Source organism: Vallicoccus soli (assembly GCF_003594885.1).
Lineage (GTDB): Bacteria > Actinomycetota > Actinomycetes > Motilibacterales > Motilibacteraceae > Vallicoccus > Vallicoccus soli.
This window is the reverse complement of the sequence record NZ_QZEZ01000010.1, coordinates 49,071-105,660: the sequence shown is the minus strand read 5'-3', so window position 1 is coordinate 105,660 and position 56,590 is coordinate 49,071. Positions and strand designations below refer to the sequence as shown.

53 protein-coding genes (1 of these 53 running past the window's edge) are annotated in these 56,590 nt (G+C 77.3%); 35 read left to right on the top strand and 18 right to left on the bottom strand.

All coding sequences use genetic code 11. The features are described 5' to 3' along the window. The 3 genes from D5H78_RS17425 to prcA form a co-directional block, all read left to right on the top strand. A protein-coding gene (locus D5H78_RS17425; protein WP_119951797.1) for a ubiquitin-like protein Pup crosses the window boundary here: on the top strand, positions 1-67 show its end. The gene continues 155 nt to the left of window position 1, outside the view; the window shows 67 of its 222 coding nt (coding positions 156-222); its start codon lies off the left edge, out of view; the stop codon is at positions 65-67. Positions 68-165: 98 nt separating this feature from the next. Next, a complete protein-coding gene (gene prcB / locus D5H78_RS17420) occupies positions 166-1,014 on the top strand; it encodes a proteasome subunit beta (RefSeq protein ID WP_119951796.1) in 849 nt (282 codons plus the stop codon). A gap of 60 nt (positions 1,015-1,074) precedes the next feature. Beyond that, positions 1,075-1,959, top strand: a complete 885-nt coding sequence (prcA, locus tag D5H78_RS17415; RefSeq protein ID WP_119951771.1) for a proteasome subunit alpha — start codon at positions 1,075-1,077, stop codon at positions 1,957-1,959. Between the two features lie 103 nt (positions 1,960-2,062). On the opposite strand, the gene D5H78_RS17405 is transcribed toward prcA, so the two are convergent. Then, positions 2,063-2,509, bottom strand: coding sequence for a hypothetical protein (locus D5H78_RS17405; protein WP_119951795.1), 447 nt, complete (start codon positions 2,507-2,509; stop codon positions 2,063-2,065). A 140-nt stretch (positions 2,510-2,649) separates the two neighbouring features. Here D5H78_RS17405 and pafA point away from each other — a divergent pair, with 140 nt between their 5' ends. The 3 genes from pafA (at position 2,650) to D5H78_RS17390 (ending at position 5,588) form a co-directional block, all read left to right on the top strand. Continuing rightward, the gene (gene pafA / locus D5H78_RS17400) at positions 2,650-4,011 is read left to right on the top strand and encodes a Pup--protein ligase (RefSeq protein ID WP_119951770.1); all 1,362 of its coding nucleotides are present in this window, start codon (positions 2,650-2,652) and stop codon (positions 4,009-4,011) included. A gap of 133 nt (positions 4,012-4,144) precedes the next feature. Beyond that, positions 4,145-5,161 (top strand): FKBP-type peptidyl-prolyl cis-trans isomerase, encoded by a 1,017-nt coding sequence (locus tag D5H78_RS17395; RefSeq protein WP_165865786.1) that lies wholly within the window; start codon positions 4,145-4,147, stop codon positions 5,159-5,161. A gap of 52 nt (positions 5,162-5,213) precedes the next feature. After that, positions 5,214-5,588, top strand: coding sequence for an FKBP-type peptidyl-prolyl cis-trans isomerase (locus tag D5H78_RS17390; RefSeq protein ID WP_119951768.1), 375 nt, complete (start codon positions 5,214-5,216; stop codon positions 5,586-5,588). Positions 5,589-5,661: 73 nt separating this feature from the next. Here D5H78_RS17390 and D5H78_RS17385 read toward each other — a convergent pair whose 3' ends face one another. The 3 genes from D5H78_RS17385 to D5H78_RS17375 form a co-directional block, all read right to left on the bottom strand. Then, the gene (locus D5H78_RS17385; RefSeq protein WP_119951767.1) at positions 5,662-6,987 is read right to left on the bottom strand and encodes a hypothetical protein; all 1,326 of its coding nucleotides are present in this window, start codon (positions 6,985-6,987) and stop codon (positions 5,662-5,664) included. A gap of 303 nt (positions 6,988-7,290) precedes the next feature. Further along, complete coding sequence (locus tag D5H78_RS17380; RefSeq protein WP_218566751.1) at positions 7,291-9,039, bottom strand: ABC transporter ATP-binding protein; 1,749 nt, start codon at positions 9,037-9,039, stop codon at positions 7,291-7,293. Further along, positions 9,036-10,106, bottom strand: a complete 1,071-nt coding sequence (locus D5H78_RS17375) for a DUF3866 family protein (RefSeq protein WP_218566750.1) — start codon at positions 10,104-10,106, stop codon at positions 9,036-9,038. Before D5H78_RS17375 ends, D5H78_RS17380 begins: the two co-directional genes overlap by 4 nt. Positions 10,107-10,164: 58 nt before the next feature. On the opposite strand from D5H78_RS17375, the gene D5H78_RS19465 reads away from it, so the two are divergent. From D5H78_RS19465 to D5H78_RS17345, 7 genes are all read left to right on the top strand, one after another. Next, positions 10,165-11,142, top strand: coding sequence for a helix-turn-helix transcriptional regulator (locus D5H78_RS19465; protein ID WP_165865785.1), 978 nt, complete (start codon positions 10,165-10,167; stop codon positions 11,140-11,142). Next, positions 11,139-12,146, top strand: a complete 1,008-nt coding sequence (locus D5H78_RS19460; RefSeq protein WP_165865784.1) for a helix-turn-helix transcriptional regulator — start codon at positions 11,139-11,141, stop codon at positions 12,144-12,146. Before D5H78_RS19465 ends, D5H78_RS19460 begins: the two co-directional genes overlap by 4 nt. Positions 12,147-12,298: 152 nt before the next feature. Further along, a complete protein-coding gene (locus D5H78_RS17365; RefSeq protein ID WP_119951766.1) occupies positions 12,299-12,631 on the top strand; it encodes a hypothetical protein in 333 nt (110 codons plus the stop codon). Between the two features lie 96 nt (positions 12,632-12,727). Continuing rightward, positions 12,728-13,009: a Sec-independent protein translocase subunit TatA gene (tatA, locus tag D5H78_RS17360; protein ID WP_119951765.1), complete on the top strand. Its 282-nt coding sequence runs from the start codon at positions 12,728-12,730 to the stop codon at positions 13,007-13,009. Positions 13,010-13,097: 88 nt separating this feature from the next. Continuing rightward, the gene (gene tatC, locus D5H78_RS17355) at positions 13,098-14,003 is read left to right on the top strand and encodes a twin-arginine translocase subunit TatC (RefSeq protein ID WP_119951764.1); all 906 of its coding nucleotides are present in this window, start codon (positions 13,098-13,100) and stop codon (positions 14,001-14,003) included. A gap of 31 nt (positions 14,004-14,034) precedes the next feature. Then, positions 14,035-14,976 (top strand): diacylglycerol/lipid kinase family protein, encoded by a 942-nt coding sequence (locus tag D5H78_RS17350; protein ID WP_119951763.1) that lies wholly within the window; start codon positions 14,035-14,037, stop codon positions 14,974-14,976. After that, positions 14,973-17,744 (top strand): DEAD/DEAH box helicase, encoded by a 2,772-nt coding sequence (locus D5H78_RS17345; protein ID WP_119951762.1) that lies wholly within the window; start codon positions 14,973-14,975, stop codon positions 17,742-17,744. Before D5H78_RS17350 ends, D5H78_RS17345 begins: the two co-directional genes overlap by 4 nt. Positions 17,745-17,780: 36 nt before the next feature. On the opposite strand, the gene D5H78_RS17340 is transcribed toward D5H78_RS17345, so the two are convergent. After that, complete coding sequence (locus D5H78_RS17340) at positions 17,781-18,695, bottom strand: 5'-3' exonuclease (protein WP_119951792.1); 915 nt, start codon at positions 18,693-18,695, stop codon at positions 17,781-17,783. A 91-nt stretch (positions 18,696-18,786) separates the two neighbouring features. Between D5H78_RS17340 and D5H78_RS17335 the strand changes: the two genes are divergently transcribed. From D5H78_RS17335 to D5H78_RS17325, 3 genes are all read left to right on the top strand, one after another. Next, positions 18,787-19,890 (top strand): M24 family metallopeptidase, encoded by a 1,104-nt coding sequence (locus D5H78_RS17335; protein ID WP_119951761.1) that lies wholly within the window; start codon positions 18,787-18,789, stop codon positions 19,888-19,890. 25 nt (positions 19,891-19,915) lie between these two features. Beyond that, positions 19,916-20,356, top strand: coding sequence for an Lrp/AsnC family transcriptional regulator (locus D5H78_RS17330; RefSeq protein WP_119951760.1), 441 nt, complete (start codon positions 19,916-19,918; stop codon positions 20,354-20,356). A 152-nt stretch (positions 20,357-20,508) separates the two neighbouring features. Beyond that, on the top strand, positions 20,509-20,742 hold the full coding sequence (locus D5H78_RS17325; RefSeq protein ID WP_119951759.1) for a hypothetical protein: 234 nt from the start codon (positions 20,509-20,511) through the stop codon (positions 20,740-20,742). 82 nt (positions 20,743-20,824) lie between these two features. Here the strand turns inward: D5H78_RS17325 and D5H78_RS17320 are convergent, their stop codons facing one another. After that, positions 20,825-22,222: a KamA family radical SAM protein gene (locus D5H78_RS17320; protein WP_119951758.1), complete on the bottom strand. Its 1,398-nt coding sequence runs from the start codon at positions 22,220-22,222 to the stop codon at positions 20,825-20,827. 129 nt (positions 22,223-22,351) lie between these two features. Here D5H78_RS17320 and kdd point away from each other — a divergent pair, with 129 nt between their 5' ends. From kdd to D5H78_RS17280, 8 genes are all read left to right on the top strand, one after another. Further along, the gene (gene kdd, locus D5H78_RS17315) at positions 22,352-23,434 is read left to right on the top strand and encodes an L-erythro-3,5-diaminohexanoate dehydrogenase (protein WP_119951791.1); all 1,083 of its coding nucleotides are present in this window, start codon (positions 22,352-22,354) and stop codon (positions 23,432-23,434) included. Further along, positions 23,431-25,077, top strand: coding sequence for an amidohydrolase (locus tag D5H78_RS17310; RefSeq protein ID WP_119951757.1), 1,647 nt, complete (start codon positions 23,431-23,433; stop codon positions 25,075-25,077). The genes kdd and D5H78_RS17310 overlap by 4 nt, the downstream gene beginning before the upstream one ends. 122 nt (positions 25,078-25,199) lie before the next feature. Beyond that, on the top strand, positions 25,200-26,759 hold the full coding sequence (gene kamD / locus D5H78_RS17305) for a lysine 5,6-aminomutase subunit alpha (protein ID WP_119951790.1): 1,560 nt from the start codon (positions 25,200-25,202) through the stop codon (positions 26,757-26,759). After that, positions 26,756-27,556, top strand: coding sequence for a lysine 5,6-aminomutase subunit beta (gene kamE, locus D5H78_RS17300; RefSeq protein ID WP_119951756.1), 801 nt, complete (start codon positions 26,756-26,758; stop codon positions 27,554-27,556). Before kamD ends, kamE begins: the two co-directional genes overlap by 4 nt. Further along, a complete protein-coding gene (gene kal, locus D5H78_RS17295) occupies positions 27,553-27,972 on the top strand; it encodes a 3-aminobutyryl-CoA ammonia lyase (RefSeq protein ID WP_218566746.1) in 420 nt (139 codons plus the stop codon). The genes kamE and kal overlap by 4 nt, the downstream gene beginning before the upstream one ends. 518 nt (positions 27,973-28,490) lie before the next feature. Continuing rightward, positions 28,491-30,095, top strand: coding sequence for an apolipoprotein N-acyltransferase (lnt, locus tag D5H78_RS17290; protein ID WP_218566745.1), 1,605 nt, complete (start codon positions 28,491-28,493; stop codon positions 30,093-30,095). Next, positions 30,092-30,934 carry a polyprenol monophosphomannose synthase gene (locus D5H78_RS17285; RefSeq protein WP_119951755.1) on the top strand — a complete coding sequence of 281 codons (843 nt, stop codon included), beginning with the start codon at positions 30,092-30,094 and terminating at the stop codon, positions 30,932-30,934. Before lnt ends, D5H78_RS17285 begins: the two co-directional genes overlap by 4 nt. Positions 30,935-30,937: 3 nt before the next feature. Then, a complete protein-coding gene (locus tag D5H78_RS17280; RefSeq protein WP_119951754.1) occupies positions 30,938-31,495 on the top strand; it encodes an FxsA family protein in 558 nt (185 codons plus the stop codon). A gap of 132 nt (positions 31,496-31,627) precedes the next feature. Here the strand turns inward: D5H78_RS17280 and D5H78_RS17275 are convergent, their stop codons facing one another. Continuing rightward, entirely contained in the window at positions 31,628-31,984 is a 357-nt protein-coding gene (locus tag D5H78_RS17275; protein WP_119951753.1) for an RNA polymerase-binding protein RbpA, read from the bottom strand. A gap of 372 nt (positions 31,985-32,356) precedes the next feature. Beyond that, entirely contained in the window at positions 32,357-33,355 is a 999-nt protein-coding gene (locus D5H78_RS17270; protein ID WP_119951752.1) for a DMT family transporter, read from the bottom strand. Between the two features lie 34 nt (positions 33,356-33,389). Here D5H78_RS17270 and D5H78_RS17265 point away from each other — a divergent pair, with 34 nt between their 5' ends. Next, positions 33,390-33,962: a TetR/AcrR family transcriptional regulator gene (locus D5H78_RS17265; RefSeq protein ID WP_245941695.1), complete on the top strand. Its 573-nt coding sequence runs from the start codon at positions 33,390-33,392 to the stop codon at positions 33,960-33,962. Between the two features lie 113 nt (positions 33,963-34,075). Here D5H78_RS17265 and D5H78_RS19455 read toward each other — a convergent pair whose 3' ends face one another. The 6 genes from D5H78_RS19455 to D5H78_RS17240 form a co-directional block, all read right to left on the bottom strand. After that, on the bottom strand, positions 34,076-34,231 hold the full coding sequence (locus D5H78_RS19455; protein WP_165865783.1) for a hypothetical protein: 156 nt from the start codon (positions 34,229-34,231) through the stop codon (positions 34,076-34,078). Between the two features lie 87 nt (positions 34,232-34,318). Continuing rightward, positions 34,319-34,831, bottom strand: a complete 513-nt coding sequence (locus tag D5H78_RS17260; protein ID WP_119951750.1) for a DUF1206 domain-containing protein — start codon at positions 34,829-34,831, stop codon at positions 34,319-34,321. A gap of 40 nt (positions 34,832-34,871) precedes the next feature. Continuing rightward, positions 34,872-35,279, bottom strand: coding sequence for a nuclear transport factor 2 family protein (locus D5H78_RS17255; RefSeq protein WP_119951749.1), 408 nt, complete (start codon positions 35,277-35,279; stop codon positions 34,872-34,874). Then, the gene (locus tag D5H78_RS17250; protein WP_119951748.1) at positions 35,276-36,568 is read right to left on the bottom strand and encodes an MFS transporter; all 1,293 of its coding nucleotides are present in this window, start codon (positions 36,566-36,568) and stop codon (positions 35,276-35,278) included. The genes D5H78_RS17255 and D5H78_RS17250 overlap by 4 nt, the downstream gene beginning before the upstream one ends. Continuing rightward, positions 36,565-37,836, bottom strand: a complete 1,272-nt coding sequence (locus D5H78_RS17245) for an aminotransferase class I/II-fold pyridoxal phosphate-dependent enzyme (RefSeq protein ID WP_218566744.1) — start codon at positions 37,834-37,836, stop codon at positions 36,565-36,567. Before D5H78_RS17245 ends, D5H78_RS17250 begins: the two co-directional genes overlap by 4 nt. Further along, a complete protein-coding gene (locus D5H78_RS17240) occupies positions 37,833-41,090 on the bottom strand; it encodes a putative bifunctional diguanylate cyclase/phosphodiesterase (RefSeq protein ID WP_133412088.1) in 3,258 nt (1,085 codons plus the stop codon). The genes D5H78_RS17245 and D5H78_RS17240 overlap by 4 nt, the downstream gene beginning before the upstream one ends. A 114-nt stretch (positions 41,091-41,204) precedes the next feature. Here D5H78_RS17240 and D5H78_RS17235 point away from each other — a divergent pair, with 114 nt between their 5' ends. Continuing rightward, the gene (locus D5H78_RS17235; RefSeq protein ID WP_177891332.1) at positions 41,205-42,524 is read left to right on the top strand and encodes an MFS transporter; all 1,320 of its coding nucleotides are present in this window, start codon (positions 41,205-41,207) and stop codon (positions 42,522-42,524) included. Between the two features lie 33 nt (positions 42,525-42,557). On the opposite strand, the gene gndA is transcribed toward D5H78_RS17235, so the two are convergent. Beyond that, positions 42,558-44,051, bottom strand: a complete 1,494-nt coding sequence (gndA, locus tag D5H78_RS17230; RefSeq protein ID WP_119951745.1) for an NADP-dependent phosphogluconate dehydrogenase — start codon at positions 44,049-44,051, stop codon at positions 42,558-42,560. 154 nt (positions 44,052-44,205) lie between these two features. Here gndA and map point away from each other — a divergent pair, with 154 nt between their 5' ends. From map to D5H78_RS17215, 3 genes are read left to right on the top strand one after another with little or no spacing between them, the layout of a single operon-like run. After that, entirely contained in the window at positions 44,206-44,973 is a 768-nt protein-coding gene (gene map, locus D5H78_RS17225) for a type I methionyl aminopeptidase (RefSeq protein ID WP_119951786.1), read from the top strand. 28 nt (positions 44,974-45,001) lie between these two features. Further along, positions 45,002-45,778 carry a peroxide stress protein YaaA gene (gene yaaA / locus D5H78_RS17220; protein ID WP_119951744.1) on the top strand — a complete coding sequence of 259 codons (777 nt, stop codon included), beginning with the start codon at positions 45,002-45,004 and terminating at the stop codon, positions 45,776-45,778. A gap of 34 nt (positions 45,779-45,812) precedes the next feature. After that, complete coding sequence (locus tag D5H78_RS17215) at positions 45,813-46,427, top strand: NAD(P)H-dependent oxidoreductase (protein ID WP_119951743.1); 615 nt, start codon at positions 45,813-45,815, stop codon at positions 46,425-46,427. A 7-nt stretch (positions 46,428-46,434) separates the two neighbouring features. Here D5H78_RS17215 and D5H78_RS17210 read toward each other — a convergent pair whose 3' ends face one another. Then, positions 46,435-47,085 carry an NYN domain-containing protein gene (locus D5H78_RS17210; protein ID WP_119951742.1) on the bottom strand — a complete coding sequence of 217 codons (651 nt, stop codon included), beginning with the start codon at positions 47,083-47,085 and terminating at the stop codon, positions 46,435-46,437. A gap of 52 nt (positions 47,086-47,137) precedes the next feature. Here D5H78_RS17210 and D5H78_RS17205 point away from each other — a divergent pair, with 52 nt between their 5' ends. Next, complete coding sequence (locus tag D5H78_RS17205; RefSeq protein WP_218566740.1) at positions 47,138-47,575, top strand: hypothetical protein; 438 nt, start codon at positions 47,138-47,140, stop codon at positions 47,573-47,575. 3 nt (positions 47,576-47,578) lie between these two features. On the opposite strand, the gene D5H78_RS17200 is transcribed toward D5H78_RS17205, so the two are convergent. Both D5H78_RS17200 and D5H78_RS17195 read right to left on the bottom strand, forming a co-directional pair. Next, entirely contained in the window at positions 47,579-49,069 is a 1,491-nt protein-coding gene (locus tag D5H78_RS17200) for a glutamate-cysteine ligase family protein (protein ID WP_119951741.1), read from the bottom strand. Positions 49,070-49,079: 10 nt separating this feature from the next. Next, positions 49,080-50,024 (bottom strand): phosphotransferase, encoded by a 945-nt coding sequence (locus D5H78_RS17195; protein ID WP_165865782.1) that lies wholly within the window; start codon positions 50,022-50,024, stop codon positions 49,080-49,082. 64 nt (positions 50,025-50,088) lie between these two features. Between D5H78_RS17195 and D5H78_RS17190 the strand changes: the two genes are divergently transcribed. The 5 genes from D5H78_RS17190 (at position 50,089) to D5H78_RS17170 (ending at position 56,467) form a co-directional block, all read left to right on the top strand. Further along, positions 50,089-51,234, top strand: coding sequence for an exonuclease SbcCD subunit D (locus D5H78_RS17190; protein ID WP_119951739.1), 1,146 nt, complete (start codon positions 50,089-50,091; stop codon positions 51,232-51,234). Then, a complete protein-coding gene (locus tag D5H78_RS17185; protein WP_119951738.1) occupies positions 51,234-54,515 on the top strand; it encodes an AAA family ATPase in 3,282 nt (1,093 codons plus the stop codon). Before D5H78_RS17190 ends, D5H78_RS17185 begins: the two co-directional genes overlap by 1 nt. Before the next feature lie 129 nt (positions 54,516-54,644). After that, positions 54,645-55,247: a sigma-70 family RNA polymerase sigma factor gene (locus tag D5H78_RS17180; RefSeq protein ID WP_245941694.1), complete on the top strand. Its 603-nt coding sequence runs from the start codon at positions 54,645-54,647 to the stop codon at positions 55,245-55,247. Beyond that, complete coding sequence (locus D5H78_RS17175) at positions 55,244-55,963, top strand: anti-sigma factor (protein WP_218566739.1); 720 nt, start codon at positions 55,244-55,246, stop codon at positions 55,961-55,963. The genes D5H78_RS17180 and D5H78_RS17175 overlap by 4 nt, the downstream gene beginning before the upstream one ends. A 9-nt stretch (positions 55,964-55,972) precedes the next feature. After that, on the top strand, positions 55,973-56,467 hold the full coding sequence (locus tag D5H78_RS17170) for a type II toxin-antitoxin system PemK/MazF family toxin (protein ID WP_119951736.1): 495 nt from the start codon (positions 55,973-55,975) through the stop codon (positions 56,465-56,467). Positions 56,468-56,590: the final 123 nt, after the last annotated feature.

Genomic DNA, 56,590 nt, shown 5'->3' with positions numbered 1-56,590 from the left:
CGACGAGACCCTCGAGGTCAACTCCGAGGAGTACGTGCGCAGCTTCGTCCAGAAGGGCGGGCAGTAGGGCGCGCCACCGCGCGCCACCGCCCCGGAGCACCACCGGCACGACCGCCGTACCGCCGCACGCCCGCCGACCGACCCCGAACGGGAGAGCCGTTGCCCATCGACCCCCACGGTCCCGGCGCCGCCGGGCGCCTGCCCGCGGCGTACCTCACGCCCGGCACGTCGTCCTTCGCCGAGCTGCTCGCCGCGACCGCGCCCGAGCTGCTGCCGGGGCGCCGGGCCGTGCCGGCCGGTGACCTGTCGGCCCTCGCCCCGCACGGCACGACGATCGTCGCGGTCGTCTTCCCGGGCGGGGTGCTCATGGCCGGCGACCGGCGGGCGACGATGGGCAACCTCATCGCCCAGCGCGACATCGAGAAGGTCTTCCACGCCGACGACCACTCGGCGGTCGGCATCGCCGGCACGGCGGGGCTCGCCGTCGAGATCGTCCGGCTGTTCCAGGTCGAGCTCGAGCACTACGAGAAGATGGAGGGCACGACGCTCTCCCTCGAGGGCAAGGCCAACCGGCTCTCGGCGATGATCCGGGGCAACCTCGGCATGGCGATGCAGGGGCTCGCGGTGCTGCCGCTGTTCGCCGGCTACGACCTCGAGACCGGCCAGGGCCGGGTCTACAGCTACGACGTGACCGGCGGGCGCTCGGAGGAGCACCGCTACCACTCGGTCGGGTCCGGCTCCCTGTTCGCCCGGGGCGCGCTGAAGAAGCTCCACCGCGACGACCTGTCGCCGGAGGACGCGGTGCGCGTGGCGGTGCAGGCGCTCTACGACGCCGCCGACGAGGACTCCGCGACCGGCGGGCCGGACGTGACCCGGCGCATCTTCCCGGTGGTCTCGCTCGTCACGGCCGAGGGCTACCGGCGCCTCACCGACGACGAGGTGGGCGCGCACGTGGAGGCCGTCCTCGCCCAGCGCATGGAGCACCCGGGCGGGCCGCCGGCGCCGCTGCGCTGACGCCCGGCCCCACCACCCGCAGCAGCACCCCCCAGCACCCCGTACGAGGAGCGCACCCCGGTGTCGATGCCGTTCTACGTCTCGCCCGAGCAGGTCATGAAGGACAAGGCGGACTACGCCCGCAAGGGCATCGCCCGCGGGCGCAGCGTCGTCGTCCTGGCCTCGGCCGACGGGATCCTCTTCGTCGCGGAGAACCCGAGCCGGGCGCTGCACAAGATCAGCGAGATCTACGACCGGATCGCCTTCGCGGCGGTCGGCAAGTACAACGAGTTCGAGAACCTGCGCCAGGCCGGGGTGCGCCTGGCGGACATGCGCGGCTACTCCTACGACCGGCGCGACGTCACCGGCCGCGGCCTGGCCAACGCGTACGCGCAGACGCTCGGCACCATCTTCACCGAGACCAACAAGCCGTACGAGGTGGAGCTCGTCGTCGCCGAGCTCGGCGCCACCCAGGACGAGGACCAGGTCTACCGCCTGACGTACGACGGGTCCGTGGCCGACGAGCACGGCTTCGTCGCCATGGGCGGGCAGGCCGAGCAGGTGGCGGCGCGCCTCGGCGAGCGCTTCCGCGAGGGGCTGGACCTCGCGGGCGCCCTGCGGCTCGCCGTCGAGGCGCTGGGGGCGGCGGGCGACGGCGGGGCCGCGCGCACGCTCACCGCCGCGCAGCTCGAGGTGGCGCTGCTCGACCGGTCCCGCCCGCGGCGCACCTTCCGCCGGCTCACGGGCGCGGTGCTGGAGCGGCTGCTCGGCGCGGACGCCCCGGCGGCGCAGGGCACCGCGCCCGACGACCCCGCCGCGCGGCCCGTGCCCGGCCCCACGGCGCTGGCGGGCGGGCCGTTCGAGCCCGCCGGGCCGGACGAGCCCGGCCGCGAGGGCGGCGAGGGCGGCGAGGGCGGGGACGGCGCCGCGCCGACCGGCCCGACCCCGCCGCCGCCCAGCCGCTGAGCGGCGGGCGGTCCGGGCGGTCCGGGCCGTCCGGGCGGTCCGGGCGGTCCGGGCCGTCCGGGCCGTCCGGGCGGTCCGGGCGGTCCGGGCGGTCGGCTGCCGCTCAGGGCTGCGGCGGGCGCGCCTCGTGGTGCCGGGCACCGCGGGTGCGCCGGTCCTCCTTCATCTCCGCCTCGTAGAGGTGCCGCCGGCCCTGCACGAGCTCCTCGCGGGCCGCGCGCTCGACGTCCTTGAACGCCGCGTAGTACGTCGCGTCGTAGTCCTCGACGACCTGGAAGGTCCAGCGCCCCTCGATGACGTTGCGCCCGACCACCTCCTGCTCCACGCGGTCGGCGAGCGCGTCGTGCCCGGCCTCGCGCAGCAGGTCGACCGCCTGCCCGCAGGTGAGGTCGGCGGTGCCGCTGAGGCGGTGGAACGCGTAGAGGTGCCCGCGGGCGACCTCGACGGCCTCGAGGGCCTCGGACAGCTTGCCGAGGGCCTCGACGGTGCGGTCGTCGACGCCCGGCGGGCGGCGGTGGGCCGCGTCGGGCCCCTGCGGCTCGGAGGGCAGCGCGGGCGCGGTGCCGGGGGTGGTGGCGGGGCTGGCGTCGGGGGCGGTGCGCGCGTCGGTCACGCGCCGGTCGTACCCCGGCGACGGCGCGTCCGCACGTCCCGGGCGCGGCGCCCCGGCGCAGGTCGTACGGTGTCGCCATGGACCGCCGCATCTTCGGCCTGGAGAACGAGTACGGCGTCACGTGCACGTTCCGCGGGCAGCGGCGGCTGTCCCCGGACGAGGTGGCGCGCTACCTCTTCCGCCGCGTCGTGTCGTGGGGGCGCAGCAGCAACGTCTTCCTGCGCAACGGGGCGCGGCTCTACCTCGACGTCGGCAGCCACCCGGAGTACGCCACGCCCGAGTGCGACGACGTCCGCGAGCTCGTCGTCCACGACAAGGCGGGGGAGCGGATCCTCGAGGGCCTGCTCGTCGACGCCGAGCGGCGCCTGCGCGAGGAGGGCATCGCCGGGGACGTCTACCTGTTCAAGAACAACACCGACTCGGCCGGCAACTCGTACGGCTGCCACGAGAACTACCTCGTGGGGCGCGGCGGCGAGTTCAGCCGGCTCGCCGACGTGCTCATCCCGTTCCTCGTCACCCGCCAGCTCGTGGCGGGCGCCGGCAAGGTGCTGCAGACCCCGCGCGGGGCGGTGTTCTGCCTGAGCCAGCGGGCCGAGCACATCTGGGAGGGCGTCTCCAGCGCCACGACCCGCTCCCGGCCGATCATCAACACCCGCGACGAGCCGCACGCGGACGCCGAGCGCTACCGGCGCCTGCACGTCATCGTCGGCGACTCGAACATGAGCGAGACGACGACGATGCTCAAGGTCGGCGCCACCGACCTCGTGCTGCGCATGGTCGAGGCCGGCGTCGTCATGCGCGACCTGACGCTGGAGAACCCGATCCGGGCGATCCGGGAGGTCAGCCACGACCTCACCGGCACGCGGAAGGTGCGCCTGGCCAACGGGCGGGAGGCCAGCGCGCTGGAGATCCAGGAGGAGTACCTCACCAAGGCGCGCGACTACGCCTCGCGCCGCGGCATCGACGAGGGCACGGTCAAGCAGGTGCTCGACCTGTGGGAGCGCACGCTGCACGCGGTGCGCACCGGCGACCTCGACCTCGTCGGGCGCGAGGTGGACTGGGTCATGAAGCACCAGCTCGTGGAGCGCTACCGCGCCAAGCACGCCCTGCCCCTGGCTTCGGCGCGGGTCGCCCACCTCGACCTCGCGTACCACGACATCCGCCGCGACCGCGGCCTGTACTACCTGCTGCAGCGCAAGGGCCTGGCCGAGCGCGTGGCGCACGACCTGTCCGTGTTCGAGGCGAAGTCGGTGCCGCCGCAGACCACCCGGGCGCGCCTGCGCGGGGAGTTCATCAAGCGGGCGCAGGAGAAGCGCCGCGACTTCACCGTCGACTGGGTGCACCTCAAGCTCAACGACCAGGCGCAGCGCACGGTCCTGTGCAAGGACCCGTTCCGGGCGGTCGACGAGCGCGTGGAGAAGCTCATCGCCAGCATGTGAGGCGCCCCGCCCGGACCGGCGGGTGCCCGGGGGAACCGTCCCGGGGCGCCGCTCGTCGGGCGGGGGGACCGCCGCGGGTTAGGCTCGCCCGGTCCGTCCCCCTCTGCTCCCGATGGATCCCGAGGTCCCCTCCGTGCCGTCCACCCTCCGGCGCGCGCGCCCGCTGGCCGCGCTCCTGCTCGTGCCCGCCCTGTCCCTCACCGCCCTCGCCGGCTGCGGCTCCGACGAGGACGACCAGGCGGGCGGCTCCACCTCCGAGGCCACCGCCACCGCGGGCTCCACGCCCGGTGCGACGCCGGGGGCCACCCCGTCCGCCGCGACCTGCGAGACGCAGGAGGCCGGCGCCGGCGGCGTCGAGGTGACCGGCGAGCCCGGCGCCAAGCCGGAGCTGACGCTGCCCGAGGGCGAGCCCGCGCCGACCACCCTGACCCGCCAGGTCCTCACCGAGGGCGACGGCGAGCCCGTCGAGAGCGGCGACCTGCTCGTCGCCGGCTACCTCGGCAAGACGTGGAAGGAGGGCACGGTCTTCGACAACTCGTACGACCGCGGCCAGCCCGCCGCGTTCCCCATCGGCGTCGGCCAGGTCATCCCCGGCTGGGACGCCTGCCTCGTCGGGCTCAACGCGGGCACCCGCACCGTGCTGACCATCCCGCCGGCGCAGGGCTACGGCGACCAGGCCCAGGGCGAGATCCCCGCCGGGTCCACCCTCGTCTTCGTCGTCGACGTCGTCGGCTCGGCGGGGGCCGACGCGGCCGGCGAGGCCGACGCGAGCCAGGAGGAGCTGCCCGCGCAGGGCCCGCAGGTCGAGGGCGAGCTCGGCCAGCGCCCGACGGTCACCGTGCCCGAGGGCACCGCCGAGCCGACCGAGCCCGGCCAGCAGGTCGTGGCCACCGGCAGCGGCGACCCGGTCGAGGCCGGCCAGCTCGTGGTCATGCAGTACGAGGTCGTCGACTGGACCGGCCAGCCGGTGGAGTCCACGTGGGAGACCGGCACCCCGTACGGCGGCCCGGTCGGCGTGCAGGGCCAGGGCTCGCCGTTCGACGGGTTGGTGGGCGTCCCCGTGGGCAGCAGGGTCCTGCTGACGATCCCGGCGCAGGGCGAGCAGACCCCGCCGTACGCCGTCGTCGTCGACGTCGTCGCGGCCTACTGACGCCCGCGCCGCCGGCGCACCACCCCACCCCCGACCCGAGAGAGGACACCGCATGTCGCAGCCCGGCCTGGAGAAGCCAGAGGTCGAGTTCCCCGGCGGCGACGCCCCCGAGGACCTGCAGATCACCGACCTCGTCGTCGGCGACGGCCCCGAGGCGGCGGCCGGCGCCACCGTGCTCGTGCACTACGTCGGCGTCGAGTTCGACACCGGCGAGGAGTTCGACGCGTCCTGGAACCGGGGCGAGGCGATCGAGTTCCCGCTGCGCGGGCTCATCAAGGGCTGGCAGGAGGGCATCCCCGGCATGCGCGTCGGCGGGCGCCGCCAGCTCGTCTGCCCGCCGCACCTCGCGTACGGCCCCTCCGGCGGCGGCCACCGCCTGTCCGGCAAGACGCTGGTCTTCGTCATCGACCTGCTCGCCGTGCGCTGACGCCGCACCAGCCCGCCGAGGGGCCCCCCGCCACCGCCGCGCGCGGGGCGGGGCGCCCCTCGGCGCACGGGGCCTAGCCCCTCAGCCGCGCGCAGGGCACCCGCACGGACCAGGTGCCGCCGGGGCTCAGCGGCCACAGCTGCACGGTGCGCTGGCGCGGCCGCTCGCACTGCTCCCGCCCCGCGGCGACGAGGTCCAGCCAGTCCGGCTCCGCGAGGCGGCGCGTCGGTACCGACGGCAGCGCCAGCAGCATCCCGGCGGCGAGGACGCCGGCCAGCCCGGTGGCCACCACGCGGGGCCAGCGGCGCGGGGGGCCCTCGCGCGGGGCCAGCCCAGCGTCGAGCCCGAGCACCGCGCCGCTGAGCACCAGCAGGCCGGCCGGGACGGCGTAGCGGGTGTGGAAGGCCACCTGCTCGACGACCTCGCGCGGGTCCTCCTTGTCGGGGGTCCAGTTCCACAGTGTGGCGAGCCAGAACACCGCCACCCCGACCGCGACGAGGAGCAGGGCGGGCGCCCGCCGCTCGCGGGCGGCGGGCCCCGGCAGCGCCAGGAGCGCGAGGCAGCCCAGCACCGGCAGGCCGGCGAGGACCAGGCTCAGCGGGGCCCGCTCGGCCAGGCCCACGAGCCGGTCGGGGTCGAAGGTCCACAGCGGCAGGAGCACCTGCAGCCCGAACAGCTCGGCCACCTCGACGGTGGACGGGCGCGGCACGTCCAGCCGGGAGCGCGGCTGAGCGAGCGTCACACCGAGCTGGACGGCGGCACCGACGAGCAGCGCCGCCGCGGGCCACAGGGCGTGCCCGGGCGCGCGCCCGCGCTCGGCGCGCAGGACGACGAGCACCACGAGCGGCGCCAGCAGGACCACGAGGATCTCGGTCAGGGCGCAGAGCAGCGCCACCACCGCCCAGCCGACCGCCGCCACGGGGCCGGAGGGCCGGTGGAGCAGCACCCAGGCAGCCGCCCACAGCGCCAGCCAGTGCAGGTTCGCCGCGCTCGCCAGGACCTCCACGCCCAGGACCGGGAGCAGGACCGGCAGCAGCGCGAGCCCGAGGCGCAGCGGCCGACTCTCCACCAGCGTCGACGACGCGGCGAGCACCACGGCCGCCGCGAGCCCCGCGAGCACGCAGGCGCCGGCGTTCATGCCCAGCGCGAACTTCTCCACGGGCAACCGCTCCACCGCGAGCGCGACGAACCTCGGTGCGAGGTGCAGCGAGCCCTGGTACGGCTGCAGCACGGCGTCCGTCCCGTCGAGCAGCGCGCGGGTGAGGAAGATGCGCCCGTCCTCCGCCCACAAGGTGGGCCGCACGTCGCGGCGCAGGCGCAGCCAGAGCAGCACGGCCACGAGGGCCCCCAGGGCGAGTGGCGCGACGACGCGCAGCGCCCCCCGTACGGCGCGGTCCACGGCCGGGATCGTAGGAGCGCTCCCGGCCCGTCTGCAGGGTCTTCGGGATCATGACCGGGACGTCCCGCCACGCCCGTTCGGCGCCCTTGCGCCCGGTGCGCCCCGGTCCCCGTGCGTCCCCCTGAGGGGCACCCCCAGGCGCCGCGGGCGCATGAGGGGCACCCTCAGCAGACTCGACCCTGCTGAGGGGCACCCCGAGGCGCCGCGGGCGCATGAGGGGCACCCTCAGCAGACTCGACTCTGCTGAGGGGCACCCCGAGGGGCCGGACCCGCCTGGGGGTGCCCCTCATGCAGCGCGCAGGGTCAGGACCGCGCCACCAGCAGCTGCGACGCAGCGAGCTCCCGGTAGAGCGGCGAGGTGCGGACGAGCTCCTCGTGCCGCCCGACGGCGACCACGCGGCCGGCGTCGAGGACGACGATCTGGTCGGCGTCGACGACGGTGGACAGCCGGTGCGCGACGACGACGAGCGTGCGGTCCGCGGCGACGGCGTCGACGGCCCCGCGCAGCGCGACCTCGTTGCGGGCGTCGAGGTTGCTCGTCGGCTCGTCGAGGAGCAGCAGCGGCGGGCGCGCGAGCAGGACGCGGGCGAGGGCGAGGCGCTGGCGCTCGCCGCCGGAGAGCATCACGCCGCCGTCGCCGACGGGGGCGTCGAGCCCGGCCGGGGTGCGGTGGGCGAGGTCGGCGAGGTTGACCTCGGCGAGCACCCGCACCAGGTCGGCGTCGGTGGCGCCCGGCGCGGCGAGCAGCAGGTTGTCGCGCAGGCTGCCGGCGAGGGCGGGGGCCTCCTGCTCGACGTACCCGGTGCGGGCGCGCAGCGCCGCCCGCGGCACCTCGCGCACGTCGACGCCCTCGAGGCGCACCGCGCCGGCCGTGGGGTCGTAGAAGCGCTCCACGAGCGCGAGGAGCGTCGACTTGCCCGAGCCGGAGGGCCCCACGAGCGCGGTGCGGGTGCCGCGCGGCACGGCGAAGGACACGGCGTGCAGCACCGGGACGCCCTCCTCGTACGCGAACGACACGCCGTCGAGCTCGAGCACGGGCGCCCCGGGCACCGGCGGGGGAGCCGCGGCGGGGTCGCCGTCGGTCTCGCGGGGCAGCGCCCGCACCTCCTCGATCCGCCCGAGCGCGCCGAGGCCCGTCTGCAGCGTCGCGAAGGCGCGCAGGGCCTGCGCCAGCGGCAGGACGAGCAGGAAGAGGTAGAGGACGAACGCCACGAGCTCTCCCACCCCGAGCGCCCCGCTCGCGACCCGGGCGCCGCCGAGCGCCAGCACGAGCAGGAACGAGCCCTGGGTGGCCAGCGCCATCGCGGGGGCGACGAGCGCCTCGAGGCGCGCGACGCGCAGCGAGGCCCCGTACGCCGCCTCGGCGCTGCGCCCGACGGCGGCCACCTCCCGCTCCTCCGCGCCGCTGGCCCGGATCGTGCGGACCCCGCGCAGGGCGCGGGTCACGGCGGCGGTCATGTCTCCGACCCGCTCCTGCACCACGCGCGAGAGCGCCCGCAGCCGCCGCGCCGCCGTGGCGACGACCCCGGCGCCCGCGGCGACGGCGGCGACGGTGACCGCGAGCAGCAGCGGGTCGATGAGCAGCATCGCGACGAGGGCGCCCGCGACCACGACGACGCCGCTGAGCGCCTCCACCGCCCCCGAGGTGATGACGGCCCGCAGCTGCGTGGTGTCCGCGCCGAGGCGCGAGACGAGGTCGCCGCCGGCGCGCCGGTCGTACTCGACGACGGGCAGGCGCAGCAGGTGCTCGGCGAGGCCGCGGCGCGCGGTGAGCACCACGCCCTCCCCGGTGCGCTGCAGGAGGTACTGCTGCGCCGAGGACACGACCGCGGTGCCCAGCATGAGCACGACGAGCAGCGCGACGGCCCCGCCGACGGCCCGGCCGGCTCCGACGCCGTCGAGCACCCGCTGCACGAGCAGGGGCTGGGCCAGGGCCGCGGCCGAGCCGACGAGGGCGAGCAGGACCGCGAGCGCGAGGGCGGCCCGGTGCTCGCGCAGGTAGGGCAGCAGGGCCCGCAGCCCGGGGGAGGGGGGCGGCGCCGGGGCGCTCACCCCAGGAGCCCGGCGGCGTGCCGCCCCGCGGCGGCCGAGGCCAGGAAGCACGCGCGGTCCGCGTCGAGCGAGCGTCCCATGCTCGACAGGCGCACCGGCGCCGCGCGCAGCGCCGGCTCGAGCCCGCCCACGGGCACCTCGACGAGCCGGTGGCGCCCGGCCAGCACCTCCGCGTCGCGGCGCACCCGGGCCCCGAACGGGCCGTCGAGCACGGGCACCGGCACGTCGGCGGCGGCGAGCGCGACCCGCCCGTACGCGGTGAGGCTGTGGTGGGACACCCCGCGGTGCCGCTCGCGGGGGTCGGCGTCGGACACGCGCAGGGCGGCGACCGGCCGGCCGTCGAGCGCCGCGACCGCGTTGACGGCCTCGCCGGCCGCCACGCCCGAGAAGCCCCAGCGGGTGCCCGTGCCGAGGTTGCCCGGCCCCTGCGCCACCACGGCGACGTCAGCCCCGAGCACGTGCCGCGCCGCGAGCAGCCCGGTGTGCAGGGTCACCGCCTCGAGGTCGCCGCCGAACGCCTGCCCCACGGTGACCGAGCCCGCCAGCCAGCCCGCGTCGCGCAGGGCGGCCACGGTGCGGCTGAACCACAGGGGCAGGGCGCCGCCGTCGGTCATGACGTACGCCGCCCGCGCCCCCGGCCGGTCCGCGCGCAGGCCCGCGAGCACCGCCGGCAGGGCGGAGTGCAGGTCCGCGACGACCACCGGCATCGCCTCGAGGTCGTCGGCCGCCTCGAGCAGCCCGTGGTGCTCGGAGTCCTGCTCGTCGACGCCGAGGACGGTGGCCTGCAGCGGCGTGTAGCGGGCCTTGACCAGGTGCCCGGGGCCCGGCGGCGGGTCGGCGGGCAGCCGGTCGGGCAGCGCCACCACCTGCGCGACGCCGCCCGTGCCGAGGCCCATCTCCAGCGCGGTGGCGTTGAGCAGCACCCGGTCGCCGGGCTCCGGCGTGCCCACGAGGGGCGGGTGCGCGAGGGCGCGCACCTCCCGGCCCCCGACGTCGACCACGAGCTCGAGCGACCCGCGCCAGGCGCGGCCGGTCGACACCACCGTCCCGGAGCGCCACCTCACCACGCCGGGAACGCTACCGGCGGCAGGTAGGTTGAGGGCCGGCGGAAGGAGGTGGCGGGGCGTGTCCAAGGCGAAGACCGAGCGGCTGCTCAACCTCGTCATCTGCCTGCTCGCGGCGCCGCGCTACCTCTCCCGCGAGGAGATCCGCCGCGCCGTCCCCGGCTACGCCGAGGCGCAGGAGGCCTTCGAGCGCACCTTCGAGCGCGACAAGGACGAGCTGCGCGAGATGGGCGTGCCCGTCGAGACGGGCAGCAACAGCGCCTGGTTCGAGGACGAGGTCGGCTACCGGATCCGGCGCGACGCGTACGCGCTGCCGGAGGTCTCCTTCGCCCCGGACGAGATGGCGGTGCTCGGCCTGGCCGCCCGCGCCTGGCAGCAGGCCTCGCTGGCCGGGGCCGCGTCGAGCGCCCTGCTCAAGCTGCGCGCCGACGGGGTCGACCCGGACGAGATCGCGATCGCGGGCATCGAGCCGCGCGTCGACGCCGCCGAGGCCGCCTTCGGCCCGCTGTGGGAGGCCGTGCGCGACCGGCGGGCGGTGCGGTTCGACTACCGCCGCCCGGGCTCGGGGTCCTCGCCCCGCAGCGTCGAGCCGTGGGGCGTCGTCTCCTGGCACGGGCGGTGGTACCTCGTCGGCCACGACCGCGACCGCGGCGCCGCGCGCGTCTTCCGCCTCAGCCGCATCACCGGCCCGGTCAAGGGCGTCGGCCCCGCGGGCGCGGTCGTCGTGCCCGAGGGCGTCGACGTGCGCCGCGAGGTCGCCCGGGCCAACGAGGTGCCGGTGAGCGGCACGGCCACGGTCCGGGCCCGCACCGGCGCCGCGGGGTTCCTGCGGCGCCAGGCCACGGCGGCACGCCCCGACGGCGACGGCTGGGACGTCCTGGAGGTGCCGTACGCCGACGCGGGGCACCTCGCCGACGCCGTGTGCGGCCTCGGCGCGGCGGTCGTCGTCCTCGACCCGCCCGAGGCGCGCGAGGCCGTCGTACGGCGCCTGCGCGGCGTGCTCGAGCGGCCGACGGCGGCGGGGGAGGGGGCGGCGTGAGCCGGGCCGGCACCGGGGCCTCCGAGCGGCTGGCGCGCCTGCTCGCCCTCGTCCCGTACCTCACCGCGCGGCCCGGCGCCCGGGTCGAGGACGTCGCGCGGACGTTCGGCATCACCGAGGCGCGCCTGCTGGAGGACCTGCAGCTGCTCTTCGTCTGCGGGCTGCCCGGGCACCTGCCCGACGACCTCATCGAGGCGTCCTTCGAGGGCGGCTACATCCACGTCTCCAACGCCGACACCATCGCGCGCCCGCTGCGCCTCGGCGCCGACGAGGCGGCCGCGCTGCTCGTCGGGCTGCGCACCCTCGCCGACGCGCTCGGCGAGGCGGGGCCCGGCGGGCCCGGCGGCACGGGCGACGGGGGGCGCGCGCTGGTGGACCGCGACGCGCTCGACCGCACCGTCGCCAAGCTCGAGCGCGCCGCGGGCGACGCCGCCGCCCTCGCCGCGCACGTGGCGGTGGCCGTGGAGACCGACGACGACGTCGTGCCCGAGGTGCGCCGGGCGCTCGCCGGGGGGCGGCGCCTGCACCTGAGCTACTACGTGCCCGGCCGCGACGAGACGACCGAGCGGGACGTCGAGCCGATGCGCCTGCTCATCGTCGAGGGCAGGGCGTACCTCGAGGCCTGGTGCCGCCGCGCCGACGGGGTGCGCCTCTTCCGCCTCGACCGCGTGCAGGGGCTGCGCGTGCTCGACGAGCCGGCCCGCGTGCCCGAGCACGCCGAGCCGCGCGACGTGGGCGAGGGGCTGTTCCAGCCGTCCGAGGCCGACACCGTCGTGACCCTCGAGCTCGACCCGCCGGCGCGCTGGGTCGCGGAGTACTACCCGTGCGACTCCGTGGTGGAGCTGGGGGAGGGGCGCCTGCAGGTGCGCCTGCGCACCCCCGACCCGCGCTGGGTGGGCCGGCTCGCGCTGCGCCTCGGCGGGCAGGGGCGGGTCGTCGACCCGCCGGGGCTCGCCGAGGACGTGCGCCGCGAGGCCCGCGCCGCGCTCGACGCGTACGCCTGAGCGGGCCGCCGCGAGCGCACGGCCCGGGCCCTGCGGCCTGCTCCGCCCGGGTGGTCCCAGCACGTCCGGCAACTGGTCGTCAAGCCCGCGCGGGACCCTGCCGAGGACAGGTGGGACGCCAACCAGGGGCGTCCACCCCGGAGGGAACCGACATGACGACGATCAAGGCCTCCTGCCCCACGTGCGGCGACGTGGAGCTGACCCCCACGCAGCTGCGCCTCGTCGTGGCGAACGTGACCGAGCGCTCCTTCTACTCGTTCCACTGCGCCAAGTGCACCAGCGAGGTCCGCAAGCCGGCCGACGAGGAGATCGTCGCGCTGCTCGTCTCCGGCGGCGTGCGCGCCGAGCGCTGGACCATCCCCGCCGAGGCCCTCGAGGTCCGCGCCGGCGACCGCATCTCGTACGACGACGTGCTCGACTTCGCGCTCGCCCTGGACCGCGTGGACACCCTCACGGCGCTGCTCACCCCCAGCTCCGGCGCCTGAGGCGGCCCGTTCGCGGGACGTCCACCGCGCCGACACCGCCACGACGCACCCGGACGGCGTAGAGTGCGTCACGTCCCCTACGAGTGAGGTCGTCCCATGCCCAACCTCGGCGCCCCCGAGCTCCTGATCATCCTCGTCGTGCTGGTGTTCCTCTTCGGTGCCAAGCGCCTGCCCGACATGTCGCGCAGCGTCGCCCGCTCGATGAAGATCTTCAAGACCGAGGTCAAGGAGATGCGCGAGGAGGACAAGCCGGCGCACCCGACCCAGACGTCGCAGACCGACCAGGTCCGCTACGACGCCCGCCCGCTCGAGGGCCGCGTGGAGAGCGCCGCGGACCGCCAGCAGCAGAGCGCCCGCCAGACGCACGGCGACATCTGAGCCCGACCCCCGCTCGCGCCCTGCCCGGCACCCGGGCAGGGCACGCGCCGTCCGGGCCACGCCCGGCGGCCCCGGCTGACGGAGCACGATGACGGACACCACCGAGCGGTCGGGGCTGGGCACGGCCCCGGACCCCGACGACGAGGGGCGCATGCCCCTCATGGAGCACCTGCGGGAGCTCCGGCGGCGCCTCACGCGCGCCGTCCTGGCCTTCGCCGTGGTGACGGTCGCCTGCTTCTTCTTCTACTCCGAGCTCTTCGCGCTCATCGCCGGGCCGTTCAACACGATCAAGGACCAGTACGCCGAGCAGGGCGCCACCGTCACGCTGAACTTCCAGGGCATCGCGGACCCGTTCAGCTACGCGCTGAAGATCTGCTGCCTCGCGGGGCTGTTCCTGTCGAGCCCGGTGTGGTTCTACCAGCTGTGGGCCTTCATCAACCCGGGCCTGCACAAGAACGAGCGCCGCTGGGGCCTGGCCTTCGTCTTCAGCGCCGCGCCGCTGTTCATCGGCGGCGCCGTCGTGGCGTACGTCTTCCTGCCCAAGGGCTTCGACCTGCTCATCGGCTTCAACCCGACCCCGCAGGACGTCGCGAACATCATCGGCTTCGACCGCTACCTGGCGTTCGTGACCCGGATGTTCATCGTCTTCGGCGTCGCGTTCGTGCTGCCGGTCTTCGTCGTCGCGCTCAACCTCGTGCAGATCGTCTCCGCGCGGGCGCTGCTCGGCGCCTGGCGCCCCGTCGTCCTCGGCTCGTTCGTCTTCGCGGCGGTGGCGACGCCGTCCGGCGACCCGGTCACGCTCTGCGCGCTGGCGCTGCCGATGCTCGTCCTCTACTTCATCGCCACCGGCATCTGCTTCCTGCTCGACCGCCGGCGCAAGCACCAGCTCATCGACGGCGTCGACTACTCCGAGCTGGCCGACGACGAGGCCGCGCCCATGCCGGCGCCCTCGCGCGAGCCGCGCTCGCGCTACGACGACGACGACCTGCTCTGAGCCCGGCGCGCCGCCCCGGCGGGTCGCCCTCCTGACCGGGGGCGCCGCGGGGAGCGGGCGCGCCGCGCGGCTCCTGACCCCGGTGCTGGCGCGCCTGCGCGCCGCGGGCGTCGCCGTGGTCCCCGTCGGCGGGCCCGGCCCGCTCTCGGCCGAGCGCCAGCTGCGGGAGGCCCTGCGCCACGGCGTCGACGCGGTCGTCGCGCTCGGCGGGGACGGCACGGTGCACCTCGCGCTGCAGCAGGTGGCTGCCACCCCGGTCCGGCTCGGGGTCGTGCCCGCCGGCTCCGGCGACGACGTGGCCCGCTCGCTCGGCCTGCCCCGCGACGCGGACGCCGCGCTGGACGCCGTCCTCGCCGGGCACTGGTCGCCGGTCGACGCCGGGCTCCTCGACGCGCCCGGCGGCGAGCGCTGGTTCCTCTCCGTCCTCTGCGCCGGCTACGACGCGGTGGTCGCCGAGCGCGCCCGCGCGCTGCGCCGCCCGCGCGGCCCCGCGCGCTACCCCGCCGCCGCCGTCGCCGCCCTGCCCGCGCTGCGGGCGCGCCCGTACCGGCTGGTCCTCGACGGGCGCGAGGTGCAGGAGGAGGCCGTGCTGCTCGCGGTGGGCAGCGGCAGCACGTACGGCGGGGGGCTGCGGATCTGCCCGGGCGCCGACCCGCACGACGGCCTGCTCGACGTGGTGCTCGTGCGCCCGCTCGCCGTGCCGCGGCTCGCGGCGCTGCTGCCGCGGATCTACGCCGGGAGCCACCTCGGGCACCCGGCGGTCGTCGCGCACCGTGCGCGGGTCGTGCGCGTGGAGCCGGCCGGCGCGGGCAGGGGCCCGGCATGCGCAGCGAGGGGGACGAGGGCGGCACCGCCGGGGGCCTGGGCGGACGGGGAGCCGGTCGCTCCGCTGCCGGTGACGGTGCGGGCGGTGCCCGGCGCCGTGCGCGTCCTCGGGGCGCCGGGACCGCGCCACGTAGCATCGAGGGCATGACCACTCCCGCCGAGCGGTTCGCCCAGGCACGCGAACGGGCCCGCCGGCAGCAGCGGGAGAGCCGCAGCGAGCTCACCCGGTTCCGCCAGGACTACCCCTTCGGCCTCGACGACTTCCAGGTGCGCGCCTGCGAGGCGCTCGAGGGCGGGCACGGCGTGCTCGTCGCCGCCCCCACCGGCTCCGGCAAGACCGTCGTCGGCGAGTTCGCCGTGCACCTCGCGCTGGCCGCGGGCCAGAAGTGCTTCTACACCACGCCGATCAAGGCGCTGTCGAACCAGAAGTACGCCGACCTCGTCCGCCGCTACGGCAGCGACCGGGTCGGCCTGCTCACCGGCGACAACACGATCAACGGCGAGGCGCCGGTCGTCGTCATGACGACCGAGGTGCTGCGCAACATGCTCTACGCGGGCTCGCACACCCTGTCCGGGCTCGGGTTCGTCGTCATGGACGAGGTGCACTACCTCGCGGACCGCTTCCGCGGCGGCGTGTGGGAGGAGGTGATCATCCACCTGCCGGACGGGGTGCGGCTGGTCTCCCTCTCCGCGACCGTCAGCAACGCCGAGGAGTTCGGCGACTGGCTGCAGACCGTGCGCGGCGACACGACCGTCGTGCTCGAGGAGCACCGCCCGGTCCCGCTCTGGCAGCACGTCCTCGTCGGCCAACGCCTCTACGACCTCTTCGTCACCGAGGACCAGGAGGCGCCGCCCGACGGCGACGGGCCGCGCACGAAGCTGCACGTCAACCCCGAGCTGGTGCGCCTGGCCCGCGACGAGGACCGCTTCGGCGGGCGCGACAGCCGCCGGCGCCACGGCGGGCGGCGGCCGGCGACGTACCAGCGCCCGAGCCGGGTCGACGTGGTGAACCGGCTCGACGCCGAGGGCCTGCTGCCCGCGATCACCTTCATCTTCAGCCGCGCCGGCTGCCAGGACGCCGTGCGGCAGTGCCTGGCGGCGGGCCTGCGCCTCACCACCCAGGCCGAGCGGCTGGAGATCCGCTCCATCGTCGAGCAGCGCACCGCCGACATCCCCGACCAGGACCTCGCGGTCCTGGGCTACCACGACTGGCTCGACGGGCTCGAGCGCGGCATCGCCGCGCACCACGCGGGCCTGCTGCCGACCTTCAAGGAGGTCGTCGAGCACCTCTTCGCCCGCGGCCTCGTGCGCGCGGTCTTCGCCACCGAGACCCTGGCGCTGGGCATCAACATGCCCGCCCGCTCGGTCGTGCTGGAGCGGCTCGTCAAGTGGAACGGCGAGGCGCACGTCGACGTGACGCCGGGGGAGTACACCCAGCTCACCGGGCGCGCCGGCCGGCGCGGCATCGACGTCGAGGGGCACGCGGTCGTCCTGTGGCAGCAGGGCATGGACCCGCGCGCGGTCGCCGGCCTGGCCTCCACGCGCACGTACCCGCTGCGCTCGAGCTTCCGGCCCTCGTACAACATGGCCGTCAACCTCGTCGGCAGCGTCGGGCAGGCCACCGCCCGCGAGCTGCTCGAGGCGTCGTTCGCGCAGTTCCAGGCCGACCGCGCCGTCGTCGGCCTCGCCCGGCAGGTGCGCCGCAACGAGGAGGCGCTCGAGGGCTACCGCGAGGCCATGACGTGCCACCTCGGCGACTTCGAGGAGTACGCCGGCCTGCGCCGGGCGATCAAGGAGCGCGAGGCCGGGCTGTCCCGCGAGAACGCGGCCGACCGGCGGGCCCAGGCCGCGGCCAGCGTCGAGGCCCTGCGCCCCGGCGACGTCATCCGCGTGCCCACCGGGCGCCGCGCCGGGCTCGCCGTGGTCCTGGAGACCACCACCGGCGGCCTCGACGGGCCGCGCCCGACCGTGCTCACCGCGGACCGCCAGGTCAAGACGCTGTCGATGGTCGACTTCCCCTCGCCCGTCATGGCGCTGGACCGCGTACGGGTCCCCAAGGCCTTCAACGCGCGCAACCCGCAGCACCGGCGCGACCTGGCCTCGACCATGCGGGCCACCGGCCTCGACCACGACGAGACGCGCCCGCGCAAGCAGCGCTCGGCCGCCGCGGACGACCCGGAGCTGGCGCGGCTGCGGCGCCTGCTGCGCCAGCACCCCTGCCACGGCTGCGACGAGCGCGAGGACCACGCGCGCTGGGCCGAGCGGCACGCGAAGCTGCTGCGCGACACCGAGGGGCTGCGGCGCCGGGTCGCCGGGCGCACCGGCACCATCGCCCGCACCTTCGACCGGGTCTGCGCCCTGCTCGCCGAGCTCGGCTACCTCGCGCCCGAGGGCGACGCGCTCGTGGTCACCGACGAGGGCCGCCGGCTCGGCCGGCTCTACAGCGAGCTCGACCTGCTCACCGCCGAGTGCCTGCGCACCGGCGTCTGGGAGGACCTCGACCCCGCCGAGCTCGCCTCCTGCGTCGCCACCCTCGTGTACGAGTCGCGCTCCAGCGAGGACGGCACCGTCGCGCGGGTCCCGCGGGGCCGGGTCGAGCAGGCGCTCACCCGCATGCGCGACCTGTGGTTCGCCCTCGAGGCGCGGGAGAGGGCGCACCGGCTGGACTTCCTGCGCGAGCCCGACCTCGGCTTCTCGTGGGCCGCCTGGCGCTGGGCCTCCGGGCACCGGCTCGAGGAGGTCCTCTCCGACGCGGACCTGCAGGCCGGCGACTTCGTGCGCTGGTGCAAGCAGCTCATCGACCTGCTCGGCCAGGTCGCGACCGCCGCCCCGGAGGGCTCCCGGGTCCGCCGCACCGCCCAGGAGGCCGTCGACGCGGTGCGCCGCGGCGTCGTCGCGTACTCCTCCGTGTCCTGACCCCGCCCCCGGCCGCGACCCTGCGGCCGCCGGGGATCAGGCCGCGGCCCGCTGCAGCGCCGCGAGGACGCGCTCGACGCTGGACCCGACGCCCCACCGGTCGACGAGCTCGACGAGCCGCTCGGGGTCGGCGGGCTCGCGGGGCAGCCGCGCGTCGTGCGCCGGCACGGCGAGGGCCGTCGCGACCCGCACGACCGTCGGCGCGACCGCGAGGTAGTCCCGGGCCGCCGCGAGCTTGCGCCCCGCGGCGGCCGGCAGGGCCGGGTCGCCGGCGTCCACCGCGGCCAGCAGGGCGTCGAGGGTGCCGTACTGCCTCACCAGCTGGGCGGCGGTCTTGTCGCCGACGCCCTTGACCCCGGGCAGGCCGTCGGAGGGGTCGCCGCGCAGGACGGCGTAGTCGGCGTACGCCCGCCCCGGGATCCCGTACTTCTCCCGCACCGCCCGCTCGTCGACGACCTCGTGCCTGCCGACGCCGCGGGCGGTGTAGAGGACGCGCACCCGGCGGGCGTCGTCGACGAGCTGGAAGAGGTCGCGGTCGCCGGTGACGACGTCGACCGGCGTCGTCGCGGTGGTGGCGAGGGTGCCGATGACGTCGTCGGCCTCGTAGCCGGCCACCCCGACCCGCGCGATCCCCAACGCGTCGAGCAGGTCGAAGATGACGGGCACCTGCGGCACGAGGGTGTCGGGCACGGTCTCCCCGGCGAGCTCCGGGTCCGCGTCGGCGGCGACCCGGTGCGCCTTGTACGACGGCAGCGCGGCCACCCGGAACGCCGGGCGCCAGTCCTCGTCGGTGCAGGCCACGAGGTGCGTCGGGGTGCGGTCGGTGACCAGCCGGGCCACGAAGTCGAGCAGCCCGCGCACCGCGTTGACGGGCGTGCCGTCCGGCGCCGTGAGCGACTCGGGCACCCCGAAGTACGCGCGGAAGTAGAGCGAGGCGGTGTCCAGGAGCATGAGGCGCTCGTCGCGGGGCGGCACGGGCCGCAGCATGCCACCCCGCCGCTCGCGCAGGGGGCTGTCGGGAGGCCGCACTAGGGTGGCCGCCATGACGCAAGCCATCCCCGCCGAGCGGCTGCGCCGCGCCCAGGAGGCCACCGCCGCCGCCGGCACCGACGCCCTGCTCGTCTCGCCGGGGCCGGACCTGCGCTACCTCACGGGCTACGACGCGCTGCCGCTGGAGCGGCTCACCTGCCTCGTGCTGCCGGCCGAGGGCGACCCCCGCCTCGTCGTGCCCCGGCTCGAGGAGCCGGCCGCGCTGGCCTCGCCGGTCGCGGCGCTGGGGCTGCAGACGGTGGCGTGGGACGAGACCGACGACCCGTACGCGCTCGTCGCCTCCCTGCTGCCGGGCGCCCGCCGGGTCCGGGTGGACAACCACATGTGGGCCGAGAAGGTGCTGCGCCTCGCCGCGGCCATGCCCGAGGCCGAGCAGGGGCTCGCCGGGCACGTCCTCGGCCCGCTGCGCATGCGCAAGGACGCCGCCGAGGTCGCGGCGCTGCGCGAGGCGGGCGCCGCCATCGACCGGGTGCACCGCCGGGTGCCGGAGTGGCTGCGGGCGGGGCGCACCGAGCGCGAGGTGGGCGCCGACATCGCCGCGGCGATCGTCGAGGAGGGGCACGCGCGGGTCGACTTCGTCATCGTCGCCTCCGGCCCGAACGGCGCCAGCCCGCACCACGAGCTCTCCGACCGGGTGATCGAGCAGGGCGACGCCGTGGTGGTGGACATCGGCGGCACGACGCCCGCGGGCTACTGCTCGGACTCCACCCGCTGCTACTCCGTCGGCGAGCCGCCGGCGGGCTACCGGGAGTCGTACGACGTCCTGCTCGCCGCGCAGGTGGCGGCGTGCGAGGCGGTGCGCCCCGGCGTGAGCGCCGAGGCGGTCGACGCGGCGGCGCGCGACGTCATCGCGGACGCGGGCTACGGCGCGCGGTTCATCCACCGCACCGGGCACGGCATCGGCCTCGAGACGCACGAGGAGCCGTACGTGGTGGCCGGCAACGCCCTCCCGCTCGAGCCCGGGATGGCGTTCTCGGTGGAGCCGGGCATCTACTTGCCGGGACGGCACGGCGCGCGCATCGAGGACATCCTCGTGTGCGGCGAGGACGCGGGGGAGCGCCTCAACCTCACCGACCGCGCGCTCGTCGTCGTCTGAGCGGGCGGGTCCGGAGGAGCCGCGCGTGGAGGACATCGACCGGCAGATCGTGCGGCTGCTCGCGCGCGACGGCCGGATGAGCTGGACGGACCTCGGCCGGGCGACCGGCCTGTCGACCTCGGCGGCGCAGCAGCGCGTGCGCCGGCTCGAGCAGCGGGGGGTCCTCACGGGCTACGCCGCGGTCGTCGACGCCGAGGCGGTGGGCCTTCCGCTCACCGCGTTCATCTCGCTGACCCCCATCGACCCCAGCGCGCCCGACGACGCGCCGGAGCGGCTCGCCGGGCTGCCCGAGGTCGAGGCCTGCCACAGCGTCGCCGGGCAGGAGAGCTACATCCTCAAGGTCCGGGTCGCCTCGCCGGGCGCGCTGGAGTCGCTGCTGGCGACGATCCGGGCGCGCGCCGGGGTCTCGACCCGCACGACGATCGTGCTCAGCACGCCGTACGAGGCGCGCCCGCCGGAGGTCTAGGCAGGGCGCCGTGACCGCCCCGTGTCGTGCCGGCGACGCGCCGGTGTCGCCGCACGGCATACTGGGGATGAGACGTGCACCACAGTGGAACGCGCAGCACCCTCCGCCCACCCCCGGCCGGAGGTTCCGGACCCCCCTCCCCGGAGAGCGTGATGACTCGCGACGGCTACTGCTGGGACTGCGCCCGCGTCCGCGGGCGGGCCCCCGAGGCCAACGACTTCGCGAAGCTGTGCCACCGCGACGGCAACATCGCCGTCCCGTGCCTCGGCTGCGCGGAGGTCGTCTGGGTCGACCACCGCGGACGCCGCGTCGAGGGCACCGGCGTGCCCGTCGAGGCGGCCCGTCCCGTGCCGGCCCCCCGGCTCGCGGAGCGGCGCGCGGGGTGACGACCGCGGCCCCCGCCGCCCCCCTCCCCGCCCGCCCTCGGCGCCCCGTCCTGCGCGGGTGCCCGCCCGTGCCCCAGCCGGCTCAGCCCGCGGTGGGCGTGTGCTCGCGCCACCACCGCTGCCCCTGCTCGGGCAGGGTGTGGATGGGGTCGTAGAAGGCGTACCGCCGGGTCAGCGCCTCGACGTCGTCGGCCTCGATCCCGGTGCGGTAGTTCTTGGTCCAGTACGAGATGCCGCGCTCGCGGTCGTACTCCTCGACCTGGTGCACCCAGCGCTTGCCGACGAACGGCACGTCGCAGACGATCCGCGGCGTCGCGTACCCGGGCAGGTAGCCCATGACCGCGTGCTGCAGGTGCTGCGCGTGCGCGACGGAGACGCGCCAGTGCTCGCTGTTGGGGATCATGTCGCAGAGGTAGAAGTAGTACGGCAGGACGTTCGCCTCGCCCTGCAGCGCGAAGCACAGGTCGAGCAGGTCCTCCGGGGTGGCGTTGACGCCCTCCATGAGCACGCCCTGGTTGCGCACGTCGCGCACGCCGACCTCGAGCGCGGTGCGGGCCGCGCGGGCAACGAGGGGGGTCACCGAGTTGACGTGGTTGACGTGCGTGTGGATCGCGAGGTTGACCCCCCGGCGGTGCGCGGTGCGGGCCACCCGCTCGAGCCCCTCGACGACGCTGTCCTGCAGCCAGTGCTGCGGCAGGCCCATGAGCGCCTTCGTCGCCAGGCGCACGTCGCGCACCGACTCGACGTCGAGCAGGCGCATGAGGAACGACTCGAGCTGGCGCCACGGCATGTTCGCGACGTCGCCGCCGGAGACCACCACGTCGCGCACCCCGGGCGTGCGGCGCAGGTAGTCGATCATCGCGTCGGCCCGGTCCACCGGCTTGAGGCTCAGCCGGAGCTTGTCGACCTGCGGCGTCGAGGTGCCGACGAGGTCCATCCGGGTGCAGTGCCCGCAGTACTGCGGGCACGTCGGCAGCATCTCGGCCAGCACCTTGGTGGGGTAGCGGTGCGTGAGCCCCTCGACCACCCACATGTCGTGCTCGTGCAGCGAGTCGCGCGAGGCGTGCGGGTGCGAGGGCCAGTCGGTGCGCCGGTCGGACAGGACCGGGAGCATGTAGCGGCGCACCGGGTCGGCGAGGAACGCCTCGGTCCAGTCCGCGGCGCCCGCCGGGACCATCGTGTTGAGCATCTGCGGCGGCAGCAGCATCGACATGGTCGCGCGCTCGGCCTGGTCGCGCGCGAGGTCCTCGTAGAACCGCTCGTCGAGCAGGTCGCCCATGACCGCCCGCAGCTGCTTCGCGTTCTTCACGCAGTGCGCGCGCTGCCACTGCGCGGACTCCCACTGCTCGCGGGTGACCCCCCGCCAGCCCGGCAGCCGGGTCCAGTCGGGCTCGACGAGCTCGCGCCGGGCGTAGGCGTACGGCTGCCCGGCCGCAGCCCGCAGCGGGGGGGCCGTGGTCGCCTCGGGGGCCTGCGTCATCGCGATCCTCCTGCGCGCCGGGGTGTCGTCCTGCGGAAGTGCTCGACAGGAGGGCACTCTATGAGAGATGTTGCGGTCGAGGAAGGACCTCACGAGAAGAACTGCAGCAGCGAGGAGCCGGTCGTGGACGTGACGCGCACGGGGTCGTCCCCGGTCGGCCTGCACCGCGTGCTCGAGCCCGCGGGCGTGCTCCCGCAGGCGGCGCACCGGCTCGACGCCCGCCCGGAGCTGTGGCCGGACGAGGTGCGGGTGCGCGTGGAGCGCCTCAACCTCGACGCCGCGTCCTTCCGCCAGCTCGACGAGGCGCACGGCGGCGACGGCGACGCGGTGCGCGCCGCCGTGCTGGCGATCGCCGCCGAGCGCGGCAAGGTGCAGAACCCGGTGACCGGCTCGGGCGGCATGCTCGTGGGGACCGTCGAGGAGGTCGGCCCGGCCTCGCCGCTCGGCCTGCGCGTCGGCGACCGGGTCGCCACCCTCGTCTCGCTCAGCCTCACCCCCCTCGCCCTCACCGACGGGCTCGCGGGGTGGGACGGGCGCTCGGAGCAGGTCCCGGCCCGGGGGCACGCGGTGCTCTTCGCCCGGTCCGTCGCCGCGGTGCTGCCCGACGACCTGCCCACGGAGCTGGCCATGGCGGTCATGGACGTCTGCGGGGCCCCCGCCCTCACCGCGCGGGTCGTCCGCTCGTACGAGCGCCCGGTCGTGGCGGTCCTCGGCGGCGCCGGCAAGTCGGGGTCGCTGAGCCTCGCCGCCGCCCGCGCCGCCGGCGCCGGGCGCACCGTCGGCGTCGTCCCGCACGAGGGCGAGGCCGACCTGCTGCGCGCGTCGGGCCTCGCCGACGCCGTGGCCGTGGCCGACGCCCGCGACCCGGTGGCCCTCGAGGCGGCGGTGCGCGCCGCGGGCGGGCCGGCCGACGTCACCGTGGTCTGCGTCGACGTGCCGGGCTGCGAGCACGGCGCCGTGCTCGCCACCCGCGACGGGGGGACCGTCGTCTTCTTCTCCATGGCCACGTCGTTCTCCGCGGCGGCGCTGGGCGCCGAGGGGCTGGCCGCCGACGTGACGATGCTCGTCGGGAACGGCTACGTCCCGGGGCACGCCGCGACGGCCCTGGACCTGCTGCGCTCCGACCCGGCCGTGCGCCGCCTCGTCGAGCGCCGGGCAGGGCTCGTCCCGGAGGGCGCGGCGCCGGCGGTGGCCGCGAGGATGGGTCCGTGACCCACGAGCCGAGCGCCCCGCCGAGCGACCCGCCGACCGACCAGCGCACCGTCCTGCTGCGCGGCGGCGAGGTGCACTCGCCCGCCGACCCCTTCGCCACCGCCCTGCTCGTCGACCGCGGCAGCGTGGCCTGGGTCGGCTCGGAGGGGGCGGCCGACGTGCACGCCGACGGGGTGGACGAGGTCGTCGACCTGCAGGGCGCGCTCGTCGCCCCCGCGTTCGTCGACGCGCACGTGCACGCCACCGCCACCGGCCTGGCCCTGACCGGGCTCGACCTCTCCGGCGCGGCGACCCTCGCCGAGGCGCTCGACCTCGTCGAGCGGCACGCGCGCGCCCGGCGCGGCGGGGTGGTCCTCGGGCACGGCTGGGACGAGACCCGCTGGCCGGAGCGCCGCCCGCCGACGCGCGCCGAGCTCGACCGCGCGACGTACGGGGGCGTGGCGTACCTCAGCCGCGTCGACGTGCACTCGTGCGTCGTCACCAGCGCGCTCGTCGCGGCCGCCCCGGAGGTGCGCGCCGCGGACGGCTGGGACGAGCAGGGCCCGCTGACCCGCGACGCGCACCACGTGGCGCGCCGCGTCGCCCAGGGCAGCGTGGGGGAGTCCCAGCGCCGGGCGGCGCAGCGCGCTACCCGGGCCCGCGCCGCGGAGCTCGGCATCGGGGCCTTCCACGAGCTCGCGGGGCCCGACATCAGCTCGCCGGAGGACCTCGCGGGGCTGCTCGCGCTCGCCCGCGAGGAGCCCGGCCCCCAGGTGCTCGGCTACTGGGGCGAGCTCGGCGGGGTGGAGCGCGCCCGCGAGCTGAGTGCGCTCGGCGCGGCGGGCGACCTGTTCGCCGACGGCGCGCTCGGCTCGCGCACCGCGTCGCTGCGGGCCGACTACGCCGACGCCGAGCACGCCGGTCACGCGTACCTCAGCGCCGCGCAGGTGCGCGACCACGTCGTGGCCTGCACCCGGGCGGGGCTGCAGGCCGGCTTCCACGCCATCGGCGACGCTGCCCTCGACGTCGTGCTCGCCGGGCTGCGCGAGGCCGCCGCCGAGGTCGGCCTGCCGGCGCTGCGCACGGCGCGGCACCGGATCGAGCACGCCGAGATGCTCGACGCCGCCGCCGTCGCGGCGCTGGCCGAGCTCGGCGCGGTCGCCAGCGTCCAGCCGGTCTTCGACGCCCTGTGGGGCGGCGCGGAGGGCATGTACGCCGAGCGGCTCGGCGCCGAGCGGGCCCTCGGGCTCAACCCGTACGCCGACCTCGCCGCCGCCGGCGTCCCGCTCGCGCTCGGCTCGGACGCCCCCGTGACGCCGCTGGGGCCCTGGGAGGCGGTGCGCGCGGCGGCCTTCCACCACGTGCCCGCGCAGCGGCTCAGCGTGCGCAGCGCCTTCACGGCCCACACCCGCGGCGGCTGGCGGGCCGCGGGGCGCGACGACGCGGGCGTGCTCGTGCCCGGCGCGCCCGCGACGTACGCGGTCTGGGAGGCCGGCGAGCTCGTCGTCCAGGCCCCCGACGACCGGGTCGCGGCCTGGTCCACCGACCCGCGCTCCGGCACCCCGGGGCTGCCCGACCTGACCCCCGGCACCCCGGCGCCGCGGTGCCTGCGCACCGTCGTCGACGGCCGGGTCGTCCACGACGTGGAAGGAGCCCTGACGTGACCCCAGCCGCGGCACCGGCCGTCCCCGCGCGCCGTACGGGGCCCGCCCCGGCCCCCGCTGCGGCGGCCCCGGGCACGGGCCCGGCGGCGCCGACGTCCCCGTCGAGCCCGCCCGGCCCCGAGCTGCACCTGGACCCCGACCTGGTGCGCCGGGCCCGGGCCCTCGCGCAGCGGGCCACCGAGCCGGTCGTCGCGCTGGCGCGCACCCGCACGACGGTGAGCGTCGAGCGCGCGCTGCTGCGCCTCGCCGGCGTCGAGGGCGCCGACCCCGAGCGGATCCCGTGGGCCAACCGGCTCGTCGACGCCGTCCGCGAGCAGGTCGGCCTCGAGCACGGGGTCGCGCTGCCGGTGTGGGACGCGCTCGCCGAGCAGGGCCTCGGCGGCGGGCACGACGGGCTCGTCGCGCTGGCCCAGCGCGCGTACGCGGGCGGCGTGCGGTTCCGCCTGCCCGCCGGCCGCGACGCCACCCGGGCCCGGCGCGCCGCGGCGCGCGACGTGCGCGCCGGGGTGGGCCGGGTGGACCGGCGCCGGCGCGAGCGCGAGCGCCTGGTGGCGCGGATCGGCGACGCGCCCCGCCAGCCGTGGATCTACCTCATCGTCGCCACCGGCGACATCCACGAGGACATCCCGCAGGCGCAGGCCGCCGCGCGCGCCGGCGCCGACGTCATCGCGGTCATCCGCTCCACCGGCCAGTCGCTGCTCGACTACGTGCCCGAGGGGGCCACCCGCGAGGGCTACGCGGGCACGTACGCGACGCAGGAGAACTTCCGGCTCATGCGCGCGGCCCTCGACGAGGTGTCCCGCGAGCTCGGGCGCTACGTGCGGCTGACCAACTACGCCTCGGGCCTGTGCATGCCGGAGATCGCGGTGCTCGCCGGGCTCGAGCGCCTCGACATGATGCTCAACGACTCGATGTACGGCATCCTCTTCCGCGACATCAACCCGGTGCGCACCTTCGTCGACCAGCGCTTCAGCCGCCAAGTCCACGCCCGCGCCGGGATCGTCATCAACACCGGCGAGGACAACTACCTCACGACGGCCGACGCGGTCGAGGCCGCGCACACCGTCACGGTCAGCCAGCTCGTCAACGAGGCGTTCGCCAAGGAGGCGGGGCTGCGCGACTGGCAGCTCGGCCTCGGGCACGCCTTCGAGATCGACCCCTCGCTGCCCGACTCGTTCCGCCTGGAGCTGGCGCACGCGCTGCTGGCCCGCACGCTCTTCCCGGACGCGCCGCTGAAGTGGATGCCGCCCACCAAGCACATGACCGGCGACGTGTTCCGCGGCTACCTGCTCGACGGCTTCTTCAACCTCGCCGGGGCGCTCACCGGGCAGGGCATCCTGCTCGTCGGGATGATGACCGAGGCGGTCGTGACGCCGTTCCTGTCCGACCGCGACCTCGCCCTGCAGAACGTCCGGTACGTCCTCGACGCCGCCGGCGGCCTGCGCGAGGACTTCCGCCCGGCCCCCGACGGCCTCATCGCCACCCGCGCCCGGCAGGTGCTCGGCGAGGCGGTCGACCTGCTCGAGCGGGTCGTCGACGACGGCCTGCTGCAGGCGATCGCCGACGGCACCTTCGGCGTCACCCGGCGCCCGGCCGACGGCGGGCGCGGCCTCGACGGGGTCGTCGAGCGCGCGGACGGCTACTTCGACCCCGCGGGCGACCTGCTGGAGGCGGCGCCGTGAGCAGCGCGCGCACCGCGACGACCCCACCCTCCCCGGCGGCCAGGGCGGCCCACCCCGTCGTGCGCCCGTACGGCGACACGACCGGCGACGGCATGGTGCAGGTCTCCTTCACCCTCCCGGTCCCGCACGACAAGCGGGCCGAGGGCGCCGCGCTGCAGCTCGCGCAGAAGATGGGCCTCGACCCGGCCCTGCTCGTGCACGCGAAGGCGATGGGGCCGGACTTCACGTTCTTCGTCGTGTACGGCTCGGTGCGCCACGTCGTGGACCTCGGCGCCGTGCAGGTCGTCGAGCGGGAGTACCCGCTGCTCGGCACCAAGGAGGTCAACCTCGCGGTGAGGTCGAGGCTGCGGCGCAAGCTCGTCGTCGTCGGGGCGACGATCGGCACCGACGCCCACACCGTCGGGATCGACGCCATCCTCAACCTCAAGGGCATCGCGGGGGAGAAGGGGCTCGAGCACTACCGGGAGCTGCGCGTGGTGAACCTGGGCTCGCAGGTGGCGGTGCCCGACCTGGTGGCCCGCGCGCGGGCCGAGCGGGCCGACGCGGTTCTCGTCTCGCAGGTCGTGACCCAGCGCGACGCGCACCTGGCCAACACCCGCGAGATGGCGGCCGCGTTCAACGAGAGCTACCCGAGCGGGCGGCGCCCGCTGCTCGTCGTCGGCGGCCCGCGCTTCGACGAGGCCATGGCCGCCGACCTCGGGGTCGACCGCGTGTTCGGCCGCGGGTGCACGCCCGGCGAGGTGGCGAGCTACCTCGTCCACGCGCTCGTCCCCGCACCGCGCGGGGGCGCGCGGTGAGCGCGGGCGCCGGCCCGGAGCCGGGGCTGCGCGTCGTCCACCGCCGCTACGTCCCGCACGCGCACGCCCACTACGGCGGCGCGCTCGTCGACGGCGCGTACGTCCTCGGCCTGTTCGGCGACGTCGCCACCGAGCTGTGCGTGCGCACCGACGGCGACGAGGGCCTGTTCGCCGGCTACGACGAGGTCCGCTTCGTCGGGCCGGTGCGCGCGGGGGACGTCCTGGAGGTCGAGGCGGTGCTCGAGCGGGTGGGGCGGCGCAGCCGGGGGGTGGCGTTCACCGCGCGCGTGCTGTGCCGGGCCGCGCCGCAGCGCGGGCCCTCGGCCGCCGACGTCCTGGACCCCCCGCAGGTGTGCACGACGGCGCGCGGGACGGTCGTCGTACCCCCGCAGCAGCAGGACGACGACACTGCGTGAGGTGTGATCGACGCCGCGTCCACGGCGTGTCGCCTCGACACGCCGGGCGGATCCGTGAGGAACCGGTGGAGACCAGGTGTCGCGGCGGTGGCGCTGACCTGCATCGTTGCGCGAACACGCAGGTCAGGAGCCGGTTGACACCGTCGGGCAGGGCAGTAGCGTCGACCCCGTCCACCACGGACGTCCGAGCGGTCGCCCCGTGGTGCACGTCGATCCCGGGCCAGGGATGCGGACGGGGATCCGCCCGTCCTCCCGCACGCCAGGTCCGGCGCCGGCGGCGTGCGCAGCGGGGGCGGGGACCGCTCGGGCGGTGAGACGCGGGAGGGGCCCGGACGCCCAGTAGACAACGGTGTCGCAGCCTGCAGCCGGCAGGAGCGCACCGGTCCGAAGGGCGCTCCGGGCCCGCTCCCGGCCGGTCCGGCACCTCCCGGCGGGCACGGGAGCACGCCCCGCGGCGTTGTACCGTCGGACACCCGCCCGTGCAGGCGGGCCGGCGGGTGCGGGAGGGGCGGACGAGCGTGGCGCAGAGCGCACCGGCGCGGCCGTCGCCGTCCCCGCGGGCCACCGGTCCCGGCGCCCCCCGCCCTGCGCGCGGGCGCCTGCGGCTGCTCGCCGCGGCCGGCACCGGCGCCGCCCTGACGCTGGCCTTCCCGCCGTACGACCTGTGGTGGGTCGCGTCGCTGTGCGTCGCCGCCCTCGCGCTGCTGACCCGCGGGGCGACGCCGCGCCGTGGCGCGCTGCTCGGCCTGCTGGCCGGCCTCGGCTTCTTCGTCCCGCTGCTGCACTGGTCCGGGGTCTACGTCGGCCCCGTGCCCTGGCTCGTGCTGGCCGCGGTGCAGGCGCTCTACCTCGTGCCGCTCGGCGCGGCGTCGGCGCTCGTGCAGCGCCTGCCCGCGTGGCCGCTGTGGGTCGCGGCGCTGTGGGTGGGGCAGGAGGCGCTGCGCACCCGCTGGCCGTACGGCGGCTTCCCGTGGGGCCGGCTGGCCTTCTCCCAGGCCGACGCGCCCACCCTGGGGCTCGCCGCTGCCGGCGGCGCGCCGCTCGTCACCGCCGCCGTCGCCCTCGCCGGGGCGCTGCTCGCCGCCGCCGTCCTCGCCCTGCGCGGCGCCCGGCCCGCGCGGGGCGCCGCCGCGGGTGCCGGGGCGCTCGCGGCGGTCCTGGCCGGGCTGGCCGTGCCGGTGCTGCAGCCCGCGCCGGCCGACGGGCCGACCGTGCGGGTCGCGCTCGTGCAGGGCGGCGTCCCGCGCCTCGGCCTGGACTTCAACGCCCAGCGCCAGGCGGTGCTGCGCAACCACGTCGACGCGACCCGCCGGCTCGCCGCGGACGTGCGCGCCGGGCGGGTGCCGGCCCCCGACCTCGTCGTCTGGCCGGAGAACGCCTCCGACGTCGACCCCTTCCGCGACCCGTCGGCCGCCGCGCTCATCAGCGGGGCCGTCGACGACGTGGGCGTCCCCGTGCTCGTCGGCACCCTCGTCGGCGCGGGGCCGGACCACGTGGAGAACACCGGCGTCGTCTGGACGCCGGGCGAGGGGCCGGGGGAGCGCTACGTCAAGCAGCACCCCGTGCCGTTCGCCGAGTACATCCCGCTGCGCGAGGTCGCGCGGGTCTTCAGCGACGACGTCGACCGGGTGGGGCGCGACATGGTCGCCGGTGACCGCACCGGCGTCCTGCAGGTCGGCCCGGCGACGGTCGCCGACGTCATCTGCTTCGAGACCGGGTACGACGGCCTGGTCCGCGACGCCGTGGCCGGCGGCGGGCAGGTCGTGGTCGTCCAGACCAACAACGCGACGTTCGGGCGGACCCCCCAGACCGAGCAGCAGCTCGTCATGACCCGGCTGCGGGCCGTGGAGCACGCCCGGACGGGCCTGGTCGTCGCCACCAGCGGCGTCAGCGCCGTCATCGCCCCCGACGGCGCGGTCCTGGACCGCGCCGAGGTGTTCACCGCCGAGACCCTGCACGCGGAGGTACCGCTGTCCAGCACGCTGACCCTGGCCACGCGCGCGGGGGCCTGGCCCGAGCTCGCGCTCACCCTCGCCGGGCTGGCCGCCCTCGCCGCCGCCGCCGCGCCCGCCCTGCCCGTCCTGCCCGCCCTGGCCGCCCGCCGCGCCCGGGGGCGGCGGTGACCCCGGCTGCGCCGGCGGGGGAGCCGGCCGGCACCGACCGCGGCCGGCTGGGGCGCGTCCTCGTCGTGGTGCCGACGTACGACGAGGCGGAGAACATCACCCCCATCGTCCGGCGGGTCCGCGCGGCCGTCCCGGACGCCGACGTGCTCGTCGTCGACGACGCGAGCCCGGACGGCACGGGCGAGGTGGCCGAGCGGCTCGCCGCGGCCGACCCGCACGTGCACGTGCTGCACCGCACCGGCAAGGAGGGGCTCGGCGCCGCCTACCGCGCCGGCTTCGCCTGGGGCTCCGAGCGCGGCTACGGCGTGCTCGTCGAGATGGACGCCGACGGCTCGCACCAGCCCGAGGAGCTGCCGCGGCTGCTCGAGGCCCTGCGCGGCGCCGACGTCGTGCTCGGCTCGCGCTGGGTGCCGGGCGGGCGCATCGAGAACTGGCCCCGCTCGCGGGTGCTGCTCAGCCGCGGCGGCAACACGTACACCCGCCTCGCCCTGGGGATCGACCTGCGCGACGCCACCGGGGGCTACCGGGCCTACCGCAGCGAGGTCCTCGACGAGCTCGACCTGGCCAGCGTCGCGTCGCAGGGCTACTGCTTCCAGGTCGACCTGGCTTGGCGGGCGCTTGAGCGGGGGCGGCGGGTCGTCGAGGTGCCGATCACGTTCGTCGAGCGCGAGCGCGGGGCCAGCAAGATGAGCCGGGCGATCGTCGCCGAGGCGCTGTGGCGGGTCACCGCCTGGGGCCTGGCCGCCCGGGGCGCCCGGCTGCGCGGCCTCCTCGCGCCCCGCACCGCCCGTGACGCGCCGGCAGGCGGCGTCCGCGGCGCGACCCGAGGGAGGTCCTGAGCCGTGCCCGCCGTGCTGACCCTGCTCTTCCTCGTGGTGCCGCTGGTCGAGGTCTACCTCATCGTCCAGGTGGGCCAGGCGGTCGGCGCCTGGACGACCGTCGCCCTGCTCCTCGCGATCTCCGCGCTCGGCGCGTGGGTGGTCCGGCGCGAGGGCCGGCGCGCCTGGCGCGGCCTGCAGGCGGCGCTGCGCGGCGGGCGCGCCCCCGAGCGCGAGCTGGCCGACGGGGCGATGGTCCTCGTCGGCGGCACGCTGCTGCTCACCCCGGGGTTCCTCACCGACGCGGTCGGCGTGCTCCTCGTGCTGCCCCCGACCCGCGCCCTGCTGCGCGGCGCCCTGCTGCGCTGGCTCGCCCGCCGGGCGCTGCGCGCGGCGGGGCTGCCGCCGGAGGCGGCGCGGGCGTTCGGGATCGGCGGCCGGCGGCGTGGCGGGACCGGCGCCGGCGGGGCCCACGCCGGACCCTGGGGCGCCCGCCCCGGGAGCCGGGAGCGGGTCGTGCCGGGCGAGGTCGTCGAGGGCGAGGTCGTCGACCGGCCGTCCCGTGAGCCGGGCGAGCGCTGAGCGCTGGGGGCGCATCCGGCCCGGACGTGCGACGAGCCACGCCGCTGGGGGAGCGACGTGGCTCGTGCGGGGCGCCGTCGGGGAGGGGCGCCCGGGGGTCCGCCCGCGGGGGGCGGTGGTCGGCCGTCCGCGTCAGGCGGACTTGCGGGTGGTGCCGGTCGGGCCGTTGCGCAGCAGGTCCAGGCGCTCCTCGAGCAGGACCTCGAGCTCGGCGATGGAGCGGCGCTCGAGCAGCATGTCCCAGTGGGTGCGCTGCGGCTTGACCTTCTTGGGCTCGGGCTGCGCGGTGTCGGTGCGCAGGGCCTCCTCGCCGCACACCCGGCACTCCCAGGTGGCGGGGATCTCGGCCTCGACCGAGAACGGGACGCTCGTGCGGTGCCCCTGCGGGCAGTCGTACGCCGTGATCGCGCGCGGCGCCTGCTCGACGCCGGCGTCGGTCTCGTAGCTCTGGGCGCCGAGGCGCGAGCCGCGCAGTGCTCGCTCGCTCATGCAGGTCCTCCTGACGGTGGGTCGCTGCCTGTTCGAACGACAGGTACCCGCTGAGGATTCCCCGACGCGGCACGCCCAGGACATCCGACGGAAACTACACGGACGTCGTACGGCGCTGCGCGGCGGGCCGCCGGCGTCCTGCCGTGCAGCGCTGCCGTGCGGCGCTGCCGGCTCGGCCCGCCGGGCGCAGGAGCGCGCCCTCGGGCACGGCAACGCAGCGCGTCGGGACACGGCGTCGGGACACGGCGTCGGGACACGGCATCGGGACACGGCATCGGGACACGGCATCGGGCTGGCGCCGCCGGGCCGCCTGTGGGTGCCCCTCACGGGTGCCGTGGCCCCTCTCCTGAACCGCCGATAATGCACATTATGTCACTCTGCAGCAGGGACGGGCCTACGAGCCCCCTCACGGGCCGCCGGGGCGCCCCGGCCCGCCCCGTCCCCCGCACCGACGAGCCCCGTGGCGAGCAGGGCGAGCACTAGCCCGGCGACGGTCAGCGGCGTCACCGGCTCGCCGAACGCCACAGCGCCCCAGGCCGTCGTCACCGGCGGCACGAGGAACAGCAGGCTGCCGACGGTCGTGACGCCCACCCGTTCCAGCAGCAGCCAGTACAGGCCGTAGCCGCCGAACGTCGGCAGGACGACGAGCCAGGCGGTCGCCAGCCAGAAGCGCAGCTCGCCGGGCACCGTCGCCGCGCCCGCGGCGAGCGCGAGGCCCGAGAACAGCACGGCCGAGGTCGCGGAGTGCACCGCGAGGTCCCCCAGCGGGCGCGGCGGCGACGGGTCGCGGCGCTGCAGGAACGTCGCGGCGACGAGGCTGAGCATCCCGGCCAGCGGGACGGCGTACGCCCACCCGGGCGCCCCGGTGCGCGGCGACGTCGCGTCGGCCCAGGTGACGAGCAGGACGCCCGCCAGCCCGGCGGCCAGCCCCACCCACTGCCGCCCGCGCACCGCCACGCCGAGCAGCGGGCCGGTCAGCGCCGCCACGACGAGCGGCTGGAGGCCGTCGACGAGCGCCGTCGTCCCCGTGCTGACGCCCAGCGCCACCGCCCAGTAGACGCTCAGCAGGTAGCCGGACTGCGACAGCGCACCGACCCCCACCTGGCGCAGCAGGCGCCCTCGCCCGACGGACGCACGCGGCTCCTCCGCGGACCGCCGGCGGGCCCGGCGGCGCAGCACGGCCGTGAGGACCAGCAGCCCCGCGGCCAGCGGCAGCATGCGCCAGAGCAGGACGGTGAGGACGTCGTACCCGGTGGTGCCGACCTTGGCGCCGACGAACCCCGAGGACCAGCAGACGACGAACGCCGCGCACAGCGCGACGAGCCCCGCCCGCGCCCGGACCGCCTGCAGTACACCGATCGGTCTACTCATGCCGGCAGAGTACCCCGACCGGTATAGTCCACCCGTGGATGCCGCCATCGACTGGACGCCCGGCGCCCGCGCCGTGCTGGACGCCGCCTCCGAGCTCTTCTACGCCCGCGGCGTGCACGCGGTCGGCGTCGAGGCCATCGCCGAGCGGGCCGGCGTCACCAAGAAGACGCTGTACGACCGCTTCGGCAGCAAGGACCGGCTGGTGCTGGAGTACCTCGCGGCGCGGGACCGGCGCTGGCGCGAGCTCGTCACGGCCCGCCTCGACGCGGCCGGCGCCGGCGCCGAGGAGCGCCTCGTGGCGCTGTTCGACGCGTCCGGGGCCTGGGCCGCCGCCGAGGGCGGGCGCGGCTGCGCCATGGTCAACGCCCACGCCGAAGTGGACGACCCGGAGCATCCCGTGCACGGCCTCGTGGTCGGGCACAAGCGCTGGGTGCTGGGCCTGTTCCGGGACGTCGCGGGGCGCTCACCCGTCCCCGACCCCGACGCCACGGCCCGCGCGCTGGCCCTGCTGCACGAGGGCGCCCTGGTCTCCTACGGGCTGGGGGCGCTCGACCACGTCTTCGCGACCGCCCGGGACGCCGGCCTGCTCCTGCTGCGCGCGCGCTGAGGCCCCGGGCGGGCGTCCGGGACGTCCGGGACGCCCGGGAGGTCGTCGAGCGAGCGGGCGTCCCGCGGTCCGCCTGCGCGCCGGGGTCGGCCCGGCGCGGTGACGCCGCCCGCCTACTGGCCGAGCTGGTTGTCGGTGGCGAGGTACGCCTGCTGCGTCCCCTCGTCGTCGTCGCCCGCCGGGGCGGCCTGCACGGCCTCGTCCTCCGGCGGAGCCTCGCTCGTGCTCTCGGGGCCGTGGTGGCCGCCCGGGGTCGGGTCCTCGTGCACGGTGCCTCCTCGCGTCGTGGCTGGGTGCTCCCCCGGTGCCCGCTCCCGCGCGGTCCAGACCCGGCAGCCCGCCCCGTCGGGCGGGGTTCAGAGGCGGGCGTACCGGGCGCGGGCGAGGCTGTAGGCCCCGTACGCGACGAGGCCGGCGGCGACGACGAGGAGCAGCGCGGTGCCGTACGGCTGCTCGCGCAGCGCCTGCAGCGCCCCGTCGAGCCCGGTCGCCTCCCCCGGCGCGCCGCGCACCCCCGCGACCCCGAACAGCACCCCGACCACGCCGAGCACGACGCCCTTGGCGACGTACCCGGCGACCCCGAGCCGCTCCACGAGCCGGCCGACCCGCCCCACGAGGTCGTCGCGGAAGCCGCGGGTCAGGCCCTTGTGCACGTGGTACGCGCCCACGGCGAGCACGCCGAGGCCGACGAGCACCACGAGGACCCGCCCGAACGGTGCGTCGAGCAGCGTCGCGGTCGCCTCGGCGCTCTGCCGGCCGCTGTCGCTGCCCCCGCCGGTGGCGAACCGGGCGGCGGTCCAGGCGAGCACGCCGTACACGACGGCCTTGCCCAGCGCCTCCACCGCGTCGCCGGCCTCGCCGCGGCGCACCGACGCGGTGCCGTCCGTGAGCTGCCACAGCGCCCCACGGTCAGGGGGCGGCGGGGGCGGGCTCGGAGCCGGTGAGCGAGCGCCACAGCCAGTGCCCGGCGTGCTCCTCGAGCACGCCCGAGAGCCGGTACGGGAAGTCCTCCCGCTCCCCCGCCGCCGTCGCGCTCCCCCGCGCCTCGCAGACCACGTGCAGCGCGCGGCCCACCGGCACGACCGCGCCGGCGAGCGGGGCGAACGCGTACGCCTCGTCGCGCCCGAGCACGTCGGTCAGCAGGGCGCGCAGGCCGTCGCGCCCGACCGCCACCTCGCCCTCCTCCGAGCCGGCGTAGAGGACCGCGTCGCCGGGGGCGAAGCAGGCGAGCACCGCGTCGACGTCGCGGGCCGCGAAGGCGGCCGAGAGCCGGCCCACCGCCTCCGCGACCGCGTCGGCGCCGTCGGCCCGCGTCATGCGGCCACCGGCACCGGCGCGGGCTCGCCGGCGGGGGCGACGGCGCCGCGCTCGGGCGCGCGCATCCCCGGCAGCAGCAGGAACGCCGCGGTGACGGCCGCGCCGAGCACGCCGGCGACGACGAGCGTCGTCCGGGCGCCGAGCAGCGCGGCCGCGGGCGCGGCGAGGGCGTACGAGAGCGGGACGAGGGCGAGGGAGACGAACCAGTCGAGGCTCGACACCCGCCCCAGCAGGTGCGGGGGCACGAAGCGCTGCTTGGTCACCGCCCAGGCGACGGTGCCCACCGCCTCGAGCCCGTTGACGAGGGCGCAGGCCACCGCGAGCTGCCAGGTGCTCGTCGCCAGGCCGTAGCCGGCGACGGCGAGCGTGGCCAGGGCCCACGCGACGTACGTGAGGGTGACGAACCGCCGCGGCAGGCCGCACTGGCCGACGACGGCGGCGGCGAGCAGCGCGCCGAGGCCGCCGCTGGCCAGCACCAGGCCGAGGGCGTGGGCGGAGAGCCCCATCTCCTCCTTGACGAGGTACGGCAGCAGCACCTCGGTCGGCCCGAGGAAGAGCAGGTAGCTGAAGGTGGCCGCGACGAAGGTGGCCCAGAGCCAGACGTGGGAGCGGACGTACGAGAGCCCCCCGCGCAGCGCCTCCCACGCCGAGCCCTCCCCCGCCTCCACCGGCGGGCGGGTCCGCAGCCGGGCGATGCACAGCGCGCAGACGAGGAAGCTCGCCGCGTCGAGCAGGAAAGCGGTTCCCGTCCCCAGGCTCCCGATGACGACGCCGCCGAGCGCCGGCCCTGCGATGCCGAGGGCGAAGGGCCGGACGAGCTGGTCGAGCGCGTTGGCCTGCACGAGCAGCCGCTCCGGCACGAGCGACGGGACCGTCGCGTCGAAGGCCGGGCCGAAGAACGCCGCGGCGCCGCCGTAGAGCGCCGCCGCGACGTAGAGGTGCGGCACCTCCAGGGCCCCCGTGACGGCCAGCGCCCCGACGGCGGCGAGGACCGCCGCGCGCAGCAGGTCGCTCGCCACCATGAGCAGCCGCCGGTCGGCCCGGTCGCTGAGGACGCCGCCGGCGAGCAGGAGCACCACCTGCGGCACGGACATCGCGACGCCGACGAGGGACATCGCGGCGGGCGAGCCCGACAGGTCGTACACCTGCCACGCGAGCGCGACGAGGAACAGCCCGTCACCGAGCAGGCTCACCGACATCCCGGCCCAGAGCAGCCGGAAGTCGCGCAGCCCCAGGGGCTCGGCGAGGTGGACCCGGCGCCGGGTGCCGTCCTCGTCGAGGGTCCTCACGCCGCGGCGTCCTGCTGCTCGGCCTCCTGCAGCGGGAAGCGGCGCGCGAGCTCGCTCAGCGTTTCGCAGAGCTCCTCGACCTCCTCGTCGGTGTTCGCGGCCGTGGTCTGCACGCGGAACCCGACCTGGTCGCGCGGGACGAGGGGGTAGGCGGCGAGGGTGACGTACACGCCCCGGTCGAAGAGGAAGTCGCCGACGGCGTCGATGTCCTCGGCGCGGGCCAGCGGCACCTCGATGATGGGGAAGCCGCTGCGGTTGGGCGTGCGCACCCCGAGCGCGTCGAGGTGCCCGAGCACCCGGCGGGTGCGCCGCAGCAGGTCCTGGCGCAGGGCGTCGCCGCGGCGCTCGTTGACGTCGAAGCCGGCGAGCACGGTGGCCAGCGAGGCCGTCGGGGACGGGCCCGAGTAGAGGTACGGCGGGGCGGCGACCTTGAGGTGGTCCTTGAGCCACGTGGGCAGCGCCAGGAACGCGAGCAGCGAGGAGTAGGCCTTGGAGAACCCGCCGACGAGGACGAGGTTGTCGTACGTCTCCCCCGCGTGCCGCACGATGCTGTTGCCGCGCAGGCCGTACGGGTTCGCCGCCGTCGGGGACTCCCCCACCACGCCGAAGCCGTGGGCGTCGTCGACGTAGAGCAGCGCGTCGTGGCGGCGGCACACCTCGGCGAAGCGCACGAGGTCCGGCGCGTTGCCGGTCATGCTGTTGACGCCGTCCATGGCCACGAGGACCTGCTCGCCCGCCGGGATGCCGGCGAGGACCTCCTCGAGGTGCTCGACGTCGTCGGCGCGGAAGCGGTGCATCGTGGCGCCGCGCCCGCGCGCGACCGCGCAGCCGTCGTAGATCGTCTTGTGCGCCTGCGCGTCCATGACGACGTGGCCGGTGCCGGCGAGCACGGGGATCACGGACATGTGGATGTGGGTGATCGTCGGCAGGACCAGGGTGTCCGGCGCGCCGAGCAGCTCGGTGAGGCGCTCCTCGATCTCCAGGTACGGCCGCGGGTTCCCCAGCAGGCGCGACCAGCTGGGGTGGGTCCCCCAGCGCTCGACGAGCGGCGGGATCGCGGCCATGACCTCGGGGTCGAGGTCGAGGCCGAGGTAGTTGCAGGACGCCCAGTCGACCAGCCACTGCCCGCCCACGCGGATCCGCCGGCCGCGGACCTCGTCCACCGTCGCGTCGTACATGCGGTTGCCCGAGCGCAGCCGCTCCAGGTCCGCCCAGCGGCCGCTGCCGCCGCTCGTCCGGGCGAAGAGGCCCGCCGGCATCGTCGTCATGGTGCTCCTCGGTCGGGTGCGAGCGCGACGGCGAGGGGTCGGTCGTCGCGGGGCGAGGTCGTCGCCACGCCCCTCCTCGGCAGGGGCGGCCGCGGGCTTGAGCCGTCCGGGTGAGCGGGCGCCACCAGCTCGGGACGGGGCAGCAGGTCGGGGCGGGCGAGCAGGGCGGGCACCGCCGCGGCGGGCACCGGGCTGCTGAAGAGCCAGCCCTGCGCGTGCGTACAGCCCAGGCGGTCCAGGGCCGTGCGCTGGTCCTCGCGCTCCACGCCCTCGGCCACGAGCTCGAGGTCGAGGGTGCGGGCGATGCGCACGATCGCGTCGACGAGGGCCTCCTGGCCGGGCTCGTCGAGGCCGCGGACGAAGGACTTGTCGATCTTGAGGATGTCGACGGGGAAGCTGCGCAGGTAGCCCAGGGAGCTGTAGCCGGTGCCGAAGTCGTCGATGGCCAGGTGCACGCCCATGCCCTTGAGGCCGGCGAGCGCGTCGCGCACCACGCGGTCGTCCTCGAGCAGCAGCGACTCGGTGAGCTCGACGACGAGCCGCCCGGGCGCCACCCCCGCCGCCGCGAGGGCATCGCGCACCTCGTCGACGACGCCGGGCAGGCGCATCTGCACCGCGCTGACGTTGACGTGCAGCCGGGGCGCGGCGCCGTCCCACGAGGCCAGCTCGCGCAGCGCCTGCTGCAGGGCCCAGCGGCCCAGCGGGACGATGAGCCCCGTCGCCTCCGCGACGGGGAGGAACTCGTCGGGGCCGACGAGGCCGCGCTCGGGGTGCTGCCAGCGCAGCAGCGCCTCGAGGGCGACGACGCGGCCGGTGCCCGTCTCGACGACCGGCTGGTGGACGAGGTGGAACTGCCCGGTGGCCAGCCCGGCCTCCAGGTCGGCCCTGGTCTCGAGGCGCTCGGTCATCGACGTCTGCAGGAGCGGCTCGAACCGGCGCCAGCGGCGCTTGCCCTCCTCCTTCGCGGCGTACAGCGCGAGGTCGGCCTGGCGCAGCAGCTCGCCGACGTCCCCGGCGTCGCGGTCGCTGGCGATGCCGACGCTGCCGGAGACGCTCACGGTGCCGGCCGCCAGCTCGAAGGGGGCGCTGAGCGCGGCGACGAGCCGCGCGGCGACCCCGTCGACGTGCTCGGGGCCCTCCACGTCCTCCAGCAGCAGCGCGAACTCGTCGCCGCCGAGCCGGGCGGCGGTGTCGCCGGCCCGCGCCACGCCCTCCACGCGGCGGGACACCTGCACGATGAGGTCGTCCCCGGCACCGTGCCCGAGCGTGTCGTTGACCTCCTTGAAGTCGTCGAGGTCGCAGAACAGCACGCTCACCGCACCGCCACCGCGGCTGCGCCGGGCCAGCGCCTGCGCGACGCGCTCGTTGAACAGCACGCGGTTGGCGAGGCCGGTGAGCCCGTCGTGGAAGGCCCGGTGCGCGAGCTCGCGCTCCAGGGTGCGCCGCTCGGTGACGTCCCGGAGGGTCAGCACGAGACCGCGCACGACCTCCTCGCCGCGCAGGTCCGACATCACCGCCTCCACCTCCACGGCGCGCGCCGGGCTGCCGGAGCCCAGCAGCCGCAGGTCCGCGGTGTGGGTGCCGGGGCCGGCCGCGGCGCGCACCCGCACGAGCAGCGCGAGGACGCGCTCGACGTCGTCCGGGTGCACGAGGGCGCGCAGGTCGCAGCCCTCGACCTCCTCCGGCGGCCAGCCGAGCAGGCGGGCGACGGAGGGGGTCGCGAAGCGCACCCGCTCGGCCTCGTCGAGCACGAGGATGACGTCGGAGGTGTTCTGCACCAGGGCGCGGAACCGCTCCTCGCTGCGCCGGGCGACGAGCGCGGCGTCGAGGCCGGCGCGCACGTGGGCGAGGACGACCTGCGCGACGAGGGTCTGCAGGGCCTCCTGCACGGCGAGCAGCTCCAGGCTCGTCCCGGCCACCACGACGACCCCGTCCGGAGCCGCGTCCGGCCGCGGGCGCACCGGCACGAGGAGCACGTCGCGCGCGCCGGCCCAGTGCACGAGGTCCACCGGCACCTCGCCGCGCGAGCGCTCCAGCAGGCGCGTGCCCCCGTCGGCGCACCGCCGCAGCGCGACGGCCGCCGGTCCCGCGCCCCCGGCCGCACCGTCGAGCACCACGTCGTGCCGCAGCCCGGGCCCCAGGACCGCGGGGACCGCGCGCAGCGCGGTGGCCCGCACGTCCTCGGTGGTCGTCGCCGCCGCGAGCTCGGCGGCGGCGCCGCGCAGCGCCACCTCGCGCTCGACCGACGCCTGCTGGGCGCCGACCAGGTCGGCGAGCCGTACGAGGACCACGACGAAGAGCGCGCCGCTGGACACCGCGATGACGGCGAGGTCCCGCTCGGAGCCGGCGACCGCGTGCTGCAGCAGGATCGCGGGCGCGACGAGCGAGGCCCCCGCCAGCGCCGCCAGCCGCAGCCCGCGCAGGCGCGGCGGGGCCGCCGGCTGCGGCTCGGTGAGCTCGCGCATCGACGGGTCCAGCGCGGCCAGGCCCCAGAGCGCGTAGCAGGCGAACCAGACGAGGTTGAGCCCGCCGCCCTCCACCCACGTCCCCTGCAGCTGCAGGAGCGCGTACACCACGTCGACGAGCAGGAGCAGCACGGCGCCCGCCGCGAGCAGCACCAGCGAGCGCGAGCGCCGCCCGCCGCTGCTCAGCAGCCGGGCCAGCATCGCCAGGCAGAGCACGTCGCCCAGCGGGTAGGCGCTCGAGACCACGCGCTGCAGCAGCGGCGCGGAGGCGTCGACGACGGTGGGCGTGACGACGTACGTCCACGCGACGAGGCCGAGGCCGAGGGTGACGCAGAGGGCGTCGAGCAGGGCGCCGCGGTCGTGGTGCACCTCGCGGCGCCGGCGCATCGTCGCCAGCGAGGCCGCGAGGAGCGGGTACGTCAGCAGGTAGACCGGGTCGGCCACGGACGGGAAGGGGTTCTGCGCGCCGGTGAGCGCCACGACGAGGCTGTACGTGGAGTCCCCCACCACGAAGGTCAGCAGCGCCGCGGCGAGCAGGTGCCAGGCCGCCGCGGCGCGGGGCCGGTGCCGGCGCGCACCGTGGAGCACGGCCGCGGTCGCGGTGACGCTGATGCCGGCCGAGCACCAGGCCTGGGCCGCGGGCACGGCGACGTACCCGGCGGCGAGCAGCGCCCACGCGGTGCCGTACACCGCCGCCAGGGCCCGCAGGGGCAGCCGCCGCGCCGGGGGGACCACCGCCGCCCCGCCCCCGCCGCCGCGCGGCCTGACCCTGCTGCTGGCGTCGTCCACGCTCGCCCATCGGCAGGGAGCACCCGGCCTTGAGCACCCGACCCCGAGCACCCGCCCCGAGCACCTGACCGCCCGATATCCGCGCGCGGCGCGTCCCCGCCGGTCGCTAGCGTCGTGGGCGTGGCACGGCGCCGGCAGCTCCTCCCCCTGCTGCTCCTCGAGGCGGCCACGCTCCTGTCCGGCACGGGCAACGGCGTGGCCCTCGTCGCGCTGCCCTGGATCGCGCTGGAGCGCACCGGCAGCCCGACCGCGGCCGGCGTCCTCGCGGCCGCGACCGCCCTGCCCCTGCTGCTGTCGAGCCTCTTCTCCGGCACCGTCGTCGACCTCGTCGGGCGGCGCCGCACCTCCGTGGGGTCGGACCTGCTCTCGGCGGTGTCCGTCGCCGCCATCCCGCTCGCGGCCGCCGCGGACGTCCTCTCCGTGCCGGTGCTCGTGGCGCTGGCCATGCTCGGCGCGGTCTTCGACCCGGCCGGGGCGACGGCGCGCGAGGTGCTGCTGCCCGCGGCGGCGGAACGGGCGGGCTGGCGCCTCGAGCGGGTCAACGGCACCCACGAGGCGGTGTACGGCGTCGCGTTCCTCGTCGGCCCGGGGGTCGGCGGCCTGCTCATCGGGCTGGTCGGCGCCACGACCACGCTGTGGGTGACGGCGGCCGGGTTCCTGCTCAGCGCCGCGGCGGTCACGGCCCTGCGCCTGCCCGGCGCCGGCCCGCCCGTCGAGGCGGAGCGCCCCGCGGGGGTGTGGCGGGGGACGGTGGAGGGCCTGCGCTTCGTGGCCCGCGACCCGCTGCTGCGGGCGATCGCCGTCGTGGGCGCGGCGCTCGTGGCGCTCTACCTGCCGATGGAGGGGGTGCTGCTGCCCACGCACTTCTCCGCGCTCGGGGCGCCGGAGCGGCTCGGCGCGGTCGTCATGGCCCTCTCCGGCGGCGGCGTCGTGGGATCGCTGGCGCACGCGCAGTGGGGCCACCGGCTGCCGCGGCGCGGCACCTTCGTCACCGCGCTCGTGCTCACCGGCGTGTCGATCCTCGGCATGGCCGCGCTGCCGCCGTTCCCCTGGCTGCTCGCCGCGTCGTTCGCGACCGGCGTCGCGTACGGGCCGATCCAGCCGCTCACCAACCTCGCGCTGCAGCGGCGCACCCCCGAGCGGCTGCGGGGCCGCGTCGTCGGCATCCTCGTCGCGAGCCAGTACGCCGCCGGCCCGGTCGGCTACCTGCTCGCGGGACCGCTCGTGGAGGCCGTCGGGCTGCGCCCGGCCTTCCTCGGCCTGGCCGTCGCGCTGCTGGCCGTCGCCTGCGCGGCGCTGCTCGCCCGCGGGCTGCACGGCTTCGACGACCCGCCGGCCGGGCCGCCCGCACCGGGGGGCGCCGCGGGGCCGGGGCAGCCGCACCCGGTGGCCGCGGCGCCGCCCCGCGCGCACGGGGCGGCGCCGCCGGGCTGAGGCCCGGACCTCCGCGGCTCGCCGCGGCCGGGCTCAGTGCGGGTTGTGGCTGCCCGCCTCGGCGTCCTGGCGCACCTCGCTGCCGTCCTCGCTCCACAGCACGTGGTAGATCCCCTCGCGGTCCACCCGGGCGTAGGTGTGCGCGCCGAAGAAGTCGCGCAGCCCCTGCAGGAGCGCGGCCGGCAGCCGGTCGCGGCGCAGCGCGTCGTAGTACGCGAGCGCGCTGGAGAAGCCGGGAGCGGGGACGCCGAGGCGCACCGCGGCCACGACGACGCGCCGCCAGGCGTCCTGCGCGTCGGCGACGGCCCCGGCGAAGTAGTCGTCGAGCAGCAGCGACGCGAGGTGCGGGTCGCGGTCGTACGCCTCCCGGATCCGGTCCAGGAACCGGGCCCGGATGATGCAGCCGCCGCGCCAGATCGTCGCCATGGCGCCCTTGTCGATGCCCCAGCCGTAGTGCTCGCTGCCGGCGGCGATCATGTCGAAGCCCTGGGCGTAGGCGACCACCTTGGACGCGTACAGCGCGGAGCGCACGTCGTCGACGAAGCCCTCCGCCTCCTGCGGGGACAGGGAGCCGGACGGGCCCGGCAGCGACCCCGCGTCGCGCACCGCGCGGCGCTGGTCCGCCGCGCCGGACAGCGAGCGCGCGAAGACGGCCTCGGCGATGCCGGTCACCGGCACGCCGAGCTCCAGCGCCGTCTGCACCGTCCAGCGGCCGGTGCCCTTCTGCTCGGCCTGGTCGACGACGACGTCCACGAGCGGCGAGCCGGTCGCGGCGTCCACCTTGGCCAGCACCGTCGCCGTGGTCTCGATGAGGAACGACTCCAGGTCGCCCTCGTTCCACTCGGCGAACACCTTCGCCAGGTCCGAGGGCTCCATCCCGAGGCCCTGGCGCAGCAGGTCGTACGCCTCGCCGATGAGCTGCATGTCGGCGTACTCGATGCCGTTGTGCACCATCTTGACGAAGTGGCCCGCGCCGTCCGGCCCGACGTACGTGCAGCACGGGGTGCCGTCGACGTCGACGGCGATGGACTCGAGGATCGGGCCCAGGGCGTCGTACGACTCCCGCGAGCCGCCGGGCATGATGCTCGGCCCGAGCAGCGCGCCCTCCTCGCCGCCGGAGACGCCGGTGCCGACGAAGTGCAGGCCGCGCTCGCGCAGGTCGCGCTCGCGGCGGCGGGTGTCCTCGAAGTGGGCGTTGCCGCCGTCGACGACGATGTCGCCCTCCTCGAGGTGCGGCAGCAGCTCCTCGATGGCGGCGTCCGTGCCGGTGCCGGCCTTGACCATGACGACGACGCGGCGCGGGCGCTTGAGCGCGGCGACGAACGACGCCGCGTCCTCGGCGGCCACGAACTCGCCCTCGTCGCCGTAGCGCTCGACCAGCTCGCCCACGCGGGCCCGCGTGCGGTTGTGCAGCGCCACGACGTGGCCGTGCCGGGCGAGGTTGCGCGCGAGGTTGCGGCCCATGACCGCGAGGCCCACCACGCCGATGTCCGCGCGGGCCGCCGCGCCCGCTCCGTCCGTGCTCATGCTGTCTCCACTCCGGCCGTCGCCGGCCGATCCGCTCGTGCGTCGTGCCTGGTCGCCGGGCGCGGGCCGTGCGAGGTCGTCGCGGGTCGCGCGCGGGTCGTACGGGTGCGGGGTCGCCCGCTGACCGTACTAACGTCGAGGGGTGCCCGACGAGCTGCTCCCCCTGAGGTCGACCGCCGAGCTGGACGCGATGCGCGAGGCGGGACGGGTCGTCGCCCTCACCCTGGCCGCGGTCCGGGAGGCGGCCGTGCCCGGCGCCCGGCTGCGCGACCTCGACGAGCTGGCGCAGACGACGATCCGCGAGGCGGGGGCGCTGCCCTCCTTCCTCGGCTACGCGCCGTCCTGGGCGCCCACCCCGTTCAACGGCGCGCTGTGCCTGTCGCCGAACGAGGTCGTGGTGCACGGGCGGCCCACGGGGCGGCGGCTCAAGGACGGCGACCTGCTGAGCATCGACTGCGGCGCGATCGCGGACGGCTGGCACGGCGACGCGGCCGTCACCGTGCACGTCGGCGGGCCGAGCGAGGAGGACCGGCGGCTGGTGCGGGCGACCGAGGAGGCGCTCGCGGCGGGCATCGCGGCCGCGGTGCCGGGCGCGACGCTGCTCGACGTGGCGACGGCGGTCGACGCGGTGGCGCGGCGCCACGGCTTCGCCCACCTGCCCGACCACGGCGGGCACGGGATCGGCCGCAGCATGCACGAGGCCCCGTTCGTGCCGAACCAGCCGACGCAGGACGCCCGGCACCACCGGCTGCGCGCCGGCAACACCATCGCCATCGAGCCGATGCTGCACGCCGGCACCGAGCGCTACCGCACCGCGGGCGACGGCTGGTCGATCGTCACCCTCGACAAGCGCCGCGCCTCGCACTCCGAGCACACCGTCGCCGTCACCGACGACGGCCCGGTCGTCCTCACGCGCCCCTGAGCGGGCGCGCCGCTAGGCTCGCGCACCGATGCTCGCGCTCCTCTCCCCCGCCAAGACGCTCGACCTCGCCTCGAGGGTCACCACCCGCAAGTCCTCGCAGCCGCGGCTGCTCGACGAGGCCGAGCGGCTCGTCGAGGTCATGCGCACCAAGTCCCCGGACGAGGTCGCCGACCTCATGGACCTGTCCGCGCAGCTCGCGCAGCTCAACGTGGAGCGCTACGCCGACTTCGCCCCGCCGTTCACGCGGCGCAACGCGCGCCCGGCGGTGCTGACGTTCGCCGGGGACGTCTACCAGGGGCTCGACGCCCCGGGGCGCTTCGGCGAGCGCGACCTCACCGAGGCGCAGAAGACGCTCCGCATCCTCTCCGGCCTCTACGGCCTGCTCCGCCCCCTCGACCTCATCCAGCCGTACCGCCTGGAGATGGGCGTGCGCCTGGCCACCGAGCGCGGCGCGAGCCTCTACGACTGGTGGGGCGGTCGCATCACCGAGCTCGTCGCGCAGGACCTCGTCGCCTCCCCCGGCGCCGACGCCGTCGTCAACCTCGCCTCCGAGGAGTACGCCCGCGCGGTCCGCTTCGACGACCTCGACGCGCGCGTCGTCACCCCGCGCTTCGAGGACGCCGACGCGCAGGGCCGCTACCGCGTCGTGTCCTTCTCGGCGAAGCGGGCGCGGGGCGAGATGGCCGCGTGGATGGTGCTGCACCGGGTGCGCAGCCCGCGGGCGCTGCGCGAGTTCGACGGCGCCGGCTACCGGTACGACCCCGCGCGCTCGCGCCCGGACGCGCCGGTGTTCCTGCGGGGCTGAGGGGCTGCGCGACCGTGCCGGGAGGATGGGCGGCATGAGCACGCTCCTCGTCACCGCGCACCCGGACACCGGCTCGCTCACCCACGCGGCCGCCGCGCGGCTGCGGGAGCTGCTGGGCCCCGGCGGGTGCGAGGTCGCGCACCTGGCGCAGGAGGGCTTCGACCCGCGGTTCGCGCCGAGCGACCGGGCGGACTACCTGAGCGGCGGCCGGACCTCGCCGGCCGTCGTCGCCGAGCAGCAGCGGCTCGACCGGGCCGAGCACGTCGTCCTGGTGTTCCCCGTCTGGTGGTGGTCGCTCCCCGCGCTGCTCAAGGGGTGGGTGGACCGGGTGTTCGTCGCCGGCTGGGCGTTCCGGGTCGACGAGGACGACCGGGTCGTCCCCGGGCTGCAGCGCCTCACCATGCACCTGCTGGCGCTCTCGGGCACCTCCGAGGCGTCGTACGCGCGGCACGGCTACGCGCAGGCCTTCGCCGCCCAGGTCGAGCACGGCATCGTCGACTACTGCGGCATGCGCCGCGGCACGACGGCCTTCGTGCACGACACGGAGTCCGGGGACCGGGACCGGGTCGCGCGGGACGTCGAGGCGGCCGTCGCCGCGGTCGCCGCGGGGGTCCGCGCCGGCCGCCCGGCGGGCGCCGGGCGCCCCTGAGCCCCCGCTACGCGTCCTCGAGCATCGAGCGCAGCGAGCGCGTCGGCTGCAGCCAGGCGCCCTGGGGCGGCAGGGCGTCGAGGCGGGTGCGGTTCAGCGGCGTGGTGAAGGCGCCGGGCACGTCCTCGAGGTCGAGGAACTCGATGAGCGGGGACTCCTGGGCGTACCCCGCCACCTCGCTGAAGGCGATGACGAGGCACTCGACCCCGTCGCGGGCGTACGACTCCATCGGCTCGAGGAAGTTGCGCCCGTCGGCGCTGGCGACGACGAGCCGGCGCAGCGGGCGCTGGGTGACCCGCAGCGCGATGTGGTCGAGCATCGCGTCGTCGATGTCGTCGTCGGACTGCAGCTTGGGCTTGGCGAAGACCGCGAAGCCGCTCGCGCGCAGCGCCTCGACCCAGCCGCGCACCGAGGCCGCCTGGCCCGGGGCGATGTTCGTGAACACGCAGCCCTCGACGTCGCGGCCGCCGCTGCCCTGCACGAACCAGCGGGCGATGGCGTCGAAGCGCGGGCGCGACGCGGACGAGGGGCGCCCGCCGATGACGCCGGCGAGCGTGGCGTCGATGTTCGGCGCGTCCCAGACCAGCAGGTCCAGGGGCGCGTCGGTGGCGACGGTGCTGCCGTACGGGGCGGGCGTCGTGGTGCTCACCCGGCTCATCATGCCGCTCCCCCGGGCTGCGGCGCCGCACGCCCCGCGCCACCCTGGGCGCGTGGACCCCGCCCTGGCGCCCTGGACGGCCGCGTACGCCGCGGCGGCGCTGCTCTACGCCGGCTTCCAGTGGACGGTGCAGCTGGTGGTCTACCCGCAGATGGCGCGGGTTCCGGCCGCGGCGTTCCCGGCGTACGAGGACGCGCACCGGCGGCGGGTCACGCTGCTCGTCGGACCGCTGTTCCTCGCCCTCGCGGTCACCGCCGGGGTGCTGGTGCTGGCGCCGCCCGAGGGGGTCGGCGCGGGCGAGCGCCTCGTCGCGGCCGCCGGCCTGGCCGGCGTGGTCGGGACGACCGGGCTGCGCGCGGCGCCGCTGCACGGCCGGCTGGCGCAGGGGTGGGACGCCGGGCTGCACCGGGCGCTGCTGCGGTGGGACGCCCTGCGCACCGCCGCCGCCACGGTGCAGGCGGTGCTCGCCGGCTGGCTGCTGGTGGGGTGAGGGTCAGCCCTCGTCGGGGTCGAGCTCCCAGGTGTGCACCGGCCGGTTCGAGTGCATGCCGCGCACGTACCGCCGCAGGAGCTCGCGCATCGCGTCGGTGCGGTCGAGGTCGCTCGTCGCCTCGATGTGCCGCAGCGCGCGCTGCTGCCACGCCGCGCCGTTCGTCTGGGTGAGGCACCGCCCCTCGACGATGCCCAGGAGCCGCTCGCGCACGTCGGCGTCGACGCCCCAGCGCTGCAGGCCCTCGTGGGCCATCGGGAGCAGGCGCCGCAGCACCAGCTCCGTGGCCGGCACCTCGCCCACGCCCGGCCAGTAGAGGCCGGCGTCGATGCCGTCGCGCGCCGCGGCGTGGAAGTTGTCCTCGGCCGCCCTGAACGACATCTGCGTCCACAGCGGCCGGTCGGCCTCGACCAGCGTCCGCGTGACGCCGTAGAAGAAGGCCGCGTTGGCGAGCACGTCGACGACGGTCGGCCCGGCGGGCAGCACGCGGTTCTCCACCCGCACGTGCGGCTTGCCGCGCACGACGTCGTACACGGGCCGGTTCCAGCGGTAGATCGTGCCGTTGTGCAGCCGCAGCTCCTGCAGCCGCGGGACGTCCCCGCGCTCCAGCGTCGCGGTCGGGTCCTCCTCGTCGCAGATCGGGAGCAGCGCCGGGAAGTAGCGCACGTTCTCCTCGAACAGGTCGAAGATCGAGGTGATCCAGCGCTCGCCGAACCACACGCGCGGGCGCACGCCCTGCGCCTTGAGCTCGTCGGGGCGGGTGTCGGTCGCCTGCTCGAACAGCGCGATGCGGGTCTCGGCCCAGAGCTCCTTGCCGAAGAGGAACGGCGAGTTCGCCCCGAGCGCCAGCTGCGCGCCGGCGACGCACTGCGCCGCGTTCCAGTACGCCGGGAACTGCTCAGGGCTCACCTGCAGGTGCAGCTGCGCCGAGGTGCACGCCGCCTCGGGGGCGATGGAGTCGGACTGGGTCGACAGCCGGTCCCGCCCGGTGATCTGGATGCGCACCGCCTCGCCGCGCGCCGCGACGATCTGCTCGTTGATGAGCGCGTAGCGCGGGTTCGCGCTGAGGCTCTCGACCGTGACGTGCCCCTCCTGCAGCGTCGGCAGGATCCCCACCATGACGATGTGCGTGCCGATGCCCTCCGCCGCGGCCGCCGCGGCGTTGAGGCTCGCGCGCACCTGGGCCTCGTAGTCCGTCGCCCCCGCCCCGGCCAGCGGGCGCGGCGGCACGTTGATCTCCACCGTGAACTGCCCGAGCTCGGTGACGAAGTCGGGGTTCGCGATGACCTCGAGCACCTCGGCGTTGCGCATCGCCGGGTCGAAGCCGCCGTCGACGAGGTTGAGCTCGATCTCCAGCCCGGTGAGGGGGCGCTCGACGTCGAAGCGCGCCTCGCCCAGCATGCGGGCGAACACGTCGAGGCACTGGCGCACTTTGGCGCGGTACCGCTGGCGGTCCTCGCCGGTGAAGGTCCGGCTCGCGACGTCCTGTCCCATGCGGCGCCTCCTACCCCGGGCCTGGGCTGCTCGACCCCCGCTCGCGGGCCACGCGCACGGCCCCCGCGGGATCCTCCTGCAGCAGCGCCAGCAGGTCCAGCGCCGCGACCGCGCGTGGGTCGAGGGCGGCGGGGTCCCCGCCCGCCTCGCGGTAGCCCTCCCCCACGGCCGCCCCGAGCCCGGCGGGCAGGTCCCCGCCGGGGCGCAGCAGCGCGGCGAGGTCCCGGGCCGGGGCCCCGGGGCCGGCCCGGTCCCAGCCCACGAGCGCCGCGACGCCCCAGCGCCCGCGCTGCGGCGCGACGAGCACGCGGCGGGCGCGCAGGTCGCCGTGGACGAGCACGGCCGGACCCCCGTCGAGCGCCGGGGCGAGCGCGCGGGCGTACGAGCGCACGGCCGCCGCCCCGTCCCCGGCCAGCCCGGCGGCGGCGAGGCGCCGCTCGACCCGGCCGGTGAGGGGCTCCGGCGGGGAGGGCGGGGACGCCGGTGCCGGCGGTCGCGCGCGGTGCAGCGCGGCGAGCGCGGCGCCCAGCGCCCGCCCCAGGCCGTCGGCCGCGGCGCCGACGCGCCCGGCCGCCCGGTCCAGGGGCGTGGCGTGCACCCACTCCGACAGGAGCGCGGGCTCGCCGGCCAGCTCGCCCGCGGGGTCCGCGCGCAGCAGCGCCGGGCAGGGCACGGCCGCCGGCGCGGGGCGCGGGCCCTCGGGGGCCAGCGCGGCGAGGACGGCGGCCTCGGCGCCCGCGCGGGACGCGTCGCCCGGCCGGCGCAGCACCAGCCGGCGGCCGGTGTCGGTGGTGAGCCGGACCGAGCGCGAGGAGCCGGGCAGCGGGGCGACGAGGGCGACGCGCTCGCGCCGCAGCGCCGCGTGCACCCACGACAGCAGCCGGGGCGGCAGGGCGTCCGCGGCCCCGCCGCGGAGCACGACGAGGCCGTCCAGCCCGTCGTGGCGCTGCCCCACCCGACCACCCCCCGCGGCGCGTCCCTCCCCGAACCTGTCGCACCCCGCACCTACCTTGACCGTCGTGCGACTGCTCCACACCTCCGACTGGCACCTGGGCCGCTCCTTCCACCGCGAGGACCTGCTCGGGGCCCAGGCCGCGTTCGTCGACGCCCTCGTCGCGACCGTGCGCAGCGAGCGGGTGGACGCGGTGGTGGTCGCGGGGGACCTCTACGACCGCGCGCTGCCGCCCGTCGACGCCGTCCGCCTCTGCAACGAGGCCCTCGCCCGGCTCGCGGCCGAGCGGGTGCGGGTCGTCGCGATCTCCGGCAACCACGACTCCGCGGGGCGGCTCGGCTTCGCCGCCGGCCTCATCGACGCCGCCGGCATCCACCTGCGCACCGACCCGGCGCGGGTCGGCGACCCCGTGCTCCTCGAGGACCGGCACGGCGCGGTGGCGGTGTACGCGGTGCCCTACCTCGAGCCGGAGACGGCCCGCGGGGCCCTGGGCTGCGACGGGCGCAGCCACGCCGCCGTGCTGGGCGCGGCGGCGGCCGCGGCGCGCACCGACCTGTCCGCGCGCGCCCCCGGCACCCGCTCGGTCGTCGTGGCGCACGCGTTCGTCGCCGGCGGGCTGCCGAGCGACTCCGAGCGCGACATCTCCGTCGGCGGGGTCTCGGCGGTCCCGCTCGACCTGCTCGACGGCTTCTCCTACGCCGCGCTCGGGCACCTGCACGGCGCGCAGGTGCTCGCGCCCCACGTGCGCTACAGCGGCTCCCCGCTGGCCTACTCGTTCTCCGAGGAGCACCAGCGCAAGGCCGCCTGGCTCGTCGACCTCGACGCGGCGGGGGTGGCGGGCGTGGAGCGGGTCGACCTGCCGGTGCCGCGGCGCGTCGCGCGGGTCTCGGGCACGCTCGACGCCCTGCTCACGGACCCCCGCCACGCCGCCCTGCAGGACGCGTGGCTGCAGGTCACGCTCACCGACCCGGTGCGGCCCCGCGCCGCCATGGAGCGCCTGCGCGCGCGCTTCCCGCACGCGCTGGTCCTGCAGTTCGCCCCGAGCGGTGCGCAGGCCCCGCGACCCGACTACGCCGCGCGGGTCAGCGGGCTCGACGACCTCGCCGTGGCGCTGCGCTTCGTCGAGGACGTCCGCTCCCCCGCCGACGCCGACGAGGTGGCGCTGCTGCGCGAGGCGCTGGAGGCGCAGCGGCGCGCCGAGGCGGTCCTCTGATGCGGCTGCACGCGCTGGAGGTGACGGCCTTCGGGCCGTTCGCCGGGACCGAGCGGGTCGACCTCGACGCGCTGGCCGCGTCCGGCCTCTTCCTCCTGCACGGCCCGACCGGCGCCGGCAAGACGAGCGTGCTCGACGCCGTGTGCTACGCGCTCTACGGCGTCGTGCCGGGCCACCGCCAGCGCACCGCCCGGCTGCGCAGCGACCACGCCGACCCCGCGGACCGCACCGGCGTCGTCCTGGAGCTGACCCTGCGCGGGCGGCGGCTGCGCGTCACCCGCCAGCCCGCGTGGGACCGGCCCAAGCGCCGCGGGACCGGCACGACGCAGGACCCGGCCCGCACCCTGGTCGAGGAGCTGCGCGGGGGGGCCTGGTCGGCCCTCAGCACCCGCAACGACGAGGCGGCGCACCTGCTCCACGGGCTCCTCGGCATGAGCGCCGCCCAGTTCTGCCAGGTCGTCCTCCTCCCGCAGGGGCAGTTCGCCGACTTCCTGCGCGCCGACGCCGAGGCGCGCCGCCCGATCCTCGAGCAGCTCTTCGAGACCCGGCGCTTCTCCGCCGTCGAGGACTGGCTGGCCGCGCGCCGCCGCGACAGCGCCGCACGGGTCGGGGACGCGCGGGCAGGGGTGGACGAGCTGGTCGCGCGGGCCTCCGAGGCGGCCCGCGGGCTCGGGGCGGCGGGCGGGACCGGCACGACGGCCGCGGGCGCCGCCTGCGCCCCCGTGGCGGAGCGGCCGGAGCGCGCCGCCGAGGCCGGGGCGTGGCTCGACGCCCTGCGCGCCGTCGCGCAGGCGGGGGCGGCGGCCAGCGCCCGGGCCCGCGCCGGCGCCCAGGAGGCGCTCGACGGCGCCAGGGCCGCCCTCGACGGCGCGCGCGCCCTGCACGCCCTGCAGCAGCGCCACGCGGCGGCCCGCCGGGGCTGGCAGGAGCTCGAGCTCCGGGCGGCCGGGCACCAGCGGGCGCGCGAGGTCCTCGAGGTGGGCCTGCGGGCCGCACCGGTCGCCGCGCTGCGCGACGTGGAGCGCGCCGCCGCCGACCGGCACGAGGCGGCGCTCGCCCAGGTCGAGGCCGCGCGCTCCGCCGCCGGCGACCTGCTCGCCCGGGGCGGCCCCTGCCCGGACGCACCTGCCGGGGACCGCTCGGGCGACGGGCCCGCGGAGGGGACGGGCCCGTCGGGGACGGACGACCCGCCCCGGGGCGTCCCGGCCGCGGGTCCCGGTGCGCTGCCGCGCCCGGCGGGGGTGGAGGAGGACGGGGTCCCCGGCCAGCTCGACCTGCTCGACGCCATCGACGAGGTGGCCGCGCTCGCGAGCACCGCGGAGGCACCGGAGCCTCCTGCGGCGAGCGCGACGACGCGGCGCCGCGACGGCGTCGCCGCCGCGGCGCGCGGCCTGCGCGAGCAGGCGGCCCGGCTCGACGGCGCCGTCGCCGAGGAGCGGCGGGCCGACGAGCTCGCTCGCGAGGTCGCGGCGCTGGCCGCGCGCGCGGACCGCGAGGACCGACGGGCAGCGGCGGCCCGTCTCCGCCTCACCGAGCAGGACCGGCGCACGCAGGGCCTGCACGAGCGCGTCGCGGCGCTCGAGCCGGTGGCCGGCGGGCTCGCGTCGCTCGACGCCGAGCGCGTCGCCGTCGCCGCCCGCCACGAGGCCGCCCGCGAGCGCGACCGGCTCGCACAGGTCGCGGCGGCAGCCCGGGCCGCGGCGCGGCACGCCGTCGACGCGGCCCAGCGCGCCCGGCAGGACTGGCTCGACCTGCGCGAGGCGCGCCTCGAGGCCATGGCGGCCGAGCTGGCGCAGGGGCTCGCCGTCGGCGCGGACTGCCCGGTCTGCGGCAGCCCCGAGCACCCCAGCCCCGCCGTGCACGCCGACGGGGCCGCCGGGCTCGCCGACGCCGAGGCCGCCGCGGAGCAGGAGCACCTGGCCCGCGAGACCGAGCGCGAGCTCGCCGAGGCGGCCGCGGCCGACGCCGCCACGCGCCTCGGCGCCGCCCGGGCCCGCGCCGGCGGCGACGCCCCCCTGCCCGACCTGGCCGCGGAGCTGGCCGACCTCGAGCAGCGGTGCACCGGAGCCCGCACCGCGGCCGCCGGCCTCGCGGCCGCCCGCACCGACCTCGCCGCGGCGCGCGCCGAGCGCGAGCGGTCCGAGGCCGAGGCGCACGGGGCGGGCGCGGCCGCCGCGGCGGCACGGGCCCGGCACGACGCCCTGGCCGCCGACCTGCGGGCGCGCAGCGCCGCCGTCGAGGCCGAGCGGGGCGCCGCACCGAGCGTGGCCGAGCGCCAGGCCGGGCTCCGCCGCGACGCGGACCGCCTCGACGCGCTCGCGGCGGCGCTCACCGGCCTCGCCACCGCCGAGGGCGACCTCGCCCGGGCGGGCGCGGGGGTCGCTGCGGCTGCGTGCACCGCCGGCTTCACCGACCCCGCCGAGGCGGTGGGCGCGCTGGAGCGCCTGGTCGCCGCCGGCGGCGCGGAGCGCCTGCGCGCGGCCGTCGAGGAGGAGGCCGCCCGCCGTGCCGCCCTGCACGCGCAGCTGCACGACCCGGAGCTGGCCGGGGCGGCCGGGCGCCCGGCGCCGGACCTCCCGGGCCTCGAGGCGGCCCACGCCGCCCGCGCCGCCGAGCACGAGGCGGCCTGCGCGCGCGACGCCCGGGTGCAGGCCGCTCTGGCCGCCCTCGACGGCCACCGCGCCGCGCTCGCGAGGCTGCTCGACGCCCTCGCGCCGCTCGAGCGCGAGCACGCCGTCGTCGACGGCCTGTCGCGCCTCGCCGAGGGCACGGGCAGCGACAACGCCAAGCGGATGCGCCTGTCGGCGTACGTGCTGGCCGCGCGGCTCGAGCAGGTCGCGGCCGCCGCCACCGAACGGCTGCTGCTCATGTCGGCGGGCCGCTACAGCCTCGTCCACACCGACCAGGGGTCCTCCGGGCGCGGCCGGGCCGGGCTGGGGCTGCGCGTCGTCGACGCGTGGACCGGGCAGGAGCGCGACACGACCACCCTCTCCGGCGGCGAGTCCTTCACCGCCTCGCTCGCGCTGGCGCTCGGCCTGGCCGACGTGGTCGCCGACGAGGCCGGCGGCGCCCGGCTCGGCACGCTCTTCGTCGACGAGGGCTTCGGCACGCTCGACGACCAGGCCCTCGACGAGGTCATGGACGTGCTCGACGGCCTGCGCGCCGGCGGCCGGGTGGTGGGGATCGTCAGCCACGTCGCCGACCTGCGCCAGCGGGTGCCGGCGCAGCTGCGGGTCGCCAAGGCCTGCACCGGCTCCACCCTGCACGCCGCCCCCGCCTGACCCGGCGGGTGCCGCACGCCACTGGTCCGTCCGGGTGAGCGGGCAATCCGGACGCCCCGGCGCCGCCGAAGCACCGGCGTACGGGGCGGCGGCGTGCACGCGAGGGGGTGGGACGGGACGATGGCCGACGTGGCACGAGGACGCGGGTGGCTCAGGCCGGTCGAGGACGACGCCGAGGCGGGCGCAGCGCCCACGCTCGAGGTCCTCCTGCAGCGGGTGGCCCGCGGCGACCAGGACGCCTTCGAGGGCGTGTACGACCTCGTGGCCGGCCAGGTGCTCGGAGTGGTGCGGCGGGTCCTGCGCGACCCCGCGCAGTCCGAGGAGGTCGCCCAGGAGGTGCTCGTCGAGGTGTGGCGCCTCGCCAGCCGCTTCGACCCCGGGCGCGGCACGGCGCAGAGCTGGGTGCTCACCATGGCCCACCGCCGCGCCGTGGACCGGGTGCGCTCGGCGCAGGCGGCGAGCGACCGCGAGGAGCGGGTCGCCGTGCGCGACCAGCAGCCGGCGTACGACGAGGTGGCCGAGCAGGTCGAGGCGCGCCTCGAGGCGGAGCAGGTCCGCCGCTGCCTCGGCTCGCTGACCGACCTGCAGCGCGAGTCGGTGACGCTCGCGTACTACCGGGGGTGCACGTACCGGGAGGTCTCCGACCTGCTGGCCGTGCCGCTCGGGACGGTGAAGACACGGATGCGCGATGGGCTGATCCGGCTGCGCGACTGCCTGGGGGTGGCCTGGTGAGCTCGGAGCTGCACACGCTGACGGGCGCGTACGCGCTGCACGCCCTCCCGCCGGACGAGGAGGCGGAGTTCGAGCGGCACCTGCGCGAGTGCGACGACTGCCGCCAGGAGGTCCGCGAGCTCGAGGCGACCACGGCGCAGCTGGGGGCGGCCGCGGCCGTCACCCCGCCGCCGGAGCTCAAGCGCCGGGTGATGGCGCACGTCGCCACCACCCGCCAGGAGCCGCCGCGCTCCTCGGCGGCCCGCTCCGCCGCGCACCGGCGCTGGTGGGCGCAACCGGCGGGCATCGCCGCCGCGGTGCTGCTCGCCGTGTCCGTCGGGCTCGGCGGCGTCGCCCTCGACCAGCGCTCGGACCTGTCCGAGGCCCGGGCGCAGCAGCAGGCGGTGGCGGCCGTCCTCGCCGACCCCGACCGGCGCATCGCCACCGCGGCCCTCGGCACGGCGACGGGCACGGTGGTCGTGGCCGACGACCGCGCGGTGTTCCTCGCGAGCGACCTCGAGGACCTGCCCGAGGACCGCACGTACCAGCTCTGGACGCTGCGTGACGACGGCACCGACATCCGCTCCGCAGGCCTGCTCGAGGCCCAGGACGGCACGACCCAGTCGCTCGTCGAGGACCTCGACGGCACCGAGGCCCTCGCCGTCTCGGTGGAGCCCGCGGGCGGCTCGGAGCAGCCGACGGCCGACCAGATCCTCGGCGCGGTCCCGCTGGCCTAGGCTCCCCGCGTGGCGCGCCCCTGGCAGGACCTCCTCGTCCGCGCGGCGCGGGTCGCGGTCCGCGAGGGGCCGCGCCTGCTCCGGGCGGGCCGGGGCCCCTCGCCGCGCCGCCCGGTGCGCCCGGTCGAGGTGCCGCGGGGGCGGCGCATCGCGTACGCCCCCGAGCCCGACGGGCGCGCCGACCCCGGCGAGGTGGTGTGGACCTGGGTCGCGTACGAGGACGACCCCCGCCAGGGCAAGGACCGCCCGGTGCTCGTCGTGGGCCGCGACGGGCGCGAGCTGCTCGGGCTCATGCTGTCCAGCCAGGACGAGCGCGACGGCGACCCGCGCTGGCTCGCCCTCGGCAGCGGCGCCTGGGACGGCCGGGCCCGCCCCAGCTGGGTCCGCCTCGACCGCGTGCTGCGCGTCGACGAGGACGGCGTGCGCCGCGAGGGCGCCGTCCTGGACCGCCCCCGCTTCGACCGCGTCGCCGACGCCCTGCGCACCCGCCACGGCTGGACCTGACCGCCGCACCCGCATGGTCGCCGCCGGGGCCTGCACGGTCGCCGCCGGCGGGCTGCATGATCACCGCCGGGGGCCTGCATGATCACCGCCGGGGACCTGCATGATCGCGCCCCAGGGCTGCGC

Excerpts from the sequence above, each read along its gene's own strand:
- D5H78_RS17340 (WP_119951792.1), bottom strand. The coding sequence starts at position 18,695 with ATGCTCCTGGACACCGCCTCGCTCTACTTCCGCGCGTACTTCGGGGTG.
- D5H78_RS17210 (WP_119951742.1), bottom strand. The coding sequence starts at position 47,085 with ATGAGCCGGGTGAGCACCACGACGCCCGCCCCGTACGGCAGCACCGTC.
- pafA (WP_119951770.1), top strand. The coding sequence starts at position 2,650 with ATGGACCGCCGCATCTTCGGCCTGGAGAACGAGTACGGCGTCACGTGC.
- D5H78_RS17345 (WP_119951762.1), top strand. The coding sequence starts at position 14,973 with ATGACCACTCCCGCCGAGCGGTTCGCCCAGGCACGCGAACGGGCCCGC.
- D5H78_RS17320 (WP_119951758.1), bottom strand. The coding sequence starts at position 22,222 with ATGACGCAGGCCCCCGAGGCGACCACGGCCCCCCCGCTGCGGGCTGCG.
- D5H78_RS17335 (WP_119951761.1), top strand. The coding sequence starts at position 18,787 with ATGACGCAAGCCATCCCCGCCGAGCGGCTGCGCCGCGCCCAGGAGGCC.
- D5H78_RS17275 (WP_119951753.1), bottom strand. The coding sequence starts at position 31,984 with ATGAGCGAGCGAGCACTGCGCGGCTCGCGCCTCGGCGCCCAGAGCTAC.
- yaaA (WP_119951744.1), top strand. The coding sequence starts at position 45,002 with ATGCTCGCGCTCCTCTCCCCCGCCAAGACGCTCGACCTCGCCTCGAGG.
- gndA (WP_119951745.1), bottom strand. The coding sequence starts at position 44,051 with ATGAGCACGGACGGAGCGGGCGCGGCGGCCCGCGCGGACATCGGCGTG.
- tatA (WP_119951765.1), top strand. The coding sequence starts at position 12,728 with ATGCCCAACCTCGGCGCCCCCGAGCTCCTGATCATCCTCGTCGTGCTG.
- D5H78_RS17325 (WP_119951759.1), top strand. The coding sequence starts at position 20,509 with ATGACTCGCGACGGCTACTGCTGGGACTGCGCCCGCGTCCGCGGGCGG.
- D5H78_RS17390 (WP_119951768.1), top strand. The coding sequence starts at position 5,214 with ATGTCGCAGCCCGGCCTGGAGAAGCCAGAGGTCGAGTTCCCCGGCGGC.
- D5H78_RS17215 (WP_119951743.1), top strand. The coding sequence starts at position 45,813 with ATGAGCACGCTCCTCGTCACCGCGCACCCGGACACCGGCTCGCTCACC.
- D5H78_RS17200 (WP_119951741.1), bottom strand. The coding sequence starts at position 49,069 with ATGGGACAGGACGTCGCGAGCCGGACCTTCACCGGCGAGGACCGCCAG.
- D5H78_RS17185 (WP_119951738.1), top strand. The coding sequence starts at position 51,234 with ATGCGGCTGCACGCGCTGGAGGTGACGGCCTTCGGGCCGTTCGCCGGG.
- D5H78_RS17255 (WP_119951749.1), bottom strand. The coding sequence starts at position 35,279 with ATGACGCGGGCCGACGGCGCCGACGCGGTCGCGGAGGCGGTGGGCCGG.
- tatC (WP_119951764.1), top strand. The coding sequence starts at position 13,098 with ATGACGGACACCACCGAGCGGTCGGGGCTGGGCACGGCCCCGGACCCC.
- D5H78_RS17270 (WP_119951752.1), bottom strand. The coding sequence starts at position 33,355 with ATGAGTAGACCGATCGGTGTACTGCAGGCGGTCCGGGCGCGGGCGGGG.
- D5H78_RS17365 (WP_119951766.1), top strand. The coding sequence starts at position 12,299 with ATGACGACGATCAAGGCCTCCTGCCCCACGTGCGGCGACGTGGAGCTG.
- D5H78_RS17245 (WP_218566744.1), bottom strand. The coding sequence starts at position 37,836 with ATGACGACGATGCCGGCGGGCCTCTTCGCCCGGACGAGCGGCGGCAGC.